The organism is Zongyangia sp. (assembly GCF_965361945.1).
The window spans coordinates 1-40,438 of sequence record NZ_CBDTOK010000026.1 but is presented as its reverse complement, the minus strand read 5'-3'; the positions used below and the strand labels follow the sequence as shown (position 1 = coordinate 40,438).

Below are 40,438 nucleotides of genomic sequence, written 5' to 3'. Positions count from 1 at the left end.
GGAACTGCTCACCGTATCGTTTTCAAAATCCCACATCTCGCCGGTAGAACGATTTCTCCAGCCCGCCAGGGTATATCCCGTCTTGGTAGGCGTCGGCGCATCTACCGGATCGATCTTACCGTCCACGATGACCCCATGCCGGTTATCCCTATACTCGTCGCCATTTTCATCGTAGAAGTAGACGATGCTCGCATCAGCCCATTTGAGAGTCTGACCGTCAATTCTAAATGTCTCAAATATAGCTCCGGAAACAAAGTCCTTTAAATTGGGCGTTAATCCAGCCGCATACTCCACAGCAACAATATCAAATATGTTGTTGCTGCGTGTGACCTCAATGGGATTCACCGGATCGAACTCTCCCACGACTTCAATAACGTAGCCATCTTCATAGTCGTTTTGGAAGAATACATCACCTGCAATTTCCGGACTGCCACTTAATTGGAGCGAAGGATACGCAGCGCTCCCATTATATCCATAAAGAGTGATCGCACTGCCCATTTTCTCATTTGTAGCCACATTTTCTTTAATAGTACCGCCAGAAATCCGGATAATTGTGTCTGCGTTATAATAATATCCGAAGATTCCAGCACCTGTTCCATCGATAGCGGTGTTGCCGATAATCGAACCGCTCCTCATCTCAAACTGCGCGGGGGCCGTTATGCCTTGTACATAGACACCACCGCCGTAATAATCTGACTCGTTCTCGGTAATAACAGCACCATCTAAAACTGCCGATGCGGCAATTACGGCCACACCTGCTCCTTGCGCTGCAAAGTTGCCTTTGATCTGACCGCCGTTTAATGTCAAAGTACCTCTCTCAGAGAGAATGCCGCCGCCTATGTCTGCAGTGTTGTTGGAAATCTCGCCGCCGTTAATCACGGTGGTGCCGCAGCTGCAAATTCCTCCGCCGCCAAAGCCATCAGTGGTGGAATTGCTCTTGATCGCGCCGCCATTCATGGTAAGGTAACTGTTGTTATTCACGTAGACAGCCGATGTTTTGTTGTTCAAAATCTCAGTGCCATTTTCAATGGTCAGGGTTCCGCCATTTGTGACAAACAGGAGATAGCTACCATACGCGACTTCCACATTTCCACCGTCAATGGTGGTATTCCTTAAGGTCAACTTCCCATTGGATCCGTCAATTGAGATCAGCTTCCCGTTAAAACTATCGGCACGTTTGATGGTCGCACCATTTACAGTAAGGGAAGAATCCACCGTTACCGTACCGCAGATATAGATAACGCCGTCGTCCGCTACCAGGTTCAGTGCATGTTCCAAGGTCTTGACCGCATGCTCAGCGTCTGCGCCTGTGTTGGTGTCATCGCCGTTAATACCATCAACATAGACAGCATCTAGGCCTATTACAATATAATTTCCATCCCCATCTCTTTCTGTCGTTAAGCCTTCGGGTAAATAACCGCTTATATCATGACTAAAGGTACCGCCAGTAACTGTGATATCAGGCGTTGCTCCAGAGCCTTCACCAATAGCATTCCTTGTTCCCTCTAAAGTACCGCCAGTAACTTTCACCGTGGCGCTGTCATTGACCTGTACCGCCGTGCCGCCAGCAATTGTTCCACCGCTGATGTTGACCTGACTCTCCTCACGGGCCTGGATAGCATAACCATAACCACTGTCGGTGGTAATACTACCGCCAGTGACATTCAATTCTACCACGCCATAACCACTCTGAGTGGAAATCGCTGTACCTGTCTCTGAGTAAACTTCTGCATTTCCAGACACATTAATAACCGCGCCACTGTATGCTTGAATGGCTTGGCCTACATTCTGGATCGAACCGCCGCTGATGTTGATTTCAATTGCGCCGTCTTTTTTCCCACTTACATACATAGCAAGACGGTTTGTTTCCGAAGTGATCGTTCCGCCCTTAATATCAACTGTTACGTTCTCACTTCCACGAATGCCAAAGGTATTATCCGCATTAGCTGTCAGAGAACCTGCGTTGATTTCCACCTTTACATTGGCTGAGCTGTCGAAAATATCCACAGCGGCTCCTCGACTCGAAGTAATGCTGCCGCCATTCATGATAAAGGTAGAACCGCTCCACAGTTTAACAGGATAGGTACTATTGATGGCACCTGTTCCCTGTGAATCATTCAGTGTCAGTGAACCTCCGCTTTTAATATCAAACAACGGATTACTACTGTTTCCATTGCGGACAATCGAAAATCCACCAAGATCGAGAACCACTTCGTTTGTAATTCTAAACGAGGTATTTGCAGCGCCAATCTCAATGTCTCCGCTCAGAACAACTTCTCCACCGGTCGCAATGGCAGTCTGTAGCTCTTCTAGGGTGTTGACACCATCATTCGCCAACAGATTCACACTGTCGTCTGTAGGTTCAACCGGCACTTTTTCTTCTTTAGGGGCTTGGGCTGGCTCTTCCTCCACCACACAATCCCCCTCATGGCCATCTGCCAGGATACACCCCTCTGTGATCTGGCAAGGGGCGGTTTCGTCTGCCTGCGGATCAATCTCGATTGCCAGCGCAGTACCCGGCAACATCGTCAGTACCATCACCAGCACTAGGAATGCCGCAAGCATTCTGCTCAGTTTTGACTTTTTCATGCTCCTTTTTTCCTTTCTTTTTATTTTTATGAAAAAAACATAAAAGGCGCTTCTTACCCCTACTTAAACGGGCAGAACACACCTTCAGAAATTTCAATACTTTTGCTTTTAAAAAGGGATGGGACTATGTCGAACTTGTTAGAACACATATCTTCCGCCACCTTTTCAAACGAAACAAATATCTTCTCAGTCTCATATATTCTTTGCTTAATTCTACCATGGAGATTCTCATTTTTCAAGTGAAACCACGCTGGCTACGGTGTGATTCTCTCTTTGGATATATGATAAATAAATTTTACATTAACTTTATCTTGATTTACGGACATTTTGACAAAGCAACAGTAGAATAAATATTACATATTGCATAATGGGACAGATATTGTTTTTAAGAAGACGGTAACAGGAGAGTGTTTTTATGAAACGGATTATCGCTTTGCTGCTCTTAGTTCCTGCTTTGCTCATGTCATGTACAGGCTGTTATTTTGAAGACAGCGATGACGGAGGGGCAGATACAGTTTTGGGCAACGGCCGTTCTGTATTGCGAATTGTTTCTGGTTCTGAAAACGCAGAATTAGAGCCTATTCTTGAAAAATTTGCACAAAAAGAAAATATTCGCATTGAGATGACCTATCTGGGTTCTTTAGACATTATGCGTCTTTTAAGCGAAGACAATATCCCTTATGACGCTGTATGGCCTGCCAGTAGTTTATGGTTAACGGTCGGCGACACAAACCACCGGGTCAAACATACAGAGTCGATATCAATTACCCCTGTGGTATTTGGCATCCGTAAAAATCTGGCAGAAAATCTGGGGTTTATAAATCAAGAGGTATCAGTAAATGATCTATTGAAAGCTATTCAAAATGGATCGCTCAGTTTCTGTATGACTAGTGCGACCCAGTCTAATTCTGGTGCTAGCGCTTACATTGGATTTCTATATGCACTTTTAGGAAATCCAGAGGTCATCAATTCAGAGGATTTACAAAGTGAAAGCTTAAAAAATCAAATGCGTGACCTACTCTCCGGTGTCGATCGTTCTTCTGGAAGTTCAGATTGGCTAAAAAATATGTTTTTGGAAGGCAATTATGATGCTATGGTCAATTATGAATGCTTGATTATCCAGGCCAACGAGGAGCTAGAGGCCCGCGGTGAGGAACCGTTGTATGTGGTCTATCCTTATGATGGGCTTTCCTTGGCGGATTCTCCACTGGGATATGTGGATCACAACGATGATAAGAAAGAAACTGCGTTTTTAAAGCTCCAAGAATATCTTCTCTCTACAGATGTGCAGAATGAAATTCAGCGTACTGGACGTCGTTCGAGTTACACCGGGGTATCTGAGGAAAACAAAGACATATTTCGGTCGGATTGGGGACTACAACCTGATCGCGTGCTTTCGCCTATCAAAATGCCGGCAGCAGATGTATTGTTTGAGTGCTTAAATCTGTATCAGACCGATTTTAAAAAGCCTTCTCTTAACATCTACTGCTTGGATTATTCAGGCAGTATGAGCGGTGACGGCAACGAACAGTTGGTAAAAGCTATGGAGCAATTGCTCATTCAAGAAAACGCCGCTAAAAACTTTCTCCAAGCCTCTAAAAATGAGGTTAATATCCTAATACCTTTTAATAGTGGTGTTATTACTACTTATACAGCTACCGGTGCCGGAGACGAATTAGAAGCGCTTTATGAAAAAGTAAAAAATCAGCCTGTAGGGGGTGGCACCAATATGTATGCGGCAGCAGTTCAGGGGCTGAAAATGCTACAGGATTTCGACTTATCTCAATATACCCCCGCCATCATTCTACTGACCGATGGGCAATCAGGCGGCTCCATCTACGATTTCGAATCTGTATATACACAGTTGGGGAAAGAGATTCCCGTCTTTTCCATTATGTTTGGAGACGCCGATGAAGATCAGCTAGAAGAATTGGCGCAATATACCAATGCCCGGGTATTTGATGGACGCGACAACCTGACTGAGGCATTCCAAACCGTAAAGGGGTATAACTGATGAAAGATACCTCAAGGATGCTGATTTCCACTATAATTGCGGCAGCACTTTTTCTTCTGATGTTTTTGTTGCTAAAATGGAATTTGATCTTCTGTATTCTGTTATGTATCGGCGTATATTTTGGCTTGTTCCTTCTTTTGAAGCCTAATCAAAAAATTGCTGGTATCTCCATTGAGTTTATACCCGAAGAAGAGGAAATTCGAAAATTATTAGAAGACGCTCAAGCTGATTTTATTGAGATTGACAGCGCAATTAAATCCATCTCTGACTCTTCTGTTAAAGTAGATGCTCAGACATTGTATGATACTGGCAAAAGGATTCTTTTATATCTTAAAGAAAATCCTACGAAGATCAATTTGGCACGTCGTTTCTTTACCTATTACTTGGACACAGCAGCTAAACTTCTCCGCCGGTATGTAGATTTGCAAAATACAAAACTACATGCAGAGAAGGTAACAACAATTCTCCAAAAGACGGCAGAAGCGCTTCCAGTGCTTAATAGTGCTTTTGAAAAACAGTTCACCCATCTGATGGAGGGAGAGCTTCTCGATGTGGAAGTCGACATTGAACTTCTGAAAAACGCCTTGGAAATGGAGGATTGAAAATGAAAACAAAGTTACTCGGATTGGGCATCCTAGCCATCGTTGTAATATCCGCCATTGTTTATGTATGGTACAGCAGCGGTCAAACAATTACAGAGATCCATGGCTATGTGGGTGGTGAAAAAATTGGCTTGCTAGAAGATGAAGAAATTCAGAATCTTTTGAAAGATAGGTATAAATTAGCCATTGATTACACAAAACTGGGTTCCATTGACATGATCACCGCCGATGTTGAAGGAAAGAATTTTTTGTTCCCCTCCAACCAGACGGCATTGGAACTTTATGAACAGGCAAACGGTGAGCCAGTGAAAAGTGAAATTATTCTAAATACTCCTATTGTATTATATACTCGCAGCGCAGTAGCCCAGGCGATGATTGCTGAAGGAATTGTTAGTATATCAGACGGCATCTATTCAGTAGATATGAAAAAACTGGTAGAAGCCATTGAGTCCGGAACAACTTGGGAAGAAATTGGGCTTTCGCAACTTTATGGTAGTATTTCGGTAGGGACCACCGACCCTACCAAATCAAATTCCGGTAATATGTTTGCCGGGCTTTTAGCTAACACCCTTTGCAATGGTGTAGCTGATGAGAATAACCTTAATGAAATTCTCCCCAGGTTGCAAAATATCTTTCAGAAACTTGGATATATGGAAAGCTCTTCATCAGATCTATTTGATCAATTTTTAAAAACAGGCATGGGCGCTAAGCCCTTGATTGCTGGATACGAGAACCAGCTCCTAGAGTTTGCCGTAAACAATGCCGAAGTATGGGAACAGGTAAAAAAAGATATTGTTATGCTCTACCCAACGCCTACCGTCTGGTCATCTCATGTGTATATCTCTTTGGATGAAAGCGGGAATGTCGGAATCGATGCCTTACTGGACGAGGACATTCAACGTATCGCTTGGGAAAAACACGGATTTCGTACCGGGGTATATGATGTCCCCACTGGAGCCGAAAATTTCGGCGTGTCCGGACTGGCTGAAGAAATCACCCAGGTAGCGCCAATGCCGGATGCCAATACAATGGAGCAGATCATTCAGGCTCTTCAGTAAAAGTAAAACATATTAATTACCTAAAAAATTGCTCATGTCATTTTTTAAGTATTACACCCGTTTCAAAAAATATCGTTCTTGATGGTTTCGAAATTATAGACAAAAGCCGCGGAAAACCCGCGGCTTTTTGTAATTTTTAATATATCTCAGCCCTTTAGTTTTACAGCCGTCCCATAGGCCATGACCTCGGAACAGCCCTGCATAATAGAAGAGGTGGAAATGAGCAATCCCACAATGGCGTCGGCGCCCAAGGCCTGGGCCTGCTGCACCATGCGGCTGATGGAGATTTCCCTTGCCTGGTCCATCATTTCGGTGTAGTCCCTGATCTCGCCGCCTACCATGCTTTTAAATCCCGCCATGAAGTCTTTTCCGATATTTTTCGACTGCACGACGCTGCCTCGAACCAGGCCGACCACCCGTTCAATTTCCATTCCCGGAACCGTGTGTGTTGTCACAATAATCATTTCTGCACCCCTTCGATCATGATTGCGGCCATCTTCTACAGCCACAGCCCTATTGTAACAATGACAAAGGCCGCTGTCCATTGGACTTTGGTCACAATTTGGTTACTTTTCTTTTTTCTGTCCAAACTTGTATTCTGTGCCCGCAATAATCCGCTTGATGTTCTCCCGATGGAGATACAGCACGATCAGTCCAATGAGGGCGGCGAACAGGGTATTAATCAGGGCAGGTTCTCCCGTTACCCGCAACACAATATAGGTGACAATGGGGTAGGAAACGGCATCCACAATGGAGCCCAGGGACACCATTTTGGAAATGCCAAACGCGATGAGGAACTCTGCCAACAAAATCAGCAGGGTGATTGGGTTAATCACCAGGATAATGCCAGCGGAGGTCAGCACACCCTTTCCGCCTTTAAATCCAAAGTAAATCGGATACATATGGCCGAGAAGGGCAAACAGGCCCGCTACATAGGCCCCGTCAAAAGAGGTAACCCCAAATAGAGAGAAGAAAAGCCTGCCCAGCAGCACCGCTACAATTCCCTTGCCAAAGTCACCTAGGAGGGTCAACGCTGCCGGTATCTTGCCGAAGTTGCGAAGCACATTGGTCATCCCAGCGTTGCCGCTGCCATAATCCCGCACATCTTTTTTGGAGTACAGCTTGCTGACAATCACCGCAAAGCTAATGCTCCCGATTAGATAAGCACAGACAGCCGAGGCCAAAATCGCCCAGAAAGTATTCATTAAATCGCCCTTCCTTCTTCGGACATATCCGTCCGTTGCATTGGTTTCCGGTCTATTTATCTCCCCTCTCCCGCACAATCATGCGGATGGGGGTACCGTCCAGCTGGAACGTCTCCCGGATCTGATTCTCCAGATAACGCTGGTAGGAAAAGTGGAACAGCTCCGCCCGGTTGACAAAGCAGACAAAGGTGGGCGGCTTGGTGGAAGCCTGGGTCATGTAGTAAATCTTCAGCCGCTTTCCTTTGTCCGACGGCGGCTGTACCCGGGCGGTGGCATAGGCCAGCATGTCATTGAGCATGCCGGTGGTAATACGCATGGAATTCTTTTCATGGACGTGCCGGATGAGATCGTATAGTTTCTCCACCCGCTGTCCTGTCAGCGCGGAAATGAAGAGGAACGGTACATAGGACATAAAGCTGAAATCGTTCTCCAGCTTCTTTTTAAATTCGTTCATGGTGTTTCCGTCTTTTTCCACCGCATCCCATTTGTTGACCGCTACAACACAGCCTTTACCCTGTTCATGGGCATAGCCTGCCACCTTGGAATCCTGCTCGGTAAAGCCAACGGTGGCGTCGATGACGATCACCGCCACATCAGCCCGATCCACCGCCATATAAGCCCGCAGAACGCTGTAACGCTCCACCGCTTCTTCCACCTTGCTCTTGCGGCGGATGCCGGCGGTATCGATAAATACATATTTGCCGTGCTCGTTTTCTATGACTGTATCTGTGGCGTCTCGGGTGGTTCCCGCAATATTAGAAACAATGACCCGTTCCTCCCCTGCAATCCGGTTGATGAGGGAGGATTTTCCCACGTTGGGCTTTCCGATCACCGCCACCTTGATATAATCATCCCCATATTCCTCTTCCTTATCAAAATCCAAATGCTCAAACACCGCGTCCAACAGATCACCGGTGCCGTGACCATGGACAGAGGAAACAGGATAAGGATCTCCCAAGCCCAGATTGTAAAACTCGTAAAAATCCGGGGAAACTTCTCCCAGAGAATCGCATTTGTTGACGCACAACACCACAGGCTTGCCGCTTTTTTGCAGCATCATGGCGATGTCCGCGTCGTTGGCGGTCACACCGGATTTCAGATCCACCACCAAGATGATAACATCTGCCTTTTCAATGGCAAGCTGCGCCTGCCGCCGCATCTGCGAAAGGATCACATCATCGGTTCTGGGCTCGATGCCTCCGGTGTCCACCAGCATAAACTGCTGGCCCCTCCATTCGCACTCGGAATAAATCCGGTCCCGGGTGACACCTGGGGTGTCCTCCACAATGGATAGACGCTTTCCGATCAGTTTATTAAAAAGGGTGGATTTGCCCACATTAGGCCGGCCCACCACTGCTACCACTGGTTTTGCCATAAATGCCTCCTTACTGCCTGGAAAGGCACTCTGTTTTCCCCCATACCGCAAAATTTCACAGTATGAGAGTTTGTTCGCTCACCATATTTTCTATTCATATGCCGACTTTTCCCCCAAAAGGGCATCGACAAAATCATGGCCGTCATTTTCCACCAGGCGGACGGTAACGCCCAAAGCCTGCTCCACCTCTTCCACCGTCTGATCATCCAAAAAGCGGTCCTTCTCATGGCGGAGCATCACCGCCGGGATGAGGAGGGTATCGCCCAATTGTTTTCCCCGGAGCTGGTCGACAAGATCGGTAGCTGTCACCAAACCTGCCACCGTGATACTTTCCCCAAAATAACGATTGACAATGGGGACAACCTGCACCCTTACATCCGGGAACACCCCAGCTACCTTATCCACCATCTGCTGGATAAAAGGGCCGGCTCCCGTGCCGGTAGCTAGGGTGCAAAGCTTCCCGCTTCCCCGGCGTCCATCAGGATTTTGAAGCTCAAAGTCGATTTCGTTTTCCAGAGAGGCAAAAAGGCCTACCCCGTTTTCCAGCTGGTCAAATTCTCCATAATAGTCGGCGTCCGGCATGGGCCACTGGGCTTTGAGATAAAATTCATCGGCAGGATAGCACAGCCGGCTGCCAAGACGCCTCTCGTATTGATCGCCAAAGGCATTGACCGTCTCGATGACCTGTCGCGCCCCCTCTTTTGTATATCCCTCCAAGGGGTAAAGCCCTTCCCGGAAACGGGTCAATCCCACAGGGACACAGGCAATACTCTGCACCCCCGGATACATTTCTCCCAAATCCCGCAGACTTTTTTCCAGATAAGGGCCGTCGTTGATGCCGGGACAGAGAACCAGCTGGGTGTTGACCTTGATTCCTGCCTCGCATAAGAGACGAATATATTCCAGGGAATCCGCGGCCTTGGGATTTTTCATCATCTGCACCCGCAGCTGCGGATCGGTGGTGTGGACGGAGATGTTGATGGGACTAATCCGCATCTTGATAATCCGATCAATTTCCTGGCGGCTGAGGTTGGTCATGGTGATATAATTGCCGAAAAAGAAGGAGAGCCGGTCATCGTCATCCTTAAAATACAGGGACTCCCGCATCCCCGGGGGCATCTGATCCACAAAGCAGAAGATGCACTTATTCTTGCAGCTGTGCTGCCGGTCCATCAGGTAGGTTTCAAATTCCAACCCTAGGTCTTCATATTCATCCTTGCGAAGGCGCACCATCCGCTCTTTGCCATCAGCCCGCTGCAGCAGGATCCGCAGCCGCCGTTCCGTCATATAAAAGCGGTAGTCCAGCACATCAGCGATGGGATGCCCATTAATTTCCAGCAATTTCTCCCCCGCTTCAATCCCATGTCTCTGGGCGGGAGAGCCTGACTCCACCTGTTTAATCCATACTCCCATACAAAAAGCCTGTCCTCATTCCCTTTTTGCCCCGATTCGTTACTTTTAGTATACACAATCTCTGGGCCGATGAAAATAGATATCTTACATGATCTTTTTATTTTTGCCCGAAAATCAAAAGAACAGGGAAGGAATCCTCCTCCCCTGTTCTTTGAGGAAACTCACTACGCTTCCTTTTTGATAACCTCTCTGCCCTTATAGAATCCGCAGTTGCCGCAAACTCTGTGGGCCAGTTTCAGCTCACCGCACTGTGTGCATTTGGAAAAAGCGGGAGCATCCATCTTCCATACATTAGAGCGTCTCTTATCGCGTCTTGCTTTGGAAACCTTTCTCTTTGGTACCGCCATGCTCAGCACCTCCTTAACCTGCGAAATCACGACGAAACATCGTCACTGTCAAATGAAATAATTATTGAAGTAGCTTTTTTAAAGCTGCAAGGCGAGGATCAGACTCGGCCTGATCACAGCCGCAGTCTTTTGTGTTTCGATTTGTTCCGCATTGGGGGCACAACCCCTTACAGTCCTCCCTGCAAAGAATCTTAGTGGGAAATTCCAGCAGGATATCCGACTGCACCAGCTCGTCCATGGCAAGTGTTCTGTCTTCCACCAGGAGAAACTCATCGGAGTATTCTCCCTCCACATGGCTGACCAGAACATGTTCAAATTCCATTGCAAAGGGACGGATCACCGGTTCCAGACATCTGTCGCATACGCCGTCATACACAAACTCAGCAGTATAGCGAAGCGTTACCAAACCCGCGCGGTTTCGAATCTCCCCGCGGACAGCGACAGGTGTTTTCAGCGGACACATTTGTCCCAGCTCCCACCCGGAAAGGTCTAGCTCATAGTCCACTTTTAGAGCTTCGCCCTCCACATCAAAGAGCTGTTTTAGATCAATTAACATAGTTCACCTCTTGTGCCACGGAATCTATTATAATATTCTGCCGAGGGTTTGTCAACGGAAACTTGGGCTTTTTTCCGATTTCTTTGCCCTTTTCTCCTTCTCCGGCCTCTGCACAGATCTATCTTTTAAACCAGGCGTTTGATCAGGTCCTCTTTTTCGCCATAGAGCATGTCGATGACCGGAATCTCGATCATGGTATAGCAGCCAGGAGCCTGTTTCATACCGGCACGGGCGACGGCCACCAGGATCTGGGCGGTGAGGGCAGGATTGTTAATCTTCATATCAAACTCGAACAGCTGATTCTGGGTGGTGCCGGACACGCCTTTGCGGGTCATATGGACACCGTGTCCCTTATCCAGGAGGGCATCCACACTGTCAACTGCGATAACATGGGTCTCATCGTTGACAAAATAGGGATCCGCTTTGATCCGGGCTGCCACATCCTCATAAGCATACCCATCCTTCAGTTCAATATACACCATCCGGCGATGGATGCCGGTGCCCAGGGGAATGGTCATAGACAGCGCCGCTTTCACTCCCTCAATGGCCTTGACGGCGACAGTATGGCCCATACTCATACCAGGGCCAAAGTTGGTGTAGGTGATGCCTTTGGGAGCCGCTGCTTCTAACAGTGCCCGCACCATGGAATCAGAACCCGGATCCCAACCGGCAGAGATAATGGAGGTTTTTCCGTGTTCTTTTGCTACGGGATCAAGCTGGCACTTTAAGTCCCAAATGTTGGTGTGGATATCGAAGCTGTCCACCGTATTCATGCCCAGCGCCAGATATTTTTTTGCCTCCTCCGGCACCGAGCGGGTAGGTGTGCACAGAAATGCCACATCCGGCTTTTCAGGCAGCTTGTTGACGTCGTCCACCACAGGGATATCTCTCAATTCTGCCGGCTGCTCTCCGGCGGCGTTTCTGCGCACAATCCCCACCAGCTGAAAATCGGGAGCCGCATACAAGGCCTCCAATACCGACTTACCAATATTACCGTAGCCTACAATGACTGCTTTGAACATGATCAGTTCCTTCCTTTCGCCACACCATCCGGTGCAAAATTTCAGGTATCCATCTTTCCCCTTTGTCTCTTTAAGGGTAAAGATCCGGATACCACTCCCCAAGGGATTCCGGTTTTCAATATACCCCATCCCCTCTGGCCCGTCAAGAGAATTTCGCGGTGAAACTGCAAAAAAGGAGCGAAACCTATGGGTTTCGCTCCTTTTCCTCGGAGTAGCGGGACAGTCCATCCTTAGATGATGAACTTTGTAATGGAATCGGGAATTTCTGATTTGTCGCAGGAAACGGTAAAGATCAGGTTCACATTCTGGCCATGGAGGCTTTCCAGCTTCTCCACCATAGCGGCGAAAGCAGCAAGATCGCGGCCTACAATTTTGAGGGTTGCATCGATGCACAGATCGGTAATGTCATAGTTGCCGGCCAAAAGCCCGCACAGGAAGCCATAAAAGGCATCGCTGCCGCTGACATTATAGTCGTCAATATCAATAAGACGAACCTTCATATCCAGGTCGTAGGTAAGTTTCAGTCCTTTTTCAATGCATACCACATTGCCATTGGAGGTCTGCGCAGCTTCATTGACCATATGAATCAATGTCTTTGTTTTTCCGGAACCCTTATTTCCAACGATTAGCTTTATCATGTGAAATTCCTCCCTTTAAAATGGACGAGGACGCCCATTTTTTTACAGTGTCATTTTTTACTTCTTAGCCCAGATTTTACCTTAACTTAATGAAAATCAAAGCTTCTTTTCATAACCATACAATATTGGGCCCATCTTGTCAAATTATTTCAGCTTTTCAAGGAGCTCTCCCTGCAAATCCTCGTAACCGGGCTTGCCAAGCAGGGCAAACATGTTCTTTTTATAGGCCTCCACGCCCGGCTGGTTGAAGGGATTGACCCCCAGCAGATAGCCGGAAATAGCGCATGCTTTCTCAAAGAAGTAGATCAGATAGCCAAGCTCATGTTCATCCATACCGCCCACTTCCAGCACCATGTTGGGAGCGCCGCCCTCTGTGTGGGCCAGGATGGTGCCTTCAAAAGCCTTCTGATTGACCACCGACATGTTCTGCTCCGACAGGAAGTTGAGCCCGTCAAAGTTGGCCGCATCCGGCTGGATGTACAGATCAGACTGTGGCTTTGCGAAATGGACCACTGTCTCAAACAGGATCCGGGAGCCATCCTGAACAAATTGACCCATAGAGTGCAGATCGGTAGAGAAGGTAACCGATGCGGGGAACAAACCCTTGTGGTCCTTGCCTTCACTTTCGCCAAAGAGTTGCTTAAACCATTCGTTCATCATGGTAAAGCAGGGCTCATAGGTGACCAGAAGCTCCACAGATTTGCCTTTGCGGTACAGGCAGTTGCGCAACGCCGCGTATTTGTAGCAGTCATTCTTTGCAAGATCGGTGTCGCACAGGGCGTCCTGGGCCTCCTTGGCGCCGGCCATCAGCGCGTCAATGTCGCATCCAGCTACGGCGATGGGGAGAAGTCCCACTGCCGTCAGCACCGAGAAACGGCCTCCCACGTCATCGGGGATGACGAAGGTCTCATAGCCCTCTTTGTCAGAAAGCTCTTTCAGCGTTCCCCGAGCCTTGTCGGTGGTAGCATAAATCCGGCTCTTTGCGCCTTCCTTACCATATTTTTTCTCCAGGAAGTCCCGGAAAATCCGGAACGCCAGAGCAGGTTCGGTGGTGGTACCGGATTTGGAGATGATATTGACGGATACGTCTTTGTCTTTACAGATGGAAAGCAGGTCATTAAGATAAGAAGGACTGATGCTGTTGCCAGCAAAATAGATGTCCGGCGTATCCTTCTTTAAGTTGTTGTAAAGTGGGGATTTGAGAAACTCGATGGCTGCCCGGGCCCCCAGATAGGAACCGCCGATGCCGATGACAACGAGGATATCGCTATCCTTTTTTATCTTTTCCGCCGCGGCTTTAATGCGGGCAAATTCCTCTTTGTCATAGTCTGTGGGCAGGGTAAGCCATCCCAAGAAATCATTGCCAAGTCCTGTCTTTTCGTGGAGTGTGCGGTGGGCCGTTTCTACCTGAGCCTGCATGCCGCACAGCTCATGATCCATGATAAAACCCTTCAGATGTTTCGTATTTAAAGTGACAGCCATTTGACTTCCCCTTTCTGCTTTTCCGTCGATTTTTATACCGATACCATCCTTTAGATGGTATACTTTATTTTACTCTATCAGGTCATATTTTTCAAGTATTGGATTTCACTTCGATATATTTTTGTTGAGTTTTCACATATTTCTAGAGCGATTATCCAACCATGGCTTTAAAAAGGATGCACAGTGCTCTCGGAAGAGTCATTTTTTCCACACTTTGGCTCGCCACCATAGGGTAAGTGAGGATTTCCTCTTCCCCCAGCTTGACAATCACCCTCCCTACCGTCTGCCCCTTTTCCACAGGAGCGCTGACCTGTGGCATCAATTCGATCTCCTGGGTGATCTCCTGGGATCTCCCTTTCGGCAGCACCAGTGGTTCGGGAGGCTGTGGTTCCACCGTTACCTCGTTCTCCACGCCTCCTGTCACCTTCACCGGGGTTTCCGCGCTCATAGGCTGGATATTTGCCAGCTCATAGTTGGCAAAGCCGTAGTCCAACAGCTTTTTTGCCGTATAAAAACGTTCATCACTGGTAGCGCTGCCCAAAGTCACTGCAATGAGGGTCATCCCATTTCGGGTGGCGGAAGCAGACAGGCAGCTGCCGGCTCCATCGGTGGTACCGGTTTTCAGCCCTGTGGCCCCATCATAGTAGCGGATCATTTTATTGGTGTTGACAAGCTGGGTTTCTCCGCCCCGGAGAGAGTCCATCCAGATGGTAGTATACTCCAAGATTTTGGGGTGCTTGAGTAGTTCCATGGACATAATGGCAATATCCCTTGCCGTGGACAGATGCCCCTCGGCATCCAGACCATTGGTGTTCTTAAACACCGTATTTTTCATGCCAAGTTCCTGCGCCCGCTGATTCATCATCGCCACAAATGCTTCCTCGCTGCCAGCCACATATTCAGCCAGGCAGGTGGCGGCGTCATTGGCGGAGGAAACCGCCGTTGCTTTGAGTAGGTCGTGTACACTCATCTGTTCATTGGGCTCCAGCCATATCTGGCTTCCCCCCATATCCGCCGCATGTTGGGAGCAGATGACCATATCGTCTACCGTGATCTTTCCCGCGTCAATGGCTTCCATGACCAGAAGCAGGGTCATAATTTTGGTGATGGAGGCGGGAGGATATTGCTCATCCGGGTTATAGGAATACAGGACCTCCCCGGTAGACTGCTCCAGCAAGATCACCGACTTAGATCTGATATCCACTGTACCCTGGTTTGGATTGTCTTCCTGGCTGGACTGGACGCTCCCCTGTGGTTTCTGATTCTCCTGGGTGGTTTCAGGGGTGCTCTCTCCACCAGGCGCAACCGTTGTGGTCGTGGGGGCCACTGTTTTCTCATCCTCTCCAGCGGCATAAGCCGCTGGGGAAAACACACCGATACAAAGAGCGCATATCAAAAGACAAGCCGCTATACGAGATTTCACCTTCATCACCGCACCTCCGCTGCATAGGAAAAACCGGGCACTGGGTTCATAACCGCTGCGCCCTAGCTGAAAGCCGTCGCCATCTGTCTCTATAAGGATGGCCCGCTTTTCTTCATTTAGTACATGTTTATGCGGAGAATGTCACGATATGCGGCCTTCGGAAAAACAAAAAACCATACCTTTGGAAGACGCTTCGTAAAGAAGTTATCACCCAAATTTCTTGACTTGTTTGGATTTGGATATCAAAATCCGATGCTCGCTATTCTTATGGATTTGCTGAAATAATCGGCATACAATTTTTTTAAAGGGAAATAACCGAATGATTTTTAAAAAATCATTCGGTTATGTATTAATATCTTCAGTTGTTAATAGATAAAGGCAAATTTATGAAATCCACCAAACTCCCTCTACCGATTTATTTAAGCAACCAATCTCTTCTGAGAGAGTATTGCCTGCAAAATCTTTTATAATGATGCGATTGTAGTATTTATATGCATCCGTTGCACGATCATTTTTATCATCCCAACCTTCTTCTACCCATGTCTCTAAATAAACCTTGCCATTTTCTATTAAAATTACCGATTCATGCTCATTAAGTGGAAATGAGATTTTATCCGGATAGTAGCACTGAAAACCTTCTTCTGAATCTTGGCTGATAATATAGAGCGGATTACCAATGATCATTAGATTATATAAGTTCACTTCCCCCATGTTTAATTCCGTGACCTTTTCCAGAACTTTTTCCGGGATATATCTGTATAAGGTTACTTTCTTATTGTCGTAATCACCTTGCAAAAAGTATAGAAACCCTTCTATGTATACGGGATCGCCATAAATAATATTTCTTTTTTTATCAAAAGGTTTATATACATTCCCACTATGAAAATCATAAATTAGTAATTCCGAACCTTGATATCCTCCTCGTTCAGCCCACTTAATCAAGTCATACAAATCTTCAAAATCAGATTGAGAATATCCAAATCTATCTTGCCCATAGATTTTTTCTATGTATCTACCTTCAATCCTATTGAATTTCTTTATCACTTTATGCCCTCCTGAAATTGAAATTCATATGTCGAATATACAAGTAAAGTAAAAATATCGGCAAGCGTATTATGTAAAACCAAAGGGAGAAGCTACTTCCCTATGTAGCCTCTCCCTTGCAGGTCTATTTTTCTTCGTGATTTATGCCGCAAATTTTTTAATCTCATCCAGGAACTTGTCGCAGTCGGTAGCATGAATGTTGAGTTTGATGGACTTGGACAAATCCAGGCTGAAGATACCCATGATGGATTTAGCGTCAACAATGTGCCGGCCGCTAACCATGTCCACATCAAAGTCATACATGTTCACGATTTTCACGAATTCCTTTACATCGTCAATGGATTTGAGCGCGATTGTGATCTCTTTCATACTGTCTGCCTCCTTATTTTACCTCTGTCATGCCAACGGAGTTGTCCGTTGGTTTTTGGAAAATAGCTATAATTACAATATATCAGCAGTCCAGTTTTTAGTCAACTGCTAATTGCAAAAGCTTATGGTATTGTTTATAATAATAGTATCCAAAATAGGTGCAAATTTGATAAATTTTTTGAAAATAATTTTTAAAGATATTTTTTCAGCTTTTGAAGCAATTTTGATCAGGGGGTATTATGAGAGTACACTTTACCACCCTTGGATGCAAGGTCAATCAATATGAAACTCAAATTCTTGCCCAATTGTTTTCCCACAATGGCTTCGATGTGACGGATTCTCCCGACGGTGCCGACGTCTATGTAGTCAATTCCTGTACCGTCACGGCTACTGGGGACAAAAAGACCCGGCAGTCCATCCGGAAGATGAAGCGGGAGCATCCCGGCGCTTTAGTAGTCCTCACCGGCTGTTATCCCCAGGCTTTTCCCGAGGAAGCCGCAGGGATCACCGAGGCGGATGTCATCACCGGCTCCTATAACCGCAAAAGTATTTTTCCCGCCCTGCAAAAGGCAATGGCCACTGGAGAGCGGGTGGTGGACATCACCCCCCATGCCAAGGGAGAGGCTTTCGAACCCATGTCCGCCTCCTCCTTTATGGAACGAACCCGGGCCTTTGTCAAAATCGAGGATGGCTGCGACCGGTATTGTTCCTATTGCATTATTCCCACTGCCCGGGGGCCTATCCGCTCCAAGCCTTTGCAGGAGCTAAAGACAGAGCTTTCCGCCCTTGCCCAAAATGGCTACAAAGAAGTCGTGTTGGTGGGCATCAACCTTTCCTCTTATGGCCGGGATCTGGGATGCCGGCTTATCGACGCGGTGGAACTGGCCTGTTCCATTGACGGTGTCAAGCGGGTGCGGCTGGGATCTTTGGAACCGGAGCTTTTAACCGGCGACGATATCCGGCGGATGGCCGCACAGCCTAAGTTTTGCCCTCAGTTTCACCTGTCTCTGCAAAGCGGCTGTGATGAAACCCTCCGGCGGATGAACCGGCACTATGACAGCGCCGAATATCTGCGGATTGTCGGCGATCTGCGCGCCCACTTTCCCAACTGTGCCATTACCACCGATGTCATGGTGGGCTTTCCCGGCGAAACAGAGGAAGAATTTGCCGCTTCTCTGGATTTTGTCCAGCGGGTGGAGCTTGCAAAAGCCCATGTCTTCGCCTATTCTATCCGTCCTGGTACCCGGGCGGCCTCCATGGAAGGGCAGATACCCACCAAGGTCAAGGAGGAACGTTCCCATCAGATGATGGCCGCCGCTGCTAAAACCCGCAAAGCCTTTCTGGACCGGCAAAATGGGCTGATCGAACAGGTCCTCTTTGAGACAGGCCATCATGGTGTCTATGAAGGCTATACCAAAAACTACACCCCTGTGCGGGTATCCTCCCCCATCAGTCTGCAGGGTTCTCTTCATCTTGTAGAGATCGGCGGCAACGACGGGGAAACCTGCGAGGGAAAATTATTGGAGTAAAGGCAGGCGCCTTTTCATACAAAACGCTAAGTCTCCCTATCCTTCCCCTAGGCGGGAGGCTTTTTCATCCCAAATGAAAACACGATAATAGGAGAGTAACAAAAATGGCTGTTTATCGCATCTATGTAGAGAAAAAGCCCAAATTCGCCGTCGAGGCAGATTCGGTACTCCAGGATCTGAAAACCTCCCTGCTCATGGACAGTGTAAAAAGTGTCCGCATTCTCAATCGGTACGATGTAGAAAACATCGATGAAACCGACTTTGAAAACGCTAAGCACACCGTTTTTTCCGAGCCGCAGGTGGACACCATCTCCGCCGGATTGCCTGTCATTTCCCAAAACGACAGGATTTTTGCGGTGGAATATCTGCCGGGACAGTACGACCAGCGAGCCGACTCCTGTGCCCAGTGTATCCAGATTTCCACCCAGAAGGACCGTCCTCTGGTCCGTACCGCTCGGGTCTATATCCTCTCCGGCCCCATTTCCGATCGGGAGTTTGCCCAGATTAAACACCATCTCATCAACCCGGTAGAAAGCCGGGAGGCCAGCTTGGATCTGCCGGACACCCTCCAGATCCCCTATGACATTCCCACCACAGTGGAAACCCTGGAAGGCTTTATCCACCTGAACAAGCAGGAGCTTGCAGATTTTGTGAAATATTACGGTCTTGCCATGGATGAAGATGACATCAAATTCTGCCAGGATTACTTTAAAAATACCGAACATCGGGATCCCACCATCACTGAGATTCGGATGATTGACACCTACTGGTCCGACCACTGCCGCCACACCACCTTCCTCACCAACATTGACGACGTGGAAATCCAGCCGGCTTATATTAAAGAGACCTACGATACCTACCTTCACTATCGGGATGAGCTTTACACCAAACAGGGCAAGAATAAGCCACAGACCCTCATGGATCTGGCGGTCATCGGCGCCAAGATCCTGAAGGCCCAAGGAAAACTACAGGATCTGGATGAGTCGGAGGAGATCAACGCCCGCTCTGTCAAAATTAAGGTGGACGTGGACGGAAAGCTGGAGGACTGGCTCCTCATGTTCAAAAACGAGACCCACAACCATCCCACCGAAATTGAGCCCTTTGGTGGCGCGGCCACCTGCTTGGGCGGCGCTATCCGTGATCCCCTCTCCGGCCGCAGCTATGTCTATCAGGCCATGCGGGTCACCGGCGCCGCGGACCCTCTGGTCCCTGTCTCCGAAACCATGGAGGGCAAACTTCCCCAGAAAAAGCTGGTGGTGACAGCCGCCAATGGCTACAGCTCTTACGGTAACCAGATCGGCCTTGCCACCGGGCATGTAGCCGAGGTCTATCATCCGGGCTATGCGGCCAAACGGTTGGAGATCGGCGCGGTCATCGGCGCTGCTCCGGAAGAAAATGTGGTGCGGGAACGTCCCGCCCCTGGCGATATCATCATCCTGCTGGGTGGCCGCACCGGCCGGGACGGCTGCGGTGGCGCCACCGGCTCCTCCAAGTCCCACACCCTCCAGTCTCTGGAAACCTGCGGTGCAGAGGTCCAGAAGGGCAATCCTCCGGAGGAGAGAAAGCTGCAGCGGCTCTTCCGGGATCCCAAGGTCACCCGGATGATCAAGCGGTGCAACGACTTTGGCGCCGGCGGCGTTTCAGTAGCCATCGGAGAATTGGCGGACGGCCTGCGGATCAACCTGGACGCCGTGCCTAAAAAATACGACGGCTTAGACGGCACAGAACTTGCCATCAGTGAAAGCCAGGAGCGGATGGCCGTGGTCGTCGATAAAATGGATGTAGACGAATTTATCGCCGCCGCTTCCAAAGAAAACCTGGAGGCCACCGTTGTTGCCGTGGTAGAGGAACAGCCCCGGCTGACCATGGAATGGAACGGCAACGTCATCGTTGATCTTTCCAGAGAATTTTTAAATTCCAACGGCGCTTCTAAACATACCACCATGAAGATTCCAGCTCCAGAAGTTATTGCTGGAGCAAAAGCATATATCGGCGACACCACCGGTAAGTGGTGCGCGCACTTAAGCCAGCTCAACGTCTGCCAGCAGAAAGGCTTGGTGGAACGCTTTGACTCCACCATCGGCGCCGGCACCGTACTCATGCCCTATGGCGGCAAACGGCAGCTTTCCCCGTCCCAGGCCATGGCCGCTAAGCTGCCTGTCCTTTCTGGGGAAACAGCCACCTGCTCCATCATGGGTTGGGGTTTCAACCCTGACCTAAGTGCCTTAAGCCCCTACCATGGAGCCATGGCGGCGGTCGTAGAATCCATCGCCAAGGTCATCGCCGCCGGCGGCAGCTATAAACAGTGCTGGCTGACCTTCCAGGAATACTTCGAGCGGACCAAAAACGATCCAGAGCGCTGGGGTAAGCCGATGTCCGCCCTGCTGGGAGCTTTGAAGGCCCAGCTGGAGTTGGGCTGTGCCGCCATCGGAGGCAAAGACTCCATGTCCGGTACTTTTGAAGATCTGGATGTCCCCCCCACCTTGACCTCTTTTGCTGTATCTGTGACCAACACCAGCCATATCGTTTCCACCGACTTTAAGGAGGCTGGACACAACGTCTGCCTGATCGCTCCCCGCTATGACGACAACCACCTGGTGGACTTTGACGATCTGAAATCCATCTGGAACCAGGTAGAAGCCGCCATCAGCGCCGGACAGGTCAAAGCGGCCTGGGCCCTTTCCTACGGCGGCGTGCCTGAGGCTGTCGCCAAAATGTGCTTCGGCAACGGCCTTGGCTTCCGCTTTACCGACGGCAAAGCCGCCAGCCTGGATATTTCTGAGTATTGGGATGGCCTCTACGGCGGTTTCCTCCTGGAAATGGCCGAAGGTGCTCCGGCTGTGGGCAAAGTTATCGGTCAGACCATCTCCGAGTATCGCATCGAAACCCCGGATGGCGTCGTGGATCTGCAGCAGGTGCAGGATGCCTGGCAGCAGAAGCTCAACCCTGTCTTCCCCTGGACCATTACACCTCGGACAGAAGCTGTAAAGCGTTTCTCCTTTACCGCTTCCTCCTGGCCTGCACCGGCCCAAAAGGTGGCCAGACCTCAGGTGCTGATTCCCGTATTCCCCGGTACCAACTGTGAATACGACATGGCCCGGGCCTTTGAGCGGGCGGGCGCCAAGCCGGAGATCTTTGTCATCCGCAACCTGACCCCCTCTCAAATTGAGGATAGCGTGGCCCAGATGGCCAAACTCATCGGCGAAAGCCAGATCATTGCCATCCCCGGCGGTTTCTCCGGCGGTGACGAGCCGGATGGCTCCGGCAAGTTCATTACCGCTTTCTTCCGCAATCCCTCCATCAAAGAGGCGGTTCACACCCTGCTGGGACAGCGGGACGGCCTGATGTGCGGTATCTGCAACGGCTTCCAGGCGCTGGTCAAACTGGGGCTGATTCCCTTTGGTGAAATCAGAGATATGGACGAAAGCTGCCCGACCCTTACCTATAACAAAATCGGCCGACACCAGTCCATGCTGGTTCGCACCCGCATCGCTTCCAACAAATCTCCCTGGCTGATGCACACCAAGGTGGATGATATCCACACCATCGCCATCTCCCACGGCGAAGGCAGGTTTATCGCCTCTGAGGAGCTTTTGAGCACTATGGAGGCCAACGGACAGATCGCTACCCAGTATGTGGATTTTGACGGCAATCCCACCCTGGATATCCGCTTTAATCCCAACACCTCTGTCCACGCCATCGAAGGCGCTACCTCTCCTGACGGCAGGGTCTTCGGTAAAATGGGCCATTCAGAGAGATACAGCCTAGGTGTATTCCAGAATGTCCCCGGCGATTTTGATCAAAAAATGTTCCAAGGCGCCGTGGATTATTTCGCAAGATAAGTGTTTTTGTGACAACATTATGTATCATTAGATAAAATAAAAACCCAGCGTATAAAATACGCTGGGTTTTTTGTTTGTCTCACCGGAATCGCGTAAAAGATTTCAAAAAAGATAAGGACTTCTTAAATAATTTTGAAATTTTTACCTGAGCCATTCACAGGACCACAAAAAACAAGTATACTGTTTGACATACCTTATTTTCGTCCTATCAGAATCAGAAAGAGTCGGAGGAAAACAATAAAAACTTGGCAACATCGAGACCCGCGGGCTGGACGGTACAGAAAAAGTCCCTCGGTTGGGGGCAATATCCCGCATTGTGAGCGTTTGCACCGCTTGACCCAGCGCAGAGGGCTCTCTCACTTTGTTTTCAAAGAAATTGTCCCGGCGGGACATTCATAGTGTATGCGCAAAGTCGCAAAAATTGCAAAGAAAATGATGGTGTAATATCTGTCCAAAAAATACAGATATCTGTATTTTTTCAGACCGTTTCACCAGAGAAAGGCCGTTTTGTATGTCATCTGAAAAAAAGCAACGCCGGCTTACGCCTTGGCAGATTGTGGCCCTTGTCCTTGTCATCGTCGTCCTCATCGGTGCCACAGTGGCTGCATTTCCCTTTGTTTCTTCCCTGGCAAAGCCAGAAAATCTGGAAAATTTTAAAAATACCCTGCGTTCCTTTGGAATTGGCGGTTTCTTTATCATTTTAGGGCTGCAAATCCTGCAGGTGGTTCTCGCTGTCATCCCAGGCGAACCCATTGAATTATTGGCAGGCGCCATGTTTGGCACCTGGGGTGGGCTTCTCACCTGTTATCTGGGATTGCTTCTAGGATCCGGAGGAATTTTTTTGGCTGTGCGCAAATTTGGTTACCCCTTATTGACCAAATTTGTCAGCGAAGAAAAATTGCAAAGCTACAAATTTTTGCATAACACCACCCGGCTGGAAACCCTGATTTTCCTCTTGTTCTTTATCCCCGGCACCCCCAAGGATGTGCTGACCTATGTGGCGGGGATTACCCCCATCTCGATGGGGCGTTTTCTCCTTCTTTCCCTCTTCGCCCGGATCCCTTCGGTAATTTCCTCCACCTTTATCGGTTCCTCCTTCGTCGAGGGGAACATCCTAACCTCCGTCCTGGTCTTTGCCGGGGTGGGAATAATCGGTATTGCCGGCATTTTCATCCACAAAAAAATGATGGCCAAGCTGCAAAAGAAAAGTAAATAATATTTTTTCTCCGAAAAAGGAGGGACATGATGTCCCTCCTTTTTTATCGCTTTCATATCTCTGTCATCCGTAAAGCCGGTCTAATCAATAATTTTCCAAACGGCGCTGTTTTCGCAGGGCATGGCGTTTAGCTCCTGCCTCCCATTCCTGCCGCTCCTCCTCCGTCTCTAAAATAAGCCGAGGCACCGGCACCGGATGTTCATTTTCATCCAAGGCTACAAAGACCAGGTAAGCACGGTTGACCATCTTTCGATTGCCGTCCAGACTTTCCACAAAGGTGTCTACCCGTACCTCCATGGAGGTACGGCCCACATAGGTAATCCGTCCCGACATGAAGATGGTGGAGTTGACATGGGCAGCCGCCTTAAACTGGAGATTGTCCACCGAAGCTGTAGTCACGTTGCAGTTTGCATGCCTTCTCGCCACCACGGCGGCTAATACGTCGATCCACTCCATCAGCACACCGCCAAAAAGCCGCTTGTAACCGTTGATATGCTGGGGCATAAGAATATGGATTTGTTCTGTATAAGAATCGGAAACTCTTTTTTCTGCTTGCATTCTGATCTCCTTCCTTTATTTTGATCGCCGGCCCGGCCTGTGTCCGCGCCCTTTTGGGGGGCGTTTGCGCACCGAATAGCCAAAGGTCCCCAAACGCTCTCCCAGGCCGTAGTAGGTACCGTGCGCGTATCCCACAAGTCCGGCACGTTCCAAATGGAGCTTTCCCTCTTTGTCAATCAGGCTTTCCTCCACGTCCATGGCCAAGATCTCCGCTAGGAACATGTGATGGGTGCCAAGCTCTATGATTTCTTTGACCTGGCATTCCAAACTCAGGGGGCTTTCCCCCAAAACCGGCGCCGACACCTTCCCGGCCGGAAGGGCCGTTAGACCGCAGGCGGCCAGTTTATCCATATCCCGGCCGCTTTTAACCCCGCAAAAGTCGGCGGCGCGAACCAAAGCGGCTGTCGTCAGATTGATGACAAATTCCCCCGACTCTTTGATCAGGCCATAGGAGTATCGCTGGGGGCGGATGGATACATAGGTCATGGGAGGCTTTGTATTGACAATACCGGTCCAGGCCACGGTGAGGACATTGGGCTGTTCCACACTGCCGCAGGTAACAAGGGCCGGCGGCACCGGTCCCAGAAGGGTCCCCGGATTCCAAAGGACCTTACCCATGGCCTCTCCCCCCTTTTTTTAGTCTATGAAACAGGTTCACAGCTGCTTCCCGTTTTCTTTTTGTCTGCTGGGGATCTGGAAAGTAATCCTTTCCGTCAAAAAGGAGCCAGTCCCCTTCCTTGGCGCCCTGCGGGAGAAGGTCCACCGGGATTTCCCGCCGTGTACCGTCCTCCTCCTGGCAGACTGCAATGGTTCCTTCTATGCGGTCGATACCTATAGATTGCACCAAAAATTCCTCCTTACGCAGCTTTTTGAGTTTCCACCGCTATATTTTCCCCGTCGGTCAGAAAGGCAATGGAACCCTCCCAATCCGTGCGGTGGACTTCAACCCCCATGGCCGCGAAACGGGCAAGGGTCTCCTCATGGGGATGTCCGTAATCATTGCCCTCCCCACAGGAGATGGCCGCAAAACTGGGGTTTACTCGATTGAGGAACTCCTGGCTGGAGGATGTGCTGCTGCCGTGATGTCCCGCCACCAGCACGTCGGTGGAAAGGTCTTCCCCGGAAGCCACCATATCATCCTCTGCTTTCTTCTCAGCATCCCCGGTGAAGAGGAAGGACCGCTCTCCGTAAGTCATCTTCAGCACTGCGGAAATATTGTTGAGATCATCATACTCCTGAAGCGGGCCCAATACCAGAAAGTGGGCGCCACCCACATCGAAGGAATCCCCAGGCTCTATTACCGTAAGCTCCAGCCCCTGATCCTTGGTAGCAGTGAGCACATCCTGGAATGTCTTGGTGGTGGGCATGATACTGTCAGGAATGTCAGGCATCATGACCTGTGTGACCTGCATGTTTTCGATTATGTCATCCGCACCGCCAATGTGGTCGGAATGTGGGTGCGTCCCCACCAATACATCGATGGTATCCACGCCCTGGCTTTGGAGATAATCCATCACTACAGAGCCCTGATCGTTTTCTCCCGCGTCGATGAGCACATTGCCGCCATCGGTTTTGATCAGGATGCTCTCCCCCTGGCCCACATCGATAATGTGGACGGAGATGCCGTCCTCCATATCGCCGCCGATGACCGACTGGCTTTCGCTCAGCCCAGCCTTTTGGAAAATGTCGTCCCAGGTGGGCATGGGAAAGGGCAGCTGTGTATGAGACGCCACCGTCACCAGGATACAAAGGAGGGCCAAAATCCCCCCAATGAATCCAAGAAGGGTCCGCCGCTTTCTTCTGTATCGGCCCACCTGCTATCCTCTCCCCCTCTTCTGCCGGTTCTTTTCTCTCCGTTGGTTCCCTCTTTGGGAAGTATTGCCCTGCCGTCCTCTGCCATTTTTCCCTTTGGCCGTCGTCTTCTGGGCGGCCTGCGCCTTATACTTGGCATTGGGATCATAGGGGGCGCTGACCAGGCAGCCCGGCCCTTTTCCAATGAGATCCTCCCGGCCGGCGGCTTTTAAGGCTTTGATGACAAGATGGCGGTTTTGCGGCTTAAAGTATTGCAACAGTACACGCTGCATCATCTTTTCTTCCGGCGTACGGGGGACATACACCGGCTTCATGGTGTTGGGGTCCAATCCGGTATAGAACATGCATGTGGAGACGGTACCGGGCGTGGGATAAAAATCCTGCACCTGCTCGGGATGGATGTTGTTTTTCTTGAGAAAGAGGGCCAGCTGAACCGCGTCTTTCAGGGTGGAACCAGGGTGGGAGGACATGAGATAGGGCACCAGATACTGTTCCTTCCCCGCCCTCTTGGTTGCGCGGTAAAACTTTTTTTGAAACTCCTCGTAGGCGGAGATATGAGGCTTGCCCATCATGTCCAGCACCCGGGCGCTGCAATGCTCCGGAGCCACTTTGAGCTGGCCGGAGACATGGTGCTCCACCAGTTCCTCCAAAAAGCGGTCGTCTTTATCCCGGATGACATAGTCATACCGGATACCGGAGCGGATGAACACCTTTTTGACCTTGGGCAGCGTCCGGACCTTCCGCAATAGCTCCAGGTACTCGGTATGATCCACCTGCAGGGCAGGACATGGTTGTGGCGCCAGGCATTTTTTGCCCTTGCAAAGCCCTGCCTTCTCCTGTTTTTTGCAGGAGGGATGGTGGAAGTTGGCGGTAGGGCCGCCAATATCGTGGATATATCCTTTAAATCCGGGAAGCTGGGTCAAAAGCTTCGCCTCCCGCAATACCGATTCCTCACTGCGGGTGGTAATATACCTTCCTTGATGAAAGGCGATGGAGCAGAAATTACAGGCGCCGAAGCAGCCCCGGTTGTGCGCAATGGAAAACTCCACCTCTTTGATGCCGGGAACACCGCCTAATTTCTCATACTCCGGGTGATAGGTACGGCAGAAATCCATGGCGTAAACCCGGTCCAGCTCCGGTGTGGTTAGGGGCAGACTGGGCGGGTTCTGCACCAGGTAAAACTCCCCATCCTTTTGGATGACAGCCCGTCCTGTTACATGGTCCTGCTCGTCGATCTGGATCTTGCAGGCTCTGGCATAGGTTTGCTTATCCGCCCGCACCTTGTCAAAAGAAGCGCAGGAGACCGCATCGGTAGGCAGTTCAAACTGGCGGCAAAGATAGCAGGTGCCTCGGATATCCCGAAGGGAGGAAACATCCTCCCCGGCGGAAAGCCTCCGGGCGATTTCCTCCGTCTGATGCTCACCCATGCCAAAGGAGAGCAGATCGGCACCGGAATCCACCAGAATAGAGGGGCGGACCTCATCATCCCAATAGTCATAGTGGGCAAACCGGCGCAGCGACGCCTCTAGTCCGCCCAGGATGACAGGGACATCCGGATAAGCCTCTTTGATGAGCTTTGTATAGACGATAACCGCCCGATCAGGACGGCGTCCCGCTTTGCCGCCGGCGGTGTACTGATCGTCGCTGCGCTTTCTCTTGGCGGCAGTGTAATGGGCCACCATAGAGTCAATATTCCCCGAAGTGACAAAAAATCCGTACCGAGGGCGGCCTAAACGGGTAATGTCGGTGAGGTTTTTCCAACTCGGCTGTGGAATGACCCCTACCTTGTACCCCAGGCTCTCCAAAAGCCGGGAGATGATGGCGATGCCAAAACTGGGGTGGTCGACATAGGCGTCGCCGGTGACGCAGATAAAGTCCAGTTCATCCCAGCCACGGGCCGCCATATCCCGTTTGAAAATGGGTAGAAATTCAGCCATAAAACGCTCCTATTCCTGGTCGCAAAGAGCGGCGAAGTCGCTCCGCCGCTCTGCTATTGTTTTCGTCCATGTTCCATTTACTCATCCCGCTGCAGGTTCATTTCAATCCACTGCTGCCGTGTCATCAAAACCTGCCGGGGCTTGCTGCCCTCAAAGGGGCCCACCACACCCCGCTGCTCCATCTCATCGATGAGCCGGGCCGCCCGGGCATAGCCCAGCTTCAGCCTTCTCTGCAGCAGGGAGGTGGAGGCCTGTCCGGCCTCGATCACACATTCGATGGCTTTGGGAAGCATCTCGTCCTCCTCAGAGAAGCCGCCTCCATCGCCGCCGCTGTTCTTTTCCGCCACTGCCTGCTTTTCGATTTCCTCCATGACATTCTCGTCATAGTCGGCGTCCTGGGCCTCCTTGACAAAGGCCACCACCCGTTCCACCTCGCTGTCCGAGACATAACAGCCCTGGACACGAAGGGGCTTGGACATACCCACAGGATAAAACAGCATATCGCCCCGGCCCAAAAGCTTTTCCGCGCCGCCCATATCCAGAATGGTGCGGGAATCCACCTGGGAGGAGACGGCAAAGGCAATTCGGCTGGGGATGTTGGCCTTGATGACGCCGGTGATAACGTCTACCGAAGGCCGCTGGGTGGCGATGACCAGATGCATTCCCGCCGCCCGGGCCATCTGGGCCAGACGGCAGATCGCGTCCTCCACCTCGTTGGGAGCGGCCATCATCAGGTCTGCCAGCTCGTCGATAATGATGACAATTTCCGGCAGGGGTTTAAAGTCCTCTTCTTCCTTGGAATTTGCCAGCTTATTAAATCCCTTGAGATCCCGGACACCGTTGTCGGCAAAAAGCTTGTACCGGTTTAGCATCTCATTGACCGCCCAGTTAAGGGCGCCGGCGGCTTTCCGGGGATCGGTGACCACCGGAACCAGCAGATTGGGGATGCCATTATAGACGCCCAATTCTACCACCTTGGGGTCCACCATCAAAAGTTTGACCTCGTCCGGGGTCGCCTTATAGAGCAAGCTGATAATAATGGAGTTAATACACACCGATTTACCGGAACCGGTGGCGCCGGCGATGAGCATATGAGGCATCTTTCCTATATCTGCTACGGCAATATTGCCGGAAACATCCTTGCCCAACGCAACCGTCAGCTTACTTTTGCTGTTTTCAAACTCTGGGGAATCAATAATTTCCCGAATGCCCACAATCCCCACATGCTTGTTGGGCACCTCGATGCCCACCGCAGGCTTTCCGGGGATGGGGGCCTCAATGCGCACCCCGGCGGCGGCCAGGTTCAGTGCAATATCGTCGGCCAGGTTGGTAATCTTGCTGATCTTGACCCCGGGGGCGGGCTGCAATTCATAACGGGTCACCGCCGGGCCCCTGGCTATATCGATAATACTGGCCCGGACACCGAAGCTTTTCAGGGTCTCGATGAGGATTTCCCCGTTTTGCTGCTCATTTTCATCCCCAACCCGGGCAGGTCCCGGCTCCTTGAGCAGGGTGATGGGAGGCTTGGGGTGAACAGGGGCAACCGCTTCTGTTACAGCCCCGCCTAGGTCGAACTGGAAGCCATCGTCCTTTGCCCCCTCCTTCTTCACCTCCACCGGCGTATCCTCCACCTCAAAGGGCGGGATCGAAGGCTCCTGGGATTCCGGCTGCCGCTCCTCCGGCGCGTCTAAAAGCTCCACCGGGTCCGGCGCCTTGATGGGAGGCAGCTCTTCCACCATCTCCATCGGCTTTTTGGCCGCTTCCTCCCGGGCTTTTTCGTTTTCCCGGCGTTTTCTGCCACTTTCCTGCGCCTGACGTTTGAGCAGCTCCGCCTCTGCCCAGGCCTGTTCCTCTTCCACCGTCATGGCGGCAGCTCCAGTGCCTTTAGGCGCTTCCACCGGATGGGCCGGCATATATTTGGACTCCTTATCTAAAGGTACGTCGATGTTAAAGGAGCCTTGCGCTGCCCGCTCCTCCTTTTCCTGGGCCTTTTCAATATAGGCTTGCTCCATCTTCTTCACCGGCTTTGCCGCTGTCTTAAACAGATCAAACAGGGTAAACCCGGTCAACACCATGAGAAAGACAAAGATGAGCAGTACAATGACAATACCCGCGCCTACACTGCCCAAAAGGGAGGTCAAGGGCAGGGCGAATAGGGCGGAGACAAGCCCTCCGCCGGACAGGGTCTTGCCCTGCTCAAACAGAAAGCCCAGCTTATCCCACAAGCTTTCTCCTTGGACCACATTGTCCCCAAAGACCTGGGTAGCGGCGCAGATGAGCAGGAGAAGCACCCCTGCCTGCCACACCTTATGGCTGAGAAGCATGTCCTTTTTATCCATGGTCACCACAATGGCAATGACAATGCAAATAGGGCCGATGAGCCAAGCGCACCAGCCAAAGAGGCCGAACATCCCGTTATGTATCCAATTCCAAACGTTCTGTCCCTCGATAAATGACAGGCATATAAACAGCAGACCCAGGGCAAACAGGATGATGGCGCCAATCTGTTGCCGGGCCCGGCGCTCCTGCTCCATCTTGGCCCGCTTTTGTGCCGCAGTCATCCGCTTGGCAGGCGGCTTTTTCTTCCCAGTAGCAGAGGAACGGCTCTGGGTTTTTCTTTTTCCAGTTGAACTTGCAGGCATGTGTGAATCCCTTTCCTTTATGGACTTCATAAAGACAACCATAGCGCCGCAGGATGCTCCGGCGGCGCTGTGTGTCTTTTTCTATCACGTCAATCAATTAAATCCAGCCAAAAAAGGCGGCGATATTCTGTCCCAACGCCATTTCGATGAGAGCCACAATAATTACTATGGCCCCTAGAATCAGGGTATAATAAGCAAAAATCTTAAACTTATTCTCTTTCAGCAGCCACTGGACCATCTTGATGGCCAGAAAGCCCACCACAGCGGAGACAACCACGCCAATGATTAAGGGGCCGATCCCAATGCCTTGGGTTCCCTCCTTCACCGCGTCGCCCAGCTCTACCAAATTGGCGGCCAGTACAGCAGGGATGCCCATGATAAAGGAAAACTTGACCGCATATTCTTTTTTCAGCCCGCACATCAGCCCCGTGGAAATGGTGGAGCCGGACCGGGAGACGCCGGGCAGCGGCGCAATGGCCTGTGCGATACCGATAGCTACCGCATCGGCATAGCGCATGTTTTTCGCAGTTTTACGGCCATCCATCCGCCGGTCTGCAAGGAAGAGAAGGGCCGCTGTAATCAAAAAGCAGATGCCCTCCGCCAAGATGCTGTTATCCGCCGCAAGGCCCGCATAGAAGTCGTTGAGAAGCAGATAGGCCGGAATCAACGGAATCAGGGAGACGATGAGCAGAAGAATCATTCTCCGGTAAGGGTTGAGCTCCTTCAGCTTAAACCGGCCCCGGAAGATATCCCCCAGCATGAGGAAAAACTCCACAATCAACCGCTTGATGGTAGGCCAAAAGGCGATAAAAACGGCAATGAGGGTGCCAAGGTGAAGCATGATGGAGAAAAACAGGCCAGATTCCCCGCTCACACCGGTAAAATGCTGAACCAGGGACAGGTGCCCCGAACTGGACACCGGCAAAAACTCGGTCAGGCCCTGGACAATGGCCTGAAAGATGGCGTTAAGAATGGACAAAGCTGTTACCTCCTATGTAGCGGCCCTCAAAGAGCCGTGTGTTGGGGATCAATGTTATCAATGAGCACCTGCTGTCCCGGCGCGAATCTGGGATTTAAATAAGCGGCCGGATCGGTAGAAACCAAACGGGAGATGGTCATACTCCTGCCCTGGAGCACCCCCAGGACCAAATGGCCCTCTACCCGGGCGGCAGTGCAGCAATAAGCGCTCATTTCGGTGGGAAAAATCAGTTCCGCAGGCTGGGTCGTATGAAGGATCATGCTTGACCGCCTCCCTTGTTTTCCTGAGAAGACGACTTTTCTCCCGCGGAATTTTCTTCTTCCTGGGACTCAATCAACTCATACAGGCAGGAGATTGCGTCGGAAAGGCCTCCCAGATGGTCGATAAGCCCTTCTTCCACAGCGGTCTCACCGTCGAGGACGGTGCCAACATCCATGACAAGCTCCCCTGTGTTCATCATCAGCTCCCGAAAACGTTCTGGAGAGATGTGGGAATTGTCGGTGACAAAGCTTACAATCCGCTCCTGCATCTTGTCAAAATAAGAGAGGGTCTGAGGCACACCCAGCACCAGCCCGCTCATCCGCACCGGATGAACTGTCATGGTAGCAGAAGGCGCAATAAAGGACTGTTTGGCGCTGCAGGCCAAAGGTACGCCGATAGAATGTCCCCCTCCCAGCACCAGGGAAACGGTGGGCTTTTTCATCCCGGCGATGAGTTCCGCAATGGCAAGGCCCGCCTCCACATCGCCGCCAACGGTGTTGAGGATGATCATGAGCCCCTCGATCTGGGGATCCTGTTCAATGGCCACCAGCTGAGGAATTACATGCTCGTATTTGGTGGTTTTATTCTGAGGCGGCAGGATATAGTGCCCCTCGATCTGCCCTACCACGGTGAGACAGTGGATGACATGTTTGCCGCCCACCGGGGTCACCGAACTGGTCTCAATGATCTGGGACTGCTGGGCCGACATCTTATCGTCCTGGCTCTCCTGTTCGTCCTGCTGTTCCTCCCCATCCTCGCTGTCGGCACCGCTGCTCTCTGCTTTCTTCTCTTCCTCTTTAAATATTTCTTCCTGTGGCATTCTTCCACCTCCGCTTTTACAGTCTTACCTTGCTAGTATTGGCTGCAGCGGGCAGATTATCCCATCTTTTATAAAAGAGAAGCCGGTGCCTTTCCTCCGCAAAATTTGCTGATATGTTTTCATTATAGACTACCTTTTATCTATATGTCAATTTGCGTCTTCTTAATATTCTTTTTCATTTTTCCGAATCTATTTTTCTTTGTGGCAAAATTACCGCCTATTTTCTATGAACCCCCGTTTTCCCCTGATTTTATGCCAAATTCACAGTACTTTAACATGTTAAAACATTGACAATGTATAGGATATATTATAAAATGAAGTGTATCACTGTTGAGTTTATTCTCTGGAAAGGAGCGGTCAGTATGGGTTACACCATCGCTCAAAAAATTATAAAAAACCATCTGGTCGACGGACAGATGAAGGTGGGCGAAGAAATCGGCCTTCGCATCGATCAGACGCTGACACAGGACGCCACCGGCACCATGGCTTATCTGGAATTTGAGGCCATGGGGGTAGAACGGGTCAAAACCGAACGGTCTGTGGCTTACATCGATCACAACACCCTTCAGTCCGGCTTTGAAAATGCGGACGACCACCGCTTTATCGGCTCCATCGCCAAAAAACACGGCATCTACTTCTCCCGGCCGGGTAACGGTATCTGCCACCAGGTCCATCTGGAGCGCTTCGGCATCCCTGGCAAGACCTTGATCGGCTCTGACAGCCACACCCCCACCGGCGGCGGCATCGGCATGCTGGCCTTTGGCGCGGGAGGTCTAGACGTAGCAGTGGCTATGGGCGGCGGCGCCTACTACATCACCATGCCCAAGATGGTCCGGGTCAATCTGACCGGAAAGCTGCAGCCCTTTGTTGCGGCCAAAGACGTCATCTTGGAGGTACTGCGCCGTATGTCCGTCAAAGGCGGCGTCTCCAAAATCATCGAATACGGCGGCGAAGGGGTCAAAACCCTGACCGTTCCCGAGCGCGCCACCATCACCAACATGGGCGCAGAGCTGGGTGCTACCACCTCTGTCTTCCCCTCCGACGAGGTCACCAAATCCTTCCTAAAGGCACAGGGCCGGGAGGAGCAATGGGTTCCTGTCTTCGCCGATGAGGATGCCCAGTATGATGAGGTCATCGACATCAACCTGTCCGATCTGGTGCCCATGGCCGCATGTCCCCACAGCCCCGACAATGTCAAAACCATCGATGAAATCGGGCCCATCAAGGTGGATCAGGTCTGCATCGGCTCCTGCACCAACTCTTCTTATCTGGATCTCATGCGGGTGGCTGCTATGCTCAAAGGCAAAACCGTCCATCCCGATGTATCCCTGGCCATCGCGCCGGGCTCCAAACAGGTCTTTAACATGATCGCCCAAAACGGCGCTCTGGCGGATATGATCGCTGCTGGCGCCCGTATTTTGGAAAGCGCCTGTGGCCCCTGCATCGGCATGGGACAATCCCCCAATTCTGGCGGTGTTTCCCTGCGGACCTTTAACCGCAACTTTGAGGGCCGTTCCGGCACCAAGGATGCCCAGGTCTATCTGGTCAGCCCGGAGGTGGCCGCTGCTTCTGCCCTCACCGGCGTTCTCACCGATCCCCGCACCTTTGGAGAGGAGATCAAAATCGATCTGCCGGAGCACTTTCTCATCAACGATAACATGGTGGAGCCTCCTGCTTCTCCTGAAGAAGCCAAGGACGTGAAGATCCTTCGCGGCCCCAACATTAAGGAATTCCCCAACGCTGAACCCATCGCTGCGGATATCTGCGCCGATGTGCTTCTCAAGGTGGGGGACAATATCACTACCGACCACATTATGCCGGCAGGAGCCAAAATCCTGCCCTACCGTTCCAACATCCCCTATCTGTCCAACTTCTGCTTCGCCGTCTGCGACGAGCAATTCCCCGAGCGCGCCAGAAAGGCTGGGAAGGGCATCATTGTCGGTGGTCAGAACTATGGCCAGGGTTCTTCCCGTGAGCACGCCGCTCTCGTTCCTCTCTATCTGGGAATCAAAGCCGTCATCGCCAAGAGCTTTGCCCGTATCCACCGGGCCAATCTCATCAATGCAGGCATCCTGCCTCTGACCTTCAAAAATGAGGCTGATTACGATAAAGTAAGCCTTGGGGATAAGGTGGAACTCACTGGTATCCGGGACTGCATCGTGAATGATAAACCCGTGATCGCCAAGATGGGCGGCCAGGAGGTCGAGCTTGTTTGTGAGCTTTCCGGCCGTCAGAAAGATATTCTCTTGGCAGGCGGACTGCTCAATTACACCAAAGAGTCTGTGAAATAATCCTTGAAAACAAGGTGACACCAATCCCGTTTTGTTTGTGTCATAGCTGCACATATAAAAAGCCATATACGCGCGGCAGCGCGATCAGGCGGCAGCAGAATGCCGCCGCAAATTTGGAAATAGAAAGCAGGGAATCACATGGATAAGAAAATTGAAGCGGCCTTGGAAAAATACAAAGCCCTCATTGAAAACCAGCTGGCCCGTGTGGCCCGGATGAAGGCGGACACCGGCGCCGTAGATTACACCAAGCTCGACAAAATTGTCATCGGCGTCTGCGGCGGCGATGGCATCGGACCTGTCATCACAAACGAGGCACATCGGGTTCTGGAGTACCTGCTCCAGAATGAGGTCAAAAAAGGGCGGATTGAATTTAAGGTCATTGACGGCCTGACCATTGAAAACCGGGTCAAGGCCAACAAAGCTATCCCCGACGACGTGCTGGCGGAGCTAAAAAAATGCGACGTCATCCTCAAGGGCCCGACCACCACGCCCAGAGCCGGCGATCCCTGGCCCAACATTGAAAGCGCCAACGTAGCCATGAGAAAAGAACTGGATCTGTTCGCCAACGTCCGCCCTGTCAAGGTGCCGGACAAGGGGATCGACTGGACCTTCTTCCGTGAAAACACCGAGGGTGCTTACACTCTGGGTTCCTGCGGCCTCAATGTAGACGATGACCTGGCTTTTGACTTCACTGTCACCACCACCCAGGGCACCGAGCGCATTGCCAGACTTGCCTATGAATACGCTCGAAATAACAACAAGGGCAAAGTTTCCATCATCACCAAGGCCAACGTGGTCAAGACTACCGACGGCAAATTCCTGAAGATTTGCCAAGAGATCGGCAAGGAGTATCCTGATATCGTCACTGACGACTGGTATATCGACATCACCACCGCCAAGCTCATCGATGAAAAGCGTCGGAGAGACTTTAAGGTGTTCATCCTCCCCAACCTCTACGGCGATATCATCACCGACGAGGCGGCGGAGTTCCAGGGCGGCGTCGGCACTGCCGGCAGCGCAAACCTGGGCAACCACTACGCCATGTTTGAGGCCATCCACGGCTCCGCTCCCCGGATGGTCGCAGAGGGCCGTGACAAATACGCCGATCCCTGCTCCATGCTCCGGGCCGCTGTTATGCTTCTCTCCCACATCGGCTATCAGAAAGAGGCTGACAAGCTGGAGAAAGCTCTGGATATCTGCATGTATGAAGAAAAGAAATATGTGATTACCGGCCGTGACAACGGCGCCACCTGTAAAGAATTCGGCGACTATGTCATGGAAACCACCCAGAAACTTTAAAAGGCGGCGCAACCATGGCTAAGCATGAAAATGTCTCGCTGTCTGTCATCCGCAGGCTGCCCCGGTATTACCGCTTTCTAGGTGATCTTCTCAAAAATGGCGTCCACCGCATCTCTTCCAGGGAGCTCTCCCAGAAGATGGGGGTCACCGCTTCCCAGATTCGTCAGGATCTTAACTGTTTCGGCGGATTTGGCCAGCAGGGCTATGGCTACAATGTGGAGGCGCTGCATAAGGAAATCGGCTCTATCCTGGGAATTGACAGAGGTCTGGACATCATTCTGCTGGGCGCTGGTAACTTGGGGCGGGCTATCGCCTCCCATATGTCTTTTGATACCCGAGGCTTCAACCTCATCGGTATCTTCGACGTAAGCCCGGGGATTATTGGCCAGACCATCCGGGGTATCCGGGTTTCTCATGCCGATACTCTTCCGGATTTCTGCCGACAGCGGCACCCTAAGGTCGCTATGCTCTGTATTCCCAAAAATTCCGCCCAGGAGATTGCTGATAACCTGGTGGAGCTGGGAATCCGCGGTTTCTGGAATTTCTCCCACTATGATCTCGCCCTGGATTACGACAATATCGTTGTAGAAAATGTCCATTTGGGCGACAGCCTTATGACCCTATGTTATCGGGTGAACGAGGTATTGGATCAGGATAAAAAAGAAACGAAATAAAAAGAACAGCCGCCAGTGGCGGCTGTTCTTTTTATTAAATGAAACTATCTATTTGCCAACTCTTCCAGTCGGCGGCGGGAAAGGATCTGAATACCGCCCCGGGAAAGCTTTACTATCTCTTCGCTCTGAAACACCTTGAGCATCCGGGTGACCACCTCCCGGGCGGAACCTAGATGCCGGGCGATCTCTTCATGGGTAATGTGCAGAAGCTCACTTTCCTCGATGTTGGACTGCTCCAGCAAAAAAGCCGCCAGCCGCTTGTCAAAGCTGGAAAATAAAGCTTGCTCCAGAATCCACATGACGTCGGAAAACCGGCTGGCCACAAGCTGTGCCGTGTACTCCTTCACCACTGGGGAGGCTTCCGATAATGTCCGATAAATCCCGGTAGGGATAAGCAGCGCATCCGTATCCCGCTCGGCGTCAATATAGACCTCAAAATTGATATTGGGCATCATGCAGGAAGCTGAGAAAACACAGATATCCCGCTGAAACAAACGAAACAGGGTGATTTCCCGGCCGGTTTCTGAGATGATAAAGGTGCGCACCTGCCCGCTCTGGAGCAGATAGACGCCGGAACAGTCTGCATTCCCCGCATGGAGGCGGTCCCCCTTATGAAAGTGCTGGGGCCGGGTTTCCCGCAAAAGGGTATCCTGTTGCTGCCGGGTCAGTTTTTTCCAAAAGGGCAGGGCTTCCTCCATAAATAGGGAATCTTTTTCTTCGGTTATCACCTGCGCCACCTCCGCTGTGAAACAATGGAAGCTCTGCACCCGAATGGGTGCAGAGCTTTTGTTTTGGCGGTTATCTTTTCACCGCTTTTCTTCTATTGTATGATTTCACCGGGAAACTGTCAACGTCTATTCCGAAACCATATCCAGAATTGCATTTTTGCTTTTCACACCCACAGAGGTGGATACGACCTTTCCCTTTTTCATCACCACCAGGGTGGGGATGCTCATAACCTGAAAGCGCTGTGCAAGCTCCGGCTGTTCATCCACATTTACCTTGGCCACCTTGACCCTGCCTTCTACTTCTTCGGCCACCTCATCTACAATGGGGGAAACCATGCGGCAAGGACCGCACCAGGGAGCCCAGAAGTCGATGAGCACGGTTTCAGGGGCGCTTACTGCCTCTCTTTCAAAATTTTCTTTGGTTAAAGTATGTACTGCCATTATAAAAAGCCTCCTTATTTTATTTGTATATGGGGTGCTGTTGTTCTTATGGCCTTATTATATACAACGGCAGTATTTTATTCTGTAACTTGATCACATTTTCTTTATTCCATAGTTTTCCCGAAGAAAACCGCCGTCTTTTTGATTTTGTCCATGATTTGGCTAAACTGCTCAGGGCGCAGGGATTGGGCCCCATCAGAAAGGGCCTTTTCCGGACAGTTGTGGACCTCGATGATAAGGCCATCAGCTCCCGCCGCAATAGCCGCCATAGAAAGGGGCTCCACCATCCAGACAATACCGGAGGCATGGCTGGGATCCACCACCACCGGGAGATGGGTTTTTTTCTTGAGCATGGGAATGGCGGAAATATCCAGGGTGTTGCGGGTGGAAGTTTCAAAGGTACGGATGCCACGCTCGCAGAGGATTACCTTTTCATTGCCGCCGGACATGATGTATTCAGCGCTCATGAGCAGCTCCTCCAGGGTGTTCGCCAAACCCCGTTTGAGAAGGATGGGCTTATCAATATGTCCCAGCTCTTTGAGCAGCTCAAAGTTCTGCATATTCCGAGCTCCCACCTGAATCACATCTACATCCTCAAACAAAGGAAGATGGCCAATGTTCATGATCTCGGTGACAATGGGCATCCCTGTGCGTTCCCTCGCCTCCTTGAGCAGCTCGATTCCCTGGCCGCCAAGCCCCTGAAAGGCATAGGGAGAGGTGCGTGGTTTGAAGGCGCCGCCCCGGAGGATTCCAGCGCCCGCGTCTTTGACCTGGTCGGCGATGGTCATTAGCTGTTCCCTGCTTTCCACCGAACAGGGGCCTGCCGCCACCTGAAAATGTCCTCCGCCAATTTTCTTTCCCCGGATGTCAATGACAGTATCCTGGGGGTGGAATTTCCGGTTGGCGCTTTTGTAGGGCTCCTGGATGCGTTTGACCTGGGCTACCACATCCAGGGCCTGAATTTTCTCGATATCCACCTTGCTGGTATCTCCGACAATGCCAAGCAAGGTGGTGTTCACGCCCTGAGATTGGTGGATACTCAGGCCCTGGGCCTCCATATCCTGGATGAGCTGCTGTACTTTTTGAGGGGCCGCCTTTTCTTTGAGGATGATAATCATAACAAATGTCCTTTCTGCCGTATCTTGGGCTGTAGTTATTTCTAACTCTGGAAAAATAACAAAAGGCCGGTACTCTCTGCGAAAGTACCGGCTTTTTTATCGGGTGTCCCGATATTACCTCTGTTTGAGGAGGAACTGGTTATCTTCGCAGCACAACAAACCCGCGCCATAAAAATAGCTCAGGTAATACCAATAGGTATATGCGCTTGCGCTGCAAAGGGTCTGTCTCATGGATGTTCCTCCTCTTTTATTTGCTTTTATAGTATACCACTTTAAAGCGTTTGTCAAGTTCCAGCTTCAAATTATTGAATTCACTTGTTATTTTGTCCCATCCTTTTTATAATGGGACTAGAAAGCCGTGTTATTTTGCCCCGCCAAACGCCTTACGTAGGGGTTTAATGATGGCTGTGACAATGATGACGGCGATGATAGCCTCCGGCACACCGTTGATACCCACTACACCCATAATCACGCTAAACAGTGTGTCAAAGGGGATCTCCTTGGCCGCGGCGTAGCTTTGGCCGAAAAACACATAGATACCTCCCATAACCAGACCTGTGTTGATGAGGGACGCCACAGCGGCGCTGACTGCCGTTCCCACCAGCTGGTGCTTTCCCTTTCCCGCAATGGCACGGTAAAGGTATCCCGCCACCACGCCGATAAGGATGCGGGGCACAAAACAAATGACCAGGCTCCAGAAATTGCCGTTCATGTCTCCGAGGCTAAAAAACGGGGTGAAGACAAAGGATGTAGGTGTTGGGGAAAAGGTGTTGGTGAGCAGGCTGCACAGTCCGAAGACACCGCCTAAAATACCGCCCTGCATGGGACCCATTAAAATTGCCCCGATAATTACCGGGATGTGCATGGTGGTTGCCCTGGTAAAGCCCAAGGGAACAAAGCCTAAGGGGGTCAGCGCCAGCACCACTTCCAGCGCTATAAGCAGGGAAAGCTGCACCATTTTTCTCGTTCTTTCATTGGCTTGCATCGCCATTCCTCCTTGCTGCCGCTCCGCCTTGTCACGGATACGGCGCTATGTTTGGGGAACTCAGTCCCTGACAGAATGGGGGGCGTTTTTACAGTAAATGTGGTATAATCCATCCAGAGCCAGATGCTCGTCCAGGGTGATCTTCGCCCGGCAATAGGGCACGATGGCT

At 50.8% G+C, this 40,438-nt stretch carries 35 protein-coding genes; 9 read left to right on the top strand and 26 right to left on the bottom strand.

What is annotated here, in order from left to right:
• Positions 1-2,589 (bottom strand): beta strand repeat-containing protein (locus ACZ25G_RS01650; protein WP_463681318.1); only part of this gene is annotated, 2,589 nt, incomplete at its 3' end.
• A 415-nt stretch (positions 2,590-3,004) separates the two neighbouring features.
• On the opposite strand from ACZ25G_RS01650, the gene ACZ25G_RS01645 reads away from it, so the two are divergent.
• Genes ACZ25G_RS01645 through ACZ25G_RS01635 form a run of 3 tightly spaced genes read left to right on the top strand, consistent with a single transcriptional unit; the run spans position 3,005 to position 6,263 of the window.
• Positions 3,005-4,603, top strand: a complete 1,599-nt coding sequence (locus ACZ25G_RS01645; protein ID WP_463681317.1) for a substrate-binding and vWA domain-containing protein — start codon at positions 3,005-3,007, stop codon at positions 4,601-4,603.
• Positions 4,603-5,205, top strand: a complete 603-nt coding sequence (locus ACZ25G_RS01640; protein ID WP_463681316.1) for a 5-bromo-4-chloroindolyl phosphate hydrolysis family protein — start codon at positions 4,603-4,605, stop codon at positions 5,203-5,205. Before ACZ25G_RS01645 ends, ACZ25G_RS01640 begins: the two co-directional genes overlap by 1 nt.
• Before the next feature lie 2 nt (positions 5,206-5,207).
• On the top strand, positions 5,208-6,263 hold the full coding sequence (locus tag ACZ25G_RS01635; protein WP_463681315.1) for a hypothetical protein: 1,056 nt from the start codon (positions 5,208-5,210) through the stop codon (positions 6,261-6,263).
• Positions 6,264-6,409: 146 nt separating this feature from the next.
• Here the strand turns inward: ACZ25G_RS01635 and ACZ25G_RS01630 are convergent, their stop codons facing one another.
• The 12 genes from ACZ25G_RS01630 to ACZ25G_RS01575 all read right to left on the bottom strand — a co-directional run bounded on the left by ACZ25G_RS01630 (position 6,410) and on the right by ACZ25G_RS01575 (position 17,137).
• A complete protein-coding gene (locus tag ACZ25G_RS01630) occupies positions 6,410-6,727 on the bottom strand; it encodes a heavy metal-binding domain-containing protein (RefSeq protein ID WP_191482990.1) in 318 nt (105 codons plus the stop codon).
• A 102-nt stretch (positions 6,728-6,829) separates the two neighbouring features.
• Positions 6,830-7,468, bottom strand: coding sequence for a glycerol-3-phosphate 1-O-acyltransferase PlsY (plsY, locus tag ACZ25G_RS01625; protein WP_463681314.1), 639 nt, complete (start codon positions 7,466-7,468; stop codon positions 6,830-6,832).
• A 52-nt stretch (positions 7,469-7,520) separates the two neighbouring features.
• Positions 7,521-8,843 carry a ribosome biogenesis GTPase Der gene (der, locus tag ACZ25G_RS01620; RefSeq protein WP_463681313.1) on the bottom strand — a complete coding sequence of 441 codons (1,323 nt, stop codon included), beginning with the start codon at positions 8,841-8,843 and terminating at the stop codon, positions 7,521-7,523.
• Between the two features lie 90 nt (positions 8,844-8,933).
• Positions 8,934-10,256, bottom strand: a complete 1,323-nt coding sequence (locus ACZ25G_RS01615) for a DUF512 domain-containing protein (RefSeq protein WP_463681312.1) — start codon at positions 10,254-10,256, stop codon at positions 8,934-8,936.
• A 164-nt stretch (positions 10,257-10,420) separates the two neighbouring features.
• The gene (rpmF, locus tag ACZ25G_RS01610; protein ID WP_191509639.1) at positions 10,421-10,603 is read right to left on the bottom strand and encodes a 50S ribosomal protein L32; all 183 of its coding nucleotides are present in this window, start codon (positions 10,601-10,603) and stop codon (positions 10,421-10,423) included.
• Positions 10,604-10,664: 61 nt separating this feature from the next.
• On the bottom strand, positions 10,665-11,159 hold the full coding sequence (locus ACZ25G_RS01605) for a YceD family protein (RefSeq protein WP_463681311.1): 495 nt from the start codon (positions 11,157-11,159) through the stop codon (positions 10,665-10,667).
• A gap of 125 nt (positions 11,160-11,284) precedes the next feature.
• Positions 11,285-12,181 carry a diaminopimelate dehydrogenase gene (locus tag ACZ25G_RS01600; RefSeq protein WP_463681310.1) on the bottom strand — a complete coding sequence of 299 codons (897 nt, stop codon included), beginning with the start codon at positions 12,179-12,181 and terminating at the stop codon, positions 11,285-11,287.
• A 230-nt stretch (positions 12,182-12,411) separates the two neighbouring features.
• Complete coding sequence (locus ACZ25G_RS01595; protein ID WP_191482979.1) at positions 12,412-12,819, bottom strand: hypothetical protein; 408 nt, start codon at positions 12,817-12,819, stop codon at positions 12,412-12,414.
• Between the two features lie 144 nt (positions 12,820-12,963).
• Positions 12,964-14,301 (bottom strand): glucose-6-phosphate isomerase, encoded by a 1,338-nt coding sequence (locus ACZ25G_RS01590; protein ID WP_191482978.1) that lies wholly within the window; start codon positions 14,299-14,301, stop codon positions 12,964-12,966.
• 151 nt (positions 14,302-14,452) lie between these two features.
• Positions 14,453-15,730 carry a D-alanyl-D-alanine carboxypeptidase family protein gene (locus ACZ25G_RS01585; protein ID WP_463681309.1) on the bottom strand — a complete coding sequence of 426 codons (1,278 nt, stop codon included), beginning with the start codon at positions 15,728-15,730 and terminating at the stop codon, positions 14,453-14,455.
• Positions 15,731-16,108: 378 nt separating this feature from the next.
• A complete protein-coding gene (locus tag ACZ25G_RS01580; protein ID WP_463681308.1) occupies positions 16,109-16,768 on the bottom strand; it encodes a hypothetical protein in 660 nt (219 codons plus the stop codon).
• A gap of 141 nt (positions 16,769-16,909) precedes the next feature.
• A complete protein-coding gene (locus ACZ25G_RS01575; RefSeq protein ID WP_191482975.1) occupies positions 16,910-17,137 on the bottom strand; it encodes an HPr family phosphocarrier protein in 228 nt (75 codons plus the stop codon).
• Positions 17,138-17,376: 239 nt separating this feature from the next.
• Between ACZ25G_RS01575 and mtaB the strand changes: the two genes are divergently transcribed.
• The 3 genes from mtaB to ACZ25G_RS01560 all read left to right on the top strand — a co-directional run bounded on the left by mtaB (position 17,377) and on the right by ACZ25G_RS01560 (position 23,724).
• Entirely contained in the window at positions 17,377-18,666 is a 1,290-nt protein-coding gene (gene mtaB / locus ACZ25G_RS01570) for a tRNA (N(6)-L-threonylcarbamoyladenosine(37)-C(2))-methylthiotransferase MtaB (RefSeq protein ID WP_463681307.1), read from the top strand.
• 104 nt (positions 18,667-18,770) lie between these two features.
• Positions 18,771-22,508, top strand: coding sequence for a phosphoribosylformylglycinamidine synthase (locus ACZ25G_RS01565; RefSeq protein ID WP_463681306.1), 3,738 nt, complete (start codon positions 18,771-18,773; stop codon positions 22,506-22,508).
• Positions 22,509-23,019: 511 nt separating this feature from the next.
• Positions 23,020-23,724, top strand: coding sequence for a TVP38/TMEM64 family protein (locus tag ACZ25G_RS01560; protein WP_463681305.1), 705 nt, complete (start codon positions 23,020-23,022; stop codon positions 23,722-23,724).
• Positions 23,725-23,808: 84 nt separating this feature from the next.
• On the opposite strand, the gene ACZ25G_RS01555 is transcribed toward ACZ25G_RS01560, so the two are convergent.
• From ACZ25G_RS01555 to ACZ25G_RS01515, 9 genes are all read right to left on the bottom strand, one after another.
• Positions 23,809-24,282, bottom strand: a complete 474-nt coding sequence (locus ACZ25G_RS01555) for a hotdog domain-containing protein (protein WP_191483206.1) — start codon at positions 24,280-24,282, stop codon at positions 23,809-23,811.
• Between the two features lie 15 nt (positions 24,283-24,297).
• On the bottom strand, positions 24,298-24,900 hold the full coding sequence (locus ACZ25G_RS01550; protein WP_463681304.1) for a flavin reductase family protein: 603 nt from the start codon (positions 24,898-24,900) through the stop codon (positions 24,298-24,300).
• Positions 24,893-25,126, bottom strand: a complete 234-nt coding sequence (locus ACZ25G_RS01545; RefSeq protein ID WP_463681303.1) for a DUF3006 domain-containing protein — start codon at positions 25,124-25,126, stop codon at positions 24,893-24,895. Before ACZ25G_RS01545 ends, ACZ25G_RS01550 begins: the two co-directional genes overlap by 8 nt.
• A 13-nt stretch (positions 25,127-25,139) precedes the next feature.
• Positions 25,140-26,096: a ComEC/Rec2 family competence protein gene (locus tag ACZ25G_RS01540; RefSeq protein ID WP_463681302.1), complete on the bottom strand. Its 957-nt coding sequence runs from the start codon at positions 26,094-26,096 to the stop codon at positions 25,140-25,142.
• A gap of 3 nt (positions 26,097-26,099) precedes the next feature.
• On the bottom strand, positions 26,100-28,031 hold the full coding sequence (locus tag ACZ25G_RS01535; protein WP_463681301.1) for a YgiQ family radical SAM protein: 1,932 nt from the start codon (positions 28,029-28,031) through the stop codon (positions 26,100-26,102).
• 77 nt (positions 28,032-28,108) lie between these two features.
• Entirely contained in the window at positions 28,109-30,673 is a 2,565-nt protein-coding gene (locus ACZ25G_RS01530) for an FtsK/SpoIIIE family DNA translocase (RefSeq protein ID WP_463681300.1), read from the bottom strand.
• 97 nt (positions 30,674-30,770) lie between these two features.
• Positions 30,771-31,652: an undecaprenyl-diphosphate phosphatase gene (locus ACZ25G_RS01525; RefSeq protein WP_463681299.1), complete on the bottom strand. Its 882-nt coding sequence runs from the start codon at positions 31,650-31,652 to the stop codon at positions 30,771-30,773.
• Positions 31,653-31,678: 26 nt separating this feature from the next.
• Positions 31,679-31,912, bottom strand: coding sequence for a YlzJ-like family protein (locus tag ACZ25G_RS01520; protein ID WP_342681077.1), 234 nt, complete (start codon positions 31,910-31,912; stop codon positions 31,679-31,681).
• Complete coding sequence (locus tag ACZ25G_RS01515; protein WP_463681319.1) at positions 31,909-32,622, bottom strand: ClpP family protease; 714 nt, start codon at positions 32,620-32,622, stop codon at positions 31,909-31,911. Before ACZ25G_RS01515 ends, ACZ25G_RS01520 begins: the two co-directional genes overlap by 4 nt.
• A gap of 473 nt (positions 32,623-33,095) precedes the next feature.
• Here ACZ25G_RS01515 and ACZ25G_RS01510 point away from each other — a divergent pair, with 473 nt between their 5' ends.
• The 3 genes from ACZ25G_RS01510 to ACZ25G_RS01500 all read left to right on the top strand — a co-directional run bounded on the left by ACZ25G_RS01510 (position 33,096) and on the right by ACZ25G_RS01500 (position 36,997).
• Positions 33,096-35,024 carry an aconitate hydratase gene (locus tag ACZ25G_RS01510; protein WP_191482904.1) on the top strand — a complete coding sequence of 643 codons (1,929 nt, stop codon included), beginning with the start codon at positions 33,096-33,098 and terminating at the stop codon, positions 35,022-35,024.
• Positions 35,025-35,162: 138 nt separating this feature from the next.
• Positions 35,163-36,323, top strand: a complete 1,161-nt coding sequence (locus ACZ25G_RS01505; protein WP_191482881.1) for an isocitrate/isopropylmalate family dehydrogenase — start codon at positions 35,163-35,165, stop codon at positions 36,321-36,323.
• A gap of 14 nt (positions 36,324-36,337) precedes the next feature.
• Positions 36,338-36,997, top strand: a complete 660-nt coding sequence (locus ACZ25G_RS01500) for a redox-sensing transcriptional repressor Rex (RefSeq protein WP_191482882.1) — start codon at positions 36,338-36,340, stop codon at positions 36,995-36,997.
• Between the two features lie 44 nt (positions 36,998-37,041).
• On the opposite strand, the gene ACZ25G_RS01495 is transcribed toward ACZ25G_RS01500, so the two are convergent.
• The 4 genes from ACZ25G_RS01495 to ACZ25G_RS01480 all read right to left on the bottom strand — a co-directional run bounded on the left by ACZ25G_RS01495 (position 37,042) and on the right by ACZ25G_RS01480 (position 40,269).
• Positions 37,042-37,725, bottom strand: coding sequence for a Crp/Fnr family transcriptional regulator (locus ACZ25G_RS01495; protein ID WP_463681298.1), 684 nt, complete (start codon positions 37,723-37,725; stop codon positions 37,042-37,044).
• Positions 37,726-37,851: 126 nt separating this feature from the next.
• Positions 37,852-38,166: a thioredoxin gene (gene trxA / locus ACZ25G_RS01490; protein WP_463681297.1), complete on the bottom strand. Its 315-nt coding sequence runs from the start codon at positions 38,164-38,166 to the stop codon at positions 37,852-37,854.
• A 104-nt stretch (positions 38,167-38,270) separates the two neighbouring features.
• Positions 38,271-39,284 (bottom strand): 3-deoxy-7-phosphoheptulonate synthase, encoded by a 1,014-nt coding sequence (gene aroF, locus ACZ25G_RS01485; protein WP_463681296.1) that lies wholly within the window; start codon positions 39,282-39,284, stop codon positions 38,271-38,273.
• A gap of 361 nt (positions 39,285-39,645) precedes the next feature.
• Entirely contained in the window at positions 39,646-40,269 is a 624-nt protein-coding gene (locus ACZ25G_RS01480; RefSeq protein ID WP_191482885.1) for an ECF transporter S component, read from the bottom strand.
• Positions 40,270-40,438 lie beyond the last annotated feature (169 nt).

Coding starts and splice junctions, on each gene's coding strand:
- ACZ25G_RS01575 (WP_191482975.1), bottom strand. CDS start 17,137: ATGAAAGAGATCACAATCGCGCTCAAATCCATTGACGATGTAAAGGAA.
- ACZ25G_RS01600 (WP_463681310.1), bottom strand. CDS start 12,181: ATGTTCAAAGCAGTCATTGTAGGCTACGGTAATATTGGTAAGTCGGTA.
- ACZ25G_RS01595 (WP_191482979.1), bottom strand. CDS start 12,819: ATGATAAAGCTAATCGTTGGAAATAAGGGTTCCGGAAAAACAAAGACA.
- ACZ25G_RS01615 (WP_463681312.1), bottom strand. CDS start 10,256: ATGGGAGTATGGATTAAACAGGTGGAGTCAGGCTCTCCCGCCCAGAGA.
- ACZ25G_RS01590 (WP_191482978.1), bottom strand. CDS start 14,301: ATGGCTGTCACTTTAAATACGAAACATCTGAAGGGTTTTATCATGGAT.
- der (WP_463681313.1), bottom strand. CDS start 8,843: ATGGCAAAACCAGTGGTAGCAGTGGTGGGCCGGCCTAATGTGGGCAAA.
- ACZ25G_RS01640 (WP_463681316.1), top strand. CDS start 4,603: ATGAAAGATACCTCAAGGATGCTGATTTCCACTATAATTGCGGCAGCA.
- trxA (WP_463681297.1), bottom strand. CDS start 38,166: ATGGCAGTACATACTTTAACCAAAGAAAATTTTGAAAGAGAGGCAGTA.
- ACZ25G_RS01555 (WP_191483206.1), bottom strand. CDS start 24,282: ATGCAAGCAGAAAAAAGAGTTTCCGATTCTTATACAGAACAAATCCAT.
- ACZ25G_RS01535 (WP_463681301.1), bottom strand. CDS start 28,031: ATGGCTGAATTTCTACCCATTTTCAAACGGGATATGGCGGCCCGTGGC.
- ACZ25G_RS01520 (WP_342681077.1), bottom strand. CDS start 31,912: ATGATCCTTCATACGACCCAGCCTGCGGAACTGATTTTTCCCACCGAA.
- rpmF (WP_191509639.1), bottom strand. CDS start 10,603: ATGGCGGTACCAAAGAGAAAGGTTTCCAAAGCAAGACGCGATAAGAGA.
- ACZ25G_RS01530 (WP_463681300.1), bottom strand. CDS start 30,673: ATGCCTGCAAGTTCAACTGGAAAAAGAAAAACCCAGAGCCGTTCCTCT.
- ACZ25G_RS01550 (WP_463681304.1), bottom strand. CDS start 24,900: ATGGGTAAGGTCCTTTGGAATCCGGGGACCCTTCTGGGACCGGTGCCG.
- ACZ25G_RS01560 (WP_463681305.1), top strand. CDS start 23,020: ATGTCATCTGAAAAAAAGCAACGCCGGCTTACGCCTTGGCAGATTGTG.
- ACZ25G_RS01565 (WP_463681306.1), top strand. CDS start 18,771: ATGGCTGTTTATCGCATCTATGTAGAGAAAAAGCCCAAATTCGCCGTC.
- ACZ25G_RS01505 (WP_191482881.1), top strand. CDS start 35,163: ATGGATAAGAAAATTGAAGCGGCCTTGGAAAAATACAAAGCCCTCATT.
- aroF (WP_463681296.1), bottom strand. CDS start 39,284: ATGATTATCATCCTCAAAGAAAAGGCGGCCCCTCAAAAAGTACAGCAG.
- ACZ25G_RS01510 (WP_191482904.1), top strand. CDS start 33,096: ATGGGTTACACCATCGCTCAAAAAATTATAAAAAACCATCTGGTCGAC.
- ACZ25G_RS01585 (WP_463681309.1), bottom strand. CDS start 15,730: ATGAAGGTGAAATCTCGTATAGCGGCTTGTCTTTTGATATGCGCTCTT.
- ACZ25G_RS01605 (WP_463681311.1), bottom strand. CDS start 11,159: ATGTTAATTGATCTAAAACAGCTCTTTGATGTGGAGGGCGAAGCTCTA.
- ACZ25G_RS01500 (WP_191482882.1), top strand. CDS start 36,338: ATGGCTAAGCATGAAAATGTCTCGCTGTCTGTCATCCGCAGGCTGCCC.
- ACZ25G_RS01515 (WP_463681319.1), bottom strand. CDS start 32,622: ATGTCGGCCCAGCAGTCCCAGATCATTGAGACCAGTTCGGTGACCCCG.
- plsY (WP_463681314.1), bottom strand. CDS start 7,468: ATGAATACTTTCTGGGCGATTTTGGCCTCGGCTGTCTGTGCTTATCTA.
- mtaB (WP_463681307.1), top strand. CDS start 17,377: ATGAGAGTACACTTTACCACCCTTGGATGCAAGGTCAATCAATATGAA.
- ACZ25G_RS01480 (WP_191482885.1), bottom strand. CDS start 40,269: ATGCAAGCCAATGAAAGAACGAGAAAAATGGTGCAGCTTTCCCTGCTT.
- ACZ25G_RS01630 (WP_191482990.1), bottom strand. CDS start 6,727: ATGATTATTGTGACAACACACACGGTTCCGGGAATGGAAATTGAACGG.
- ACZ25G_RS01635 (WP_463681315.1), top strand. CDS start 5,208: ATGAAAACAAAGTTACTCGGATTGGGCATCCTAGCCATCGTTGTAATA.
- ACZ25G_RS01645 (WP_463681317.1), top strand. CDS start 3,005: ATGAAACGGATTATCGCTTTGCTGCTCTTAGTTCCTGCTTTGCTCATG.